We start from the raw sequence: 57,293 nt of genomic DNA, 5'->3' as shown, positions 1-57,293 counted from the left end.
CGCCGTGTCCGCCTGACGTCAAGTGGGCGATGATCGAGTGGTGGGGGCCTGTCGTCCACGAGTATTACGGCGGGACCGAGACCGGCGCCATCGTCGGCTGCACGAGTGAGGAGTGGCTCGCCCATCCGGGCACCGTGGGCCAACCGCTGGCCACCGCGTCCGTGCGCATCTTCGACGAGCACGGCAACGAGCAGCCGCCGAACGTGCCCGGCGAGGTCTACGTCCGCGCCGCCGGGTACCCGGATTTCACCTATCAGGGCAAGCCCGATGCGCGGTCGGAGGTCGAGCGCCAAGGACTCGTCACCGTGGGCGACATCGGCTACCTCGACGAGGACGGCTTCCTCTACCTCTGCGACCGCAAGCGCGACATGGTCATCTCGGGCGGCGTGAACATCTATCCCATCGAGATAGAGGCTTGTCTGCTGAAGCTCGAAGGTGTGCGCGACTGCGCCGTGTTCGGCATCCCCGACGAGGAGTTCGGTGAGTCGCTGGCTGCCGCCGTCGAATGCGAAGCGGGTTGCGAGCTCACGGTCGACGCCGTCAAGGCTCACGTGCGCGAGCACCTCGCCGGGTTCAAGGTCCCGAGGCTCGTCACCTTCCACGACGAGCTCCCGCGGGAGGACTCCGGAAAGATCTTCAAGCGCAAGCTGCGGGCCCCGTACTGGGAAGCCGCAGGACGGGCCATCTGAGCAAAGGGGCATGAGCGACTCACCCCTTCGCATCGGCCTCCTCGGAGCCGCCCGCGTCGCCGTCGATGCCGTACTGGCGCCCGCCCGGGAGCTGGCCTCCGTCGAGGTGGCCGGCGTAGCGGCGCGCGACCGCAAACGGGCCGAGGCGTTCGCGTCGGAACACGGCGTTGCGCGCGTCTACGCCGATTACGACGCGCTGCTCGCCGACGCCGAGATCGACGTCGTGTACGTCCCCCTTCCTACCAGCCTGCATCTCGAGTGGGCGCTGGCGGCCGTCGAAGCGGGCAAGCACGTGCTCTGTGAGAAACCACTCACGGCCAACGCGGACGAGGCGGAACGGCTGGTGGCCGCCGCAGATGCGGCGGGCCGGACGGTTGTCGAGGCCTACCACTGGCGCTACCACCCGCTCGCCGCCCGCCTTCTGGAGTTGCTCGGAAGCGGGCGAATCAGCGATGTCGTCTCGGTCGAAGGCGTGTTCACGGTGCCGAAGCCCGACGGGGTCGGCATGCAGCACGACCTCGCGCTCGGTGGTGGCGCCATGCTCAACCTCGGCTGCTACGCGGTGCACTGGGCGCGGACCGTCGTAGGCGCCGAGCCACGAGTTGCCGCCGCCTCGGCGGAGGTGGGCCGTCCCGGCATCGACGTGGCCATGACGGCTGAACTGGCATTCCCCGGCGGCATCGTGGGTCGCGTTCAGACGTCGATGGCTCCCGATGCTGCCTTTGGCGCCCTGCTCGTCGTCGAGGGCACCGGAGGGCGCATCCGGGTCGACAACCCGCTCGTGCCGCACCTCGGGCACGCCCTCACCGTGTGGGACGAAGCCGGAGAGGTGCGGGAGACGGTGGAGGGACGCTCCACCTACTGGCACCAACTGGCCACGGTCGCCGAGGGGTTGCGGAGCGGCGCTCCGATGCCCACGGGCGGCGCCGATTCGGTGGCGACGATGCGAGTGCTCGACGACATCTACCGGGCGGCAGGCCTGGACGCCAGAGGTGGTTGAGCCGGAGGAACGGGTGACCGCGGCCACGTGCGAGGCGTTGCGCCACGCAAGCGCCATGATCGTGAGCACGGGTCCATGAGCAGGGTCAGCGAAACCGACATCGACAGATCGCCGCCACACGATGACGAGTGAGCTCGACGGCGAGCGCGCCTATCTGGCGCGGGCGTACGAGCGGCTCGATGTCCTGCGCGCCGCGGCACGCGAGAAGGCAGCGGAGTCGGGCACTGGTGGCACCGCGCAAGCACTCTACGAACGGGACGTGGCGGCGTACCGCAGCGCGGCTCGCATGGCCTCGCTCTGGTTCGGCGACCTGCCACTCTGCTTCGGGCGCATCGACACCGAAGGCGGCGATCGTCACTACATCGGCCGCGTCGCAATCGACGACGAGCACCGCGAACCCCTGGTCGTCGACTGGCGGGCACCGGTGGCCGAGGCCTTCTACCGGGCCACGGGAGTGGCACCCATGGGGCTCGTACGTCGCAGGCACTTCCACTGCCGGGGGCGACGCCTCGTCGCCATCGACGACGAGCTGCTCGGCGACGCGAGCACCGATGTCGAGGTCGTCGGCGAAGGAGCGCTGCTCGCCGCCCTCGGTCGTACGCGCACCGGCCGGATGGGCGACATCGTGGCCACCATCCAGGCGGAGCAGGACGCCGCCGTCCGTGCAGGCCTGCCGGGCATCCTGGTGGTGCAAGGGGCGCCCGGTACCGGCAAGACCGCAGTGGCACTTCACCGCGCCGCCTACCTGCTCTACACGCATCGGGAGCGCCTCGAACGGACCGGCGTGCTCGTGGTCGGGCCCAACCCGCTGTTCTTGCGTTACGTCGAAGGGGTGCTCCCCTCCTTGGGCGAAGACACCGTCACCATGGCGACGATCGCCGACCTCGTTCTGGGCATCGAGGTTGTCGGGCACGACACCCCGTCGGCGGCGCGGGTGAAGGGGGACGCCCGCATGGCGGAGGTCGTCCGGCGGGCGGTGTCCCAGCGCCAACGGCGCCTGCGCCAGGATGCCAGAGTCGGCTTCGGCGTCTATTCGATGGTCGTGACCGTAGAGGCGTCCAAGCGCATCGTCGCTGCTGCTCGGAAGCGGCCGGGCACGCACAACGCCCGCCGTCCGTTCGTCGAGCGCGTGCTGCTGCGCCACCTCTACGACTTGTATGTCGCTGCGTTCGACCGAGCCGTGCGCCTCGGACGCCGCGGCCCAGGTGACCCCGACAGCCGCTCGACCTTCGTTGCCGCTGTACGGCGACGCCCCGAAGTGCGGCAGGTGCTCGACACGCTTTGGCCGCGGCTCACGCCCGAGGAGCTCGTCGGCGACCTGTACCGGGTTCCCGCACTGCTCCGTGCCGCTGGGCGTGGCCTCTTCGTCGAGGCGGAGTTGGAGGGGCTGGCGCGCCTTGAGCCGGAGTGGAGCGAAGCAGACGTTCCCCTGCTCGACGAGGCCTTCGCGCTGCTCGGCCCCGAGTCGCCGCCTCCGCGGGCGGCGCCGGTGGACGCCGTGGAAGAGCAGTGGCGCATCGACCAAGCATTGTCGGACCACCTGCCCGATTGCCCACGCTGCGGCAGCCAGCTCTCGGTGGTGCGCGGCTCGGATGCCTCTCGGCTGCGGTGCGAGTACGCCACCTGCGGACGAGAATGGCGCGCCGACCAGGTGATGAGCCCGGCGGAGGCCGTGCGTCTCTGGGAACTGCGCCAACGGCTCGGAGCCGAGCAGGTGGTCGAGCAGCCCGAGAGCGAGAGCATCCGTCGGTTCGGCCACGTCATCGTGGACGAGGCCCAGGACGTGTCGCCTATGGCGTGGCGCCTGCTCGCCCGCCGCGCCGCCGGATCTTCGTTCACCGTGGTCGGCGACCTCGCGCAGGCGAGCGGCTCGAACGCGCCGTCGTCGTGGGAGGAGGCGCTGGCGACGCTGGAGGCACACGAGCCGCCGAAGATGGTGGAGCTCGACATCAATTACCGGACCCCCGCCGAGATCATGGAGGTTGCCGCCGCTGTCCTTGCTGTAGCGGCCCCGCAGCTTCGTCCTCCTCGATCGGTGCGAACGTCAGGAGAGCAGCCGACGTGGTCGCACGTCGCTGCCGGTCAGCTTGTCTCGACGGCCTTCGCGCTGGCAGCCGAGGCCAATGCCGCGGGCGGGACTGTCGCCGTGATCGTGCCTGCCGCCCACCGGGCGAGCTTCGGGGCCGACCCGGTGATCGACCTGGCGGACGTGGACATTGCCGTGCTGTCGGTGCGCGAGGCGAAAGGCCTGGAGTTCGACAGCGTCGTGGTGGTCGAGCCGGCTGCGCTGGTCGCGGAGCACGAGCAAGGATTCCACGCCCTGTACGTCGCGCTGACGAGGGCAACGCGCCGCCTCGACGTGGTGTGGGCAGGCGAACTTCCCCAGCCGCTCGCGCAGTTCGCCTGATTCCTCTCGCTTCCGACAACGTTGTCAATTACAATGGCCCTCGTGCGGACGCTGGTGGCTGGACACGTGTGCATCGACCTGATGCCGCGCCACGAACGTCCTGCCGAGCTTCTGCCCGGGCGTCTTTTCGACGTGGGCCCGTTGACGCTGCGGCCGGGCGGGTGCGTGGCGAACACTGGGCTCGACCTCGCTGCGCTCGGCGGTGACGTTCGCCTGGCGGCAGACGTCGGCGACGACGAGCTCGGCCGGCTCTTGCGCTCCCTCCTGCGGACGCAGGGCGTCGATGCCACCGGGATTCGCCCGTTGCCGGGATGCAACACGTCGTACTCGATCGTCGTGCAGCCTCCCGGTGCCGACAGGACGTTCTGGCACCACGTGGGAGCGAACGCCCACTTCGACGGTCGCCACCTCGACCTGACCGGCATCGACGTGCTCCACCTCGGCTACCCGACGCTCCTGCCGTGCCTTTACGAGCAGGGCGGTCGCCAGTTGGCGGCATTGCTCGATCGAGCCCGCGCTCGTGGCATCACCACGTCGGTGGACCTGGCGACTGTCGACCCGAGCTCGCAGGCTGCCCGCCACGACTGGGAAGCGTTGCTGCGCGCCGCGCTGCCGCTTGTCGACGTGTTCGCGCCCAGCGTCGACGACCTCGCCTCCGCGCTGGGTGCTGCCCGATCCGCTGCACAGTGGGCCGACGACTTGGTGGCGGCCGGGGCCGCCGTCGTGATGGTCAAGGCGGGCGCGGCCGGCCTGTACCTGCGCACGGCGGGACGGGAACGGATGGAGCGGGCGGGTCCGCTGTTGGCGAGGGCGGCCGAGCAGTGGTGCGATCGCGCGCTCCACGCGCCGGCTCGTGCCGTCGAGGTGGTCAGTACGAACGGGGCAGGCGATGCGGCCGCCGCGGGTTTGCTCTACGGCATCACTGCCGGCATGAGCCCGAGCGACGCGCTCGATGTGGCTGCCGATGCAGCCGCGGCCCGCGTCGGCGGCCTCGACCGCCTGCCGCCCTTCGAGGAGCTTTCGGTCACCACCGGGTGACCTGACGGACATCGCACAGGAGGAATCGCACGTCGTGGTAGTTGCCAAGAAGGAAGCGCGCGCCGCTCAATCCCGGGCCGCGCAGATGCTGGAGGAGGCGGGCTTCGTGCTCACCGCCGCCGAGAAGGACGCCATCGAAGTCGTCGACTGCGGGCTCTCCGAGCTCGACGAGACGGGCCTCGAGATCGTCGTGTACGTCAACACGGACCGGGTGTGTGCCAAGGAGATCGTGTTGTTCCCGGGCCAGACCTGCCCGGAGCACCGGCACCCGCCCTTCGGCGGCACGCCGGGCAAGGAGGAAACCTTCCGGTGCCGCAAGGGCACCGTCTACCTCTACACCGAGGGAGCCCCCACGCCCGACCCTGTATGCCGTCCGCCACGTGCTGACAAAGGTGCCTACACCGTGTGGCACGAGGTCGTCCTGCAGCCTGGCGACCAGCACACAGTCCCGCCGAACACGCTGCACTGGTTTCAAGCCGGCCCGGAAGGGGCGATCGTCTCGGAGTTCTCGACCCAGAGTCGCGACGACCTCGACGTCTTCACCGATCCGGAGATCAACCGGGAGACGACAGTGGTCGACGACGACGCTGTGGCTGCTACGGCGCCCTGAGCATGAAGGTCGATGTCATCGTCGGCGGCACGCCGTCGGAGGTGGGCGCCGCAGCCCGTGACGCGGAGGAGGTAGGCCTCGACGGCGTGTTCGTGGCGGAGACGAGCCACGACCCCTTCTTGCCGCTGGTGCCCGCCGCGTTGTCGACGCAACGCGTGCAGGTGGGAACCTCCATTGCCGTCGCCTTCGCCCGCACACCGATGGCCGTGGCAGTTCTCGCCAACGACCTCCAACTCTGTTCGGAGGGCCGTTTCGTCCTGGGCCTCGGCAGCCAGATCGCTGCACATGTGACGAAGCGCTTCTCCATGCCGTGGTCGAAGCCCGCGGCCCGGATGCGAGAGTTCGTCCTGGCCATGCGGGCGGTGTGGGCCGCCTGGAACGAGGGCACCCCACTCGACTTCCGAGGCGACTTCTACGCGCACACCCTCATGACGCCGGTGTTCAACCCGGGACCGAACCCCTTCGGGATGCCGAAGGTCTTCCTCGCCGGAGTGGGTGCTCGAATGACCGAGGTGGCGGGGGAGGTCGCAGACGGCTTCTTCGTCCACCCGTTCACCACCGAGCAGTACATGCGTGAGGAGACGTTGCCTGCCGTCCAACGCGGACTCGACAGCGCAGGGCGCGCTCGTTCGACGCTGGAGGTGAGTTACCCGGTGTTCGTGGTGACGGGCCGCGACGACGCGGAATTGGCGGAGAACGCGCAGCCCGTGAAGCAGCAGCTGGCCTTCTATGCGTCCACGCCCGCCTATGTCGGCGTGTTGGAGAAGCACGGCTGGGGTGACGCCCATCCCGTCCTGCACGCGTTGTCGAAGCAAGGCGAGTGGAAGCGCATGGCGGACGTCTTCGACGACGAGATGCTCAACGCGTTCGCAGTCGTCGGCGAGCCGGCGGCGATCGGCGTCGAGGTGCAACGGCGCTACGGCGACCTCGCCGATCGCGTCACCCCCGCCATGCCGTACGAACCCGCGGGCGACGTCCGTCGCGACGTGCTCGACGCAATACGGGCAGCCGCGGTGGGGCCGTCTTATTGATAGGGCGTACTCGGCTGTGGCACAGCCCGGCCGGCGCGCAAGGTGGCGACGACGCCTGGCATTCACGGAGCGATACATGTACGAGATACCGATCGAGCGCGGCAAGGTCCGGGAGTTCGCCCGCGCCACCCAATCCGACAACCCGGCATACGACGCGCCCGACGCCGTCGTGCCGCCGACGTTCCTCACCACTGCGGCGATGACGTGGGAGCCGGCGGAGGAGATCGGCGCCAAGGACCTGGGCTACGAGCTGGCCCGGCTGCTCCACGGCGAGGAGGAGTACGTCTTCCACGGGCCCCCGCCCCGAGCAGGTACCACGCTCACCGTGAGCGCCCGCCTCGGCGAGCAGTGGGAGAAGGAGGGGAAGCGAGGCGGCGTGATGCGCTTCGCCACGATCGTGCACGAGTTCAGGGACACCACGGGATCACTGGTGGCGGAGCAGCGCTCCACGCTGGTCGAAACGGGCCGTCCCCCTGCGGAGGGATGACGATGGCAACGACGAGCACCACTTCCATCGCGGTGGGCGACAGCGCGCCGGGACGCAGCTTCGGCCCGCTCACCCGTACCGACTTCGTGCGCTACGCAGGCGCGTCGGGCGACTTCAACCCCATCCACCACGACGAGGGCTTCGCGACATCCGCGGGATTTCCGACCGTCTTCTCGATCGGCATGCTCCAGGCCGGGTTCCTCGCCACCTTCGCGACGGACTGGCTCGGTGCCGAGGCAATCCGTCGTTTTCGCGTGCGCTTTCTCGAGCAGGTCTGGCCGGGTGACGTCCTCGAGTGCTCCGGCACGGTGGCGTCTGTCGAGGGCGACACCGTCGAGGTCGAACTTCGCTGCGTGCGCCAGACGGGCGGGCTTGCCATCAGCGGCACAGCCTCCTTCGACCTGTCGCGATGACGAAGCGTGGGCCCCTCGCCGGGCTTCGTGTCGTCGAGATGGCGGGCCTGGCGCCTGCGCCCTTCGCCTGCATGGTCCTGGCCGACCTCGGCGCCGAGGTGTTGCGAGTCGATCGGGCAAAGTCCGGCGAGAACGGGGCGTACGTTGTCGCTCCGTTCGGGCCGAGTGACGTGCTCGGCCGTGGGCGACGGTCGGTGGCCCTCGACCTGAAGCACCCGGCTGCCGTGGACGCCGTCCTCGCCGTCGTCGAGGAAGCCGACGTGCTCGTCGAAGGGTTTCGTCCCGGCGTGATGGAACGCCTCGGGCTGGGCCCTGACGTCTGCCTCGCCCGTAACCCGCGGCTGGTCTACGGGCGCATGACCGGCTGGGGTGGGCAGGGCCCACTGGCGCTCACCGCGGGGCACGACATCGACTACATCGCCGTCGCCGGTGCGCTCCACTTGATCGGAAGGCCCGACGACAAGCCGCTTCCCCCGGCGAACCTCCTCGGCGACTTCGGCGGCGGCGGGCTGCTCCTCGCCTTCGGCATCCTCGCCGCGCTCTACGAGCGCGTCGGATCGGGTTCGGGGCAAGTCGTCGATGCGGCGATGGTCGACGGAGCCGCGCTGCTCACCACGATGCTCCACGGGCTCGTTCATGCGGGGGCATGGTCCGATCAGCGCGGCACGAACCTCCTGTCGGGCGTCGCGCCCTTCTACACGACGTACGAAACCGCCGACGGCGGCTACATGGCGGTGGGCGCCGTCGAGCCCGAGTTCTACCGGGAGCTCCTCACGCGGATCGGCGCCGCTGACGTCGATCCCGACCGCCAGCACGACCGGTCGACATGGCCGGCGACCACGGCTCGCTTCGAGTCGATCTTCCGTACCCGAACGCGACAGGAATGGGCGACGCTGCTGGAGTCGAGCGATGCCTGCGCCGTGCCCGTCATGAGCCTGACGGAAGCTCCCGGCCACCCACACAACGTGGCCCGGGACGCCTTCGTCGACGTCGGCGGGATCGTGCAGCCTGCCCCTGCGCCCCGCTTCGGCCGTACTCCGCCCGATGCGCCCTTGCCTCCTCGTCCTTCGGGAGGGGAGGGCGTGGAACCGCTGCACGACTGGGGCGTTCCCGTCGAGATCGTCGCCGCACTTGTGGCCGCGGGCGCCGCCGTGGTGCCCGCCCCCGTCAACTGACCCCCTCGAGGAGCACGACATGGAACCCATCACCTTCGACAACCAGGTAGCCGTCGTCACCGGCGCAGGCGGCGGCCTGGGCCGCACGTACGCCCTCGAGTTGGCTCGGCGCGGCGCCAAGGTCGTGGTGAACGACCTTGGTGGCACCCCGGACGGGACCGGCGCGTCGCGCGCAGCCGACCGCGTCGTGGCCGAGATCACCGAGGCAGGCGGCGAGGCGGTCGCCAGCTACGACTCGGTGTCGACCCCCGAGGGCGGTGCCGAGGTCGTGCAGCGCGCCATCGACGCGTTCGGGACCGTCGACATCGTGGTCAACAACGCCGGCTTCCTTCGCGACCGCTCGTTCCCGAAGCTGTCACTCGAAGAGCTGCACGGCATCGTCGAAGTCCACCTGCTCGGCGCGTTCTACGTCTCGCAGCCGGCGTTCCGGGTGATGAAGGAGAAGGGCTACGGACGGCTGGTGTTCACCAGTTCCGCGGCGGGGCTCTTCGGCAACTTCGGGCAGGCGAACTACGCGGCGGCCAAGATGGGCCTGGTCGGCCTCTCCAACGTCTTGGCCCTGGAGGGCGCCACGTGTGGCGTGCTCTCCAACACCATCGCCCCGGTGGCCGCCTCGCGCCTCACCGAGGAGCTCTTGGGCGACGCCGCCGAGCTGCTGGCACCCGACCTCGTGGCCCCGATGGTCGTGTACCTGGCGTCGAAGGCCTGCGACGTCACCGGCGAGGTCTATTCGGCGGCTGGAGGTCGTTTCGCCCGGGTGTTCGTCGGCCTCGCGCCGGGGTGGTTCGCAGGAAAGGGCTTGCAGCCCACCGCCGAGGACGTAGCTGCCCACATCGCCGACATCCGTTCCGAGGACGGTTACGCCGTCCTCACAAACTGCTTCGAGGAGACCGCGTTGCTCCAGAAGCAGCTCTCCTGACCACGTTCCGAAAGAGGACTGACATGGCCGGAATCACCGCGTACGCCACGTACGTTCCCGTTTACCGTCTGGACCGGGCCGCTGTTGCCGCAACCCTGGGCGGCACCGCCGCCAAAGGAACCAGGGCAGTGGCGTCGTACGACCAGGACACCACTTCGCTCGGAGTGGAGGCGGCACGCCGCGCCGTAGCGGGCCTGCCTGCTCCCGACGCCGTCGTCTTCGCCACGACGGCGCCTGCATACGCCGACAAGACCAACGCCACCGCCATCCACGCTGCTCTCGGCCTCGACCGAGCGAGCGCAGCCTTCGACATGGTCGGCTCGGTGCGCTCGGCCATGGGAGCACTGCGGTTCGCGCTCGACGGGTGCCACGCGGGGCGCACAACTCTGGCCGTCCTGTCCGACATCCGCACCGGACTTCCGGGCGGTAACGACGAGGCGGGAGGCGGCGACGCCGCTGCCGCTCTGTTGTTCGGTGACGAAGGCGTGATCGCCGACGTCGTGGCCACGTCGTCGGCGACCGCCGAGTTCCTCGATCGCTGGCGGACGCCGGGCGAGAGTTGGTCGAGCGTATGGGAGGAGCGGTTCGGTGAGACCGCGTACCTGCCACTGGTCGAGGCTGCCGTCACCGACGCCCTCAAGGAAGCGGGCCTCGCGGTCGGCGACATCGACCGCTTGGTCGTGGCGGGCCTTCATGAGCGGGCGGCCCGGGGCGTGGCGCGGGTGGTCGGGGTGCCGAAGGAGCGGGCCTCCGACGAGCTCGGTGCGGTGTTGGGGAACACCGGCTGTGCGCAGCCGGGCGTACTTCTCGCTGACGCACTCGACCGGGCTGAAGACGGCGAGGTGATCATGCTCGTCACGCTGGCCGACGGTGTCGAAGTCGTCGTCTTTCGTGCGACCGAGAAGCTCGTCGCCTTCCGTGAAGGCCGTCCGACGGTGCGCGAGCAGGCCGCGGCCTCGATGCCGGTCGACTACGCCGCGTTCTTGACGTGGCGCGGCATGCTGCGCCGGGAGCCCCCCCGTCGTCCTGATCCCGAGCGACCGGCGGGCCCCCCGTCCTATCGCACGGAGGCGTGGAAGTTCGGCTTCGTGGCGAGCCGGTGCCTCGAGTGCGGGACCCGCCACCTTCCGCCCGACCGGGTCTGCCTGACGTGCGGCGCGGTCGACCAGATGACCCCGGAGCGGCTGGCCGACGTTCCCGCCACCATCGCCACGTTCACCGTCGACCGGCTGGCGTTCTCGTTGAGCCCGCCTGTCGTGGTGGCGGTGGTGGACTTCGACGGCGGCGGCAGGTTCCAGTGCGAGATGGCCGACGTCGACCGTGAGCAGGTCGCAATCGGCGACCGCGTCGAGATGACGTTCCGCCGCTTCTACACGGCAGGCGGCGTCCACAACTACTTCTGGAAAGCCCGCCCGGCACGGGCGACGAGCGGAGGGCAGGACTGATGGGATCGAAGGGCATTCGTGACCAAGTGGCCATCGTCGGAATGGGCTGCACCCCGTTCCGCGAGCATTGGGACAAGAGCACCGATGACCTCTTGGTGGACTCGTCGCAGGCGGCGTTGGCCGCCGCCGGGATGGAGATCGACGCGGTCGACGCCTTTTGGCTCGGCACCATGGGCTCCGGCATCTCGGGCCTCACGCTGTCGCGGCCGTTGAAGATCGACTACAAGCCGGTGTCGCGCTTGGAGAACATGTGCGCCACGGGCTCGGACGCCTTCCGGAACGCGTGCTACGCCGTTGCCGCCGGGGCAGTCGACGCCGCCATGGCGATCGGCGTGGAGAAGTTGAAGGACGGCGGGTTCTCCGGCCTGACGACCCAGTTCCCGCCGAGCGACGGCACCACGGTGCCGCTGACCGCCCCCGCCATGTTCTCGCTGTTGGCGCCTGCCTACGCCAAGAAGTACGGCGTCGACGATGCCGAGCTCAAGGACGTGCTGACCCGCATCGCCTGGAAGAACCATCGCAACGGGGCCCGCAACCCCTTGGCGCAGTACCGCAAGGAAGTGGCGAAGGACGTCATCTGCTCCTCGCCGTTGGTCGCCGGCCCGCTGGGGATCTTCGACTGTTCGGGCGTGGCCGACGGCTCGGCTGCCGCCATCATCGTGCGGGCCGAAGACGCCTACAAGTACACGGACAAGCCGCTGTTCGTGAAGGCTCTCTCACTGGTGGCCGGGCCTTCTGCCGGTCCCATCGACCCGACCTACGACTACACGACCTTCCACGAGGTCGTGCGCTCCGCAGTAGCCGCCTATCGCCAAGCGGGCGTCGACAACCCGCGCGCCGAACTGGCGATGGCAGAGGTGCACGACTGCTTCACCCCGACCGAGTTGGTGCTCATGGAGGACCTCGGCTTCACCGAGCGCGGCATGGCGTGGAAGGAGGTGCTGGCGGGCACGTTCGACCTCGACGGCGAGCTGCCGGTCAATCCCGACGGGGGCCTCAAGAGCTTCGGGCATCCCATCGGCGCCTCGGGGTTGCGCATGCTGTTCGAGTGCTGGCTGCAGCTGCGCGGAGAGGCCGGCGAGCGACAGATCGACAACGGGCGCACGCTCGCCCTCACCCACAACCTCGGCGGTGCGCCGGGTAGCTGCGTGAGCTTCGTGAGCATCGTGGGCTCGGAACTGACGGAGTCCTGACGCATGTCAGTCGATGTGCGCGCGATGTTGGCCCCGCGAGTCGAACGACTGCTCGCGGAGCACCCGCCCACGGAGGTGGACCCGCGCCGGTTCCTCGGTGCGCAGTTCGACGCGGGCCTGGCGTGGGTGCACTTTCCGGAGGGGCACGGCGGGCTCGGGCTCGACCCCGGGGACCAGGTGGTGGTCGACGAACTGCTCCGCGACGCCGGTGCACCGACAACACCTGTCGTGTCGATGATCGGCCTCGGCATGGGCGCTCCCGTGGTAATGACGCACGGCAGCGAGGAGCAGAAACGCCGGTACCTCCGCCCTCTCTTCACGGGCGAGGAGATCTGGTGCCAGCTCTTCAGCGAGCCGGGTGCCGGTTCCGACGTCGCCGCGCTTGCCACCACGGCGACCCGCGACGGCGACGAGTGGGTCGTCAACGGCCAGAAGGTGTGGACCTCGGTTGCCCACGTCGCCCGTTGGGGGATGCTCGCCGCCCGCACCGACCCCGACCAGCCGAAGCACAAGGGCATGACCTACTTCGTCATGGACATGCACGCTTCCGGCGTCGAGATCCGCCCCCTGCGTCAGATCACCGGTGATGCGGAGTTCAACGAGGTCTTCTTCTCCGACGCCCGGGTTCCCGACAGCGAGCGCTTGGGTGACGTGGGGGAGGGCTGGACGGTGATGCTCACCACCCTTATGAACGAGCGCGTGGCGATCGGCGGGATCGTGCAGCCACGTGGCGGCGGGATGATCGGGGTTGCCGTCGAGGCGTGGCGCAAGGCAGGCGACAAGTCGCCCGTGCTGCGTGATCGTCTGGCGGGACTATGGGTGGAGGCGGAGTGCCTGCGCCTTACGGCATTGCGCGCCGCGGCGGGCCGCAACAGCGGGGTGCCGGGTCCCGAAGGCTCGATCGGCAAGCTCGTCGGCGCCCTGCTCAACCAGCGCATCACCGAGTTCTGCCTCGACGTGCTCGGGCCTGCGGGCACGTTGTACGGCAGCTACGAGATGGAACAACGGCCGCGTGGCCACGAGATCTTCGACGACCTGCCCCGTGCGTTCCTCCGCGCGCGCGCGAACTCCATCGAGGGTGGCACGTCCGAGGTGATGCGGAACATCCTCGGTGAGCGGGTCCTCGGGTTGCCGGGCGACGTGCGCGTCGACCGTGATCGTTCGTGGCGGGAGGTGCCGCGCAATTGATCCCGTCCGCGCTCGAGGAGTTCGAGCGGGAGTGCGTGGCGTTCTTCGAGGCCAATGCCCCGCGCCAGGCCGAGGGAGCGCCCTTCGTGTGGGGCGAAGGGCTCGAGGCGGCGGTGATGTTCGGCGACTTCGGCGGTGATGCCGAAGACGAACAGCGCCGGCTGGCGGAAGCGAAGGCGTGGCGGGCCAAGCGCTTCGAGGCAGGGCTCGGCTGGATCGGCGGGCCGCCCGAGTTCGGTGGCCGTGGGCTGACCCAGGCCCACGAGCGCGTCTACGCGGCGGTGGAGTCGCAGTTCGTCGTGCCCGACCAGACCGTCTACGTCGTGGGCTTGGGCATGGTGGCGCCGACGATCCTGGCTCACGGCACCGAGGTCGCCAAGGGCCGCTACCTCACAGCCATGCACCGCGGTGACGTCATCGGCTGTCAGCTGTTCAGCGAGCCGAGCGCAGGGTCGGACCTGGCCGCGCTGGCCTGCCGGGCGGAACGTGACGGCGACGAGTGGGTGGTGAACGGGCAGAAGGTGTGGACGTCGAGCGCGCACGTCGCCGACATCGGCGAGATCCTCTGCCGCACGGACGTCGGGAGGCCCAAGCACCGGGGCATCACGGCATTCCTCGTCGACATGCACGCCCCGGGGGTGACGGTACGGCCGATCAAGCAGATGAACGGCGGCACTTCGTTCAACGAGGTTTTCCTCGACAACGTCCGCATTCCCGACGACCACCGTCTCGGGGCCGTCGACGACGGCTGGTCGGTTGCTCTCACCACGCTGTCCAACGAGCGGGCATCGGTAGGGGTCGGCAGCACGGAGGGAGCGGCCCTCCAAGGCGTCACCGATGCGACGTGGCTGATGGAGATGCTCCGCCACTTCGGCGTCGAGCACGATCCCCTGCTGCGCCAGAAGCTCGCTCGTGTCTACATCGGGTTCCGGGTTGCGGCACTTAACAACCGACGCGCCATGGCGAAGGTGAAGGCGGGGCAGGCGCCGGGGCCGGAGCTGTCGGGTTCGAAGCTGGCGCTCACCGAGAACCTCCGGGCCGTCGCCGACTTCGTCGGCACCGTTCTCGGTCCGCGGCTTGCTGCGGACACCGGCGAGTGGGGCACGTTCGCATGGTCGCGGTTCGTCACCGCGGTGCCTGGCCTCCGCGTCGCAGGGGGCACCGACGAGATCCAGCGCAAGATCATCGCCGAGCAGGTGCTCGGCCTGCCTCGTGAGCCCGGCGCCGACGCCAAGATGCCGTTTCGAGACATGCCGAAGGGATGACACCAGGGCATCGGTATCCTCGCTGTCGGAGGCAAGCCATCACGTGTCGCTGATCGGGCGAACAGCAGAGCGAGACGCCGCCATGCGTGCCGTCGAGCAGGCGGCGCACGGTGTCGGTGGCGCAGTGATCCTCGAAGGGGAGGCGGGGATCGGCAAATCGGTGCTCTTGCGCGAGCTGGCCGACGACGTGCGGTCGCTCGGCAGCGTGCTCTTCGCTCGCGCCGACCCCATCGAGGGTGGTCTGCCGTACGCAGCCTTCGCCAACGCCTTGGCGTCGGCGCCCGCCCGGGCCGGGGAGGAGGTGGCATCGCTTCGGACCGAACTTGCCGAGGCTCTCGAACTCGGCTCGGCGACGACGGTTGCCAACGTGCATGCGGCCGCGGTGCGTTACCTCGCCGTCCTGCGCACCTACGACCCCGTCTTCCTGGTGATGGACGATCCGGGCGTGGCCGACGCGGACACGGTTGCACTCATCTCGCTGCTGCTGCGGCGCCCGGCGCGGTTTCCACTCGTGCTGGTGGCAACCGTCCGTACCCCTGAGGGCGAACCGCACCCGGCGTTCGTCGCCCTGCTCGACCGGTTGCGCCGCGACGAACTGCTCACGGTGGTGAGGCTGGCGCCGCTGTCGAGCGGGGAGCTACGACCCTTGGTCGAGACACTGCTGGGATGCGTGCCCGACGAGTCACTGATCGAAGAGTTGGGCGCCCAAACGCAAGGAAACCCGCTCTTCGCTCGCGAAGCGGTCCTCGGCTGGGACGAGTCGGGGCTTTTGGAGAAGGCGGACGGCCGTTGCCGGCTGCGAGGTGGATCGCGCCGACTACCGAGCGACCGCCGAGGAGCGCTGGTTCGACGCGTGCTGCGGGTCGGCGACGACGTGCGTGCCGTGGCCCAGGTGACGGCACTTCTCGGCACCGCCCGCCTCGACCGACTGGACTTGGTGGCCGACCTGGCGGGCCTGTACCGCGCTGACGCGTCACGCGCCTTCGACACCCTCGTCGCGCGCGGCGTGCTCGTCCCGCTCGACGACGAGGCCTTCGGCTTCTCGCACCAACTGCTCCGGGAGGCCCTGTACCACGGCATCCCTCCTGCCCGGCGTTGGGAGTGGCACCTGGCGGTGGCCGACTGGCTCGCCGCTCGGCCCCGCTCGGCGGCGGTGGTGCTCGAGTTGGCCGTACACAAGGCGGAGACCGCCGTCTACGGCGACCGCGGTGCCGCGCTTGCCCTCGTGGCGGCCGGCGACTTGCTGTCGGGCGCGGCCCCCCGCTCGTCGATCCCTCGATACGAGCGGGCGCTGTCGATCATGGCGGAGGACGAGCCCGACAGGGCGTCGGTGTCTTCCCGTCTGGCACGAGCACAGTTCCTGGCCGGGCGGCCGGCGGAGGCGAGCGCGACGGGGCTCGAGGCCCTTCGAGTGCTCGCACCCGGTGCCGAGCGTGCACGCACCGTCGGACTGGTGGCCGAAGCCCTTAACGCCGTCGGGGCCGCGTCGGAAGCGGTCGCCTTGCTCGAAGAGACCGGTGTCGACGCGGGAGACCTCCGCCTGGGGGCCCTGCGTGCCCACCTCCTCGTCTATCTCGGTCGAGTCGACGACGCCGTGACCATCACCAAGGCGATCGAGGAACGCCTCGCGACTGCAGAGCCGCCGCCCGCAGACCGCATCGCCACGCTTGTGCACGTCGCCCACGTGCACTCACTGCTCCACCGACATCGGTCGGTCGAACCTGTGGTCGCGCAGTTGATCGAGGTCGCCGCCGCCGCGCCGCTGCCGTCGCAACTGACTGCCTACGCCAACGTCGCCTACCTGGCCGCCGAGCGAGGCGACGAGGCGCGCGTGGCCGACTTCCTGAACCGCACGGAAGCACTCATGTCCGCGTCGGGCTGGACCCTCTTCCGCGCCGAAGCGGCGCTGGCGCGCATGCTCCACGGCTACGTCAAAGGGGATTGGGACGGTGCGCTGGCGACCGTCGACCACATCGCCGACGAGTTGGAGGACTCACAGTCGTATACGCATCTCGCGCTCCTCGGCGCGTTCAAGGCCGACATCCTCGCCAAGCGAGGGCAGTGGGCTCACGCCAGACGCGTCCTCGGAGAGCACGCCCCGTCGCCTGCCGTCGATGTCTTCCGCGCGTGGGCCGCGGGTGGGGTCGACTTGCTCACCGGCGACCTCGATTCGGCCCGCTCGGTGATCGAAGCCGCACTACCGCAGGCGGCGTTCGCCAAAGGCCGGTGCTTGCTCGCCACGCGGCTGGCGGAGGTTGAACTGGCCGCCGGACGACCGGATCGCTCTGCTGCCCTCGTTGCCGAGTTCGCCTGCCACGATCCCGAGGCAGCCGACAACCACGAACGCGTCACGGCGCGTGCGGTGTACGGCACCGCTACCGGCGACGCCGACGTGTTGGCCGATGCGCTCGGCGCGGCACGAGCGCTGGGCGACGTGTTCGTCGAGGCGACCGTTCACTTCGCCCTCGCCGAGCTCGACGTCGACAGCGAGGCGAACTTCGCCGAGGCGTACCGCAGGTTCCGGCAACTCGACGCCGACCCGTGGCGCCATCGCGTCGTCCGCGAGCTCAGGCGACGGGGGATGAAGGTCCCGCGTTACCGGCGACCACGTTCCGATGTGCTGACCGACGTCGAGCTTCAGATTGCCAGGTTGGTACAACAAGGCAGCCGCAACCGGGAGATCGCCGCGGTGCTGTCGATGAGCAAGAAGACCGTCGAGGCGAACCTCACGCGCATCTACGTGAAGGTCGGGGTCACGTCGCGGCTCGGACTCGTCCACTGGCTGGAAACAGCTTCGCCTCTATAGAGGGGGAGAACCCTCCTGTACGCGATGGCTGGTGGGCCGCAGGGTGGCTGGGTGATTCGCTTCGACGGCCAAGTCGCTGTCGTCACCGGCGCAGGGCGCGGGTTGGGCCGCTGCTACGCCGAGGCGCTCGCCGCGCGCGGCGCCTCTGTCGTCGTGAACGACCTCGGCGTCGCCCTCGACGGCGGCATCGACGGTGAGCGGCCGGCAGACGAGGTGGCGGGCGCCATCGAAGCCGCCGGAGGCAGCGCCGTCGCCGACCACCACAGCGTGGCCGACCCCGACCAGGCGCAGGCCATCGTGCAGACCGCGCTCGACGCCTTCGGCCGTATCGACATCCTCGTGAACAACGCCGGCATCTCGCGCACCGGGCGCTTCGCCGAACAACCGGTCGACGAGTTCCTCGCCGTGCTCGACACCCACCTCTACGGGGCCCTCTTCACCACGCGCGCCGCGTGGCCCCACATGCGGGCACAGGGGTACGGCCGGGTGGTGATGACGGTTTCGGCGCTCGGTTTCTGGGGAGCCCCGCAAAACGCCGCGTACGGCACGGCCAAGGCCGGCGTGTACGGCTTGGCCCGGGCGTTGGCGGCGGAGGGGGAGGAGTGCGGGGTGCGGGTGAACTGCGTTGCTCCGGCGGCCGAGACCCGGATGTCGCAGGAGCGGTTCGCCAAGCCGGGCTCTCGAACCTGGCGCCCCGCCTTGGTGGCTCCCGCCGTGCTGCACCTTGCCCACGAGTCCTGCGAGCTGAACGGCGAGGTGATCTCGGCGTTCGCCGGTCACTTCTCGCGAGTGCAGGTCGTGCAAGGCCCGGGCCTCCGCTTCGACCCGCGTGGGGAGGTCGAAGTCGAGGACTTCGTTGCCAAGCTCGACGACATCACGGCCATGAACGGCGCTGTCTGCTTTGCCAACGGGCACTACGACGCGCTCGGCAGGCCGCTGGGCGTCGACATTCGCGCCCTCGTCGAGTCGTCGGCCGCGCCCGTCACCCCCAAGGAGAACTGATGACCGTCGTCTACGACACGCCGGCTGACGGAGTTGCTCGTCTGACGCTCGACCGCCCCGAGGTGCGCAACGCCCAGAACGTGCAGTTGCTCTACGACCTGAACGCGGCGTTCGACCGCGCCGCGGCCGACGACGACGTGCGGGTGGTGATCCTCGCCGCCAACGGACCGCACTTCTCGGCAGGCCATGACCTGTACGAGGACCCGGTCGCCGTCATCGGAGAACACCGCACCGTGGGGACGTGGTGCGGCTTTGGTTGCGCCGGGGCCGAGGGGCGGATGGGGATCGAGAAGGAGATCTACCTCGGGTTCTCCGAGCGCTGGCGCAACCTGCCCAAGCCGACCATTGCCCAGGTGCACGGCAAGGTGATCGCGGGCGGCCTCATGCTCGTATGGCCGTGCGACCTCGTGGTGGCTTCGGACGACGCCACCTTTGCCGACAACACCGTGGCGATGGGCGTCGCCGGTGCGGAGTTCTTCCACCATCCGTGGGAGGTCGGGGCCCGGAAGGCCAAAGAGATGCTCTTCACCTCCGACGAGCTGACGGCGGCCGATGCGTTGCGCGTCGGGATGGTCAACCACGTCGTGCCGCGCCAAGAGCTGCCGGCATTCACCCTCGCCCTTGCGTCGCGCATCGCAGCCAAGCCGCTCTTCGCCCTCAAGACGGCGAAAGAGGCGGTCAATGCCGCACAGGACGCCCAAGGGCGGCCGAGCGCCATGCAAACCGCGTTTGCTCTGCACCAGCTCTGCCACACGCACAACCTCGTCGTCCACGGGCAACTGATCGACCCCGGGTACCTGGCGCCGAGAAAGGCCGACGCGTGACCGAGTACGAGACGCTTGTCGTCGAGCGGCGAGGGGCAGTCGAGTGGATCACGTTCAATCGGCCGACGCGACTGAACGCCATGGACGGCACCTTCGGCCGGGAGCTGGCAGGACGAGTCGAGGCCCTACGGACCGACACGTCTGTGCGCGTCGTCGTGCTTCGAGGGGCGGGTCGCGCCTTTTGCGCCGGCCTCGACATCGGCGCACGCATGGAGGGCAACGACGACGGCCTCGCCGAGAGACTGGCCGAGATCGTCGTCGGCCTCCGACGGTTGCCCCAGCCGGTGATCGCCTTGGTGCACGGGGCGGCATGTGGCGGGGGCTTCGCCCTGGCTCTCGCCGCCGACATCCGCATCGCCGGTGAGTCGGCCCGGATGAACGACGCCTTCGTCACGCTCGGCGTGTCCGGCTGCGAGCTCGGCATGAGCTACTTCCTGCCGCGTGAGCTCGGCATGTCGGTGGCGGCAGAACTGATGTTCACGGGTCGGTTTATCGATGCTTCCCGCGCGCTGCGACTGGGCCTCGTCTCCGACGTGGTTCCCGACGCGGATCTGGAGATGACGGCCCAACCTTTGATCGACGACATGCTCCGGGTCGCGCCGTTGGCACTGCGCAAGACGAAGGAAACGCTGTACCGCGCTGTCGAGGTCGACAAGTTGGAGGCGGTGGTGGAGATGGAGCTCGCCACCCAGGTGAAGTGCATGCAGGGCCCCGACTTCGAGGAGGGGCTGCGAGCCTTCGTCGAAAAGCGGGCTCCCGTCTTCGGCGCCTGAGGCATGTCGCACGTCGAAGAACTGCGGGCGACGCTCGATGCGTCGTCCGTGGTGACCGACCCCGACGTGTTCGAGGCCTTCCGGCATGACCAGTCGACGTGGGCCGAGCCGGGCATGCCGTCGGTGCTCGTGCGGCCGCGCACCACCGACGAGGTAGTCCGGATCGTGCGGGCGGCGAACCGCTACCGGGTGCCGATCGTGCCCAGGGGTGCGGGCTCCGGCCTGAGCGGAGGGGCCACCGCCATCGAGGGATGCATCGTGCTGTCACTCGATCGCATGGACGCGGTGCTCGACGTGGCGCCGGACGACCTGGTCGCGGTCGTGCAACCGGGCGTGCTCAACGGCACGTTGAAGGCGACCGTCGCGGAGGAGGGCCTCTGGTATCCGCCCGACCCCGCCAGCGCGGCTTTCTCCAGCCTCGGCGGAAACATCGCCACGAACGCAGGCGGCCTCTGCTGCTTGAAGTACGGCACCACCCGCCACTGGGTGCTCGGGCTCGAGGCTGTCCTCGGTGACGGGCGGGTCGTGCGCACCGGTGGCCGTACGGTGAAGTCCGTCGCCGGCTACGACCTCACCGGCCTACTCGTCGGTTCGGAGGGCACGCTCGGCGTCGTCACCGAGGCGACGCTGCGCCTGGCGCCCGCACCACCGCCTCGCGCCACGCTCGTGGCCGTGTTCCCGACCTTGGCCCAAGCAGGCGCCGCGGTGGTGGCTGTCGTCCGCCGGGTCGTCCCGTCGATGTTGGAGATCATGGACCGGACCACCGTACGGGCCGTCGACGACTGGAAGCGCATGGAGCTCGACCGCGACGCCGCGGCGTTGGTGCTCGCGCAGAGTGACGCCCCGACGCCGGACGCTCGACGCCGAGAGCTCGACGCGGTCGCAGAGCTGTGCCGCGACCACGGCGCGCTCTACGAAGTGGCCACCGACGACCCCGACGAGGGGGAACAGCTCCTCATGGCGCGCCGTCTCGCCTATCCCGCCCTCGAGCGACTGGGCGCCACGGTGCTCGACGATGTCAGCGTGCCGCGCTCGGCGGTTGCGTCGCTCGTGTCCGCGTGTGAGCAGGTCGCCGACGAGCACGGGGTGATCGTCGCCACTTTCGGTCACGCCGGCGACGGCAACCTCCACCCGACGATCGTGTACGACCGCAACGACGCCGGTTCCTGCCAGCGGGCTCGTACCGCCTTCGAGGCGGTGGTCAACGCGGCAGTGTCGCTGGGGGGGACGGTCACCGGCGAGCACGGCGTCGGCTCGCTGAAGCACTCGCTCCTGCCGCTGGAGATCGACCCCGTGAGGACGGCAGTGCACCAGGATCTCAAGCGGGCGCTCGACCCGAACGGCATTCTCAACCCAGGTCGGGCGGTCTAACTGCAGGCGAAGTCGAAGACGACCTTGCCGCAGTCGCCCGACTCCATGACCGCGAAGGCCTCGACGGCCTGCTCCAACGGGAAACGGTGCGTCACCAGCCGCTCGAACGGCAGCCGCAGCCGGGCGGCGCGCTCGACCAGTGCGGGGAAGTAGGCGATCGGCGTGGCGGAGATGCCGACGACGCGGGCGTGTCGCGCCAAGACGTCACGCATCCAGTTGACGGTGACGGGCTCGTCCCCCAATCCCGCCATCGCCACCCGCCCCCGCATGGCGACCACAGCCAAGGCGAGCTTCTGCGTCTCGGCTCGGCCCACGCACTCGGCCACGACGTCGTAGCCGCGGCCACTGGTGGCCGCTTGAAGCAGCTCGGCGGCGTCGCCCGTGCTGGGGTCGACCACGGCTGCGGCCCCCAGGTCGAGCGCCTGTCGGCGCCGTGCTGCCACCGGGTCGGACCCCACGACGGTGGCGCCCATCGATGTGGCGAGGATGACAAGACTGAGCCCGACGGGGCCCAGCCCGAGCACGGCGACTTGGTCCTCACCGGTGACGCCGCATTCGCGCATCACGGTGTACGCCGTGCCACCCGCACACGTGAGCACGGCGGCTGCGTCGCACGACAGCTCGTCGGGGAGGGCCACCACGTTCGTCCACGGGACGACCACATGGGTCGCATCGGCGCCGTCACGGCTGAGGCCCATCGCCACGGCCTGGGCGCACGCGTTGTTGACGCCCGATCGGCACATCGCGCACCCGCCGCACCCCACGACGCCTGCGACCAGCACCCGGGTGCCGAGCAGCGCAACGGGCGCGGCGTCCCCCGCATGCTCGACGACACCGACCGGTTCGTGGCCGGGGACGACGGGCGGCACGATGTCGGCAGGGGCGCGGTAGAGGTGGATGTCGGTGCCACACACGGCAGCACGGGTCAGCCGGACGACGACGTCGGCAGGACCGGGCTCCGGGTCGGGTACCTCGTAGACGTCGAGGTGTTTGTCGCCCAGAAGACGGAGAGCTCGCACCACTCGAAGTCTAACGTTGTCATTCGAACGTCAGACGCCGGGCGCAGCGGCCCGACGGGTTTCGTTTCGGAAGTCACGAGCCGACCGGCCGAAGCGCTCCCGGAACCGCCGACAGAAGTACGAGATCGTGCTGAAGCCGCATTCGGTGGCGATGGTGCCCACGGGGACTGCCGTGGTGACGAGCAGTCGGGCCGCGCGTTGGAGGCGCAACTCGTTGACGAAGTCGGTGGGCGTGGTGCCGAAGTGCGTTCGCATCGAGCGGTCGAGGTGGGCATGGCTCACGCCTGCGAGATCGACGAACCGAGGCACGCCGACGCGCATCTCGTCCGGTTGTTCCATTGCCGCGCAGGCTCGTACCAGCCAGTCGGGTGCGATCGGCCCGCGATCGTCCGGACGGTGTACGAGAGCCGGGAGCACGGTTCCCAACAGGCGGAGCACGTCAAGCGGGTCAGGTCGGGCGTGGTACTGGCCGACTGCTTCCAATGCGGCGGCCACCGCTGTCGCGACGTCGCCCGCGCCGAGCCGCACGTGCACGGGACTGCGCTCCCGGTCCCAGAGCGACGCCGGGAGGCCCCCGACGGCGAGCACGCTCGACCATGTGGCCGCTGGAATCGCGATGTTCACAAAGTGCAGGTTGCCGTTGGGAGGGGCAAGGATCGTGTGCACGTCGTGCGGGCGTACGACGACGACATCGCCCTGTTCCAATGCGTAGACATCGGTCCCGGCGCGATGCGTGCCGCTACCGGCCACGACCACCATCAGCTCGTAGAAATCGAGATGGGTGTGGGAGTCGACTCGGGACTCACGCGATCCACCCATCACCACCAAAGCGGCATGGTATGGCTTCCCCGCAGCCACGTCGGTGAAGCCCAGGCGGACCAACACAGGTCAAAACAGTACAACTATGTGCAGCACCCGTTGAAGCCGGCTCGTCAGCGACGTGTGACGATGAGTTCCATGTCGACCCCCACGACCACCCGAGACGACACGCTCGCCAAGTTCGACCGCGACGGCTATGCGATCTTCCGCAACGTGCTCGACGCTGACCTCATGGCTGAGGCCGCCGCACACATCGACTGGGTGCAAGCGCGCAACCCCGACGTTCGGCCCGAACACCTCGGCCAATGGCTGGTCAAGGAGGATCCGTTCTGGGTGCGGCTGGTGAGCGACGATCGGCTGCTCGACATCGCCGAGCTCTTCGTCGGCCCGGACCTGGCGCTGTTCGCGTCGCACTACATCTCCAAGCCGCCTTTCGACGGGCAAGCCGTGCTCTGGCATCAGGACGCCGCCTACTGGCCCTTGGAGCCGATGGAGGTCGTCAGCATCTGGCTCGCGGTGGACGAGGCGACGACAGAGAACGGGTGCCTTCGGGTGATTCCGGGTTCGCACACACTCCCGGCTCACGAGTTTCGGATCCGCCAGGACACCGACAACGTGTTCCAGTCTGAGACGACGGCAGAGTTCGACGAGAGCACCGCCGTCGACATCGAGCTGAAGCCCGGTGACTGCGAGGTCCACCACCCGAACATCCTCCACAGCTCGAAGCCGAACAACTCGCCCAAGCGGCGTTGCGGGCTGACGATCCGGTACATCCCCACGAGCACCAAGATCCTGACCGACGACGGCGGGCCGTTCGTGAGCGCCCTCCACTTCCGCGGCGACCCCGGGGTCAACGAGTACCAACCGAAGCCCGCCTATGTAGAAGGCGAGCACTTCCCGTTCAAGGGGGCGGACGCATGGCGATGATCGAGACCGGCCTGGCCAAGAGCGACGGGGCCGACATCTACTTCGAGCGGCGCGGCGACGGCCCGGCCCTGCTGCTCATCTCCGGCGGGGGAGGCGACGCGGGCGTCTACACGTTCCTCGCCGATGTCCTGGCCGCCGACTACACGGTCCTCACCTACGACCGGCGCGGCAACTCGCGAAGCCCGCTGCACGGTCCTCCTACGACGTTGCGGCCCGAGGAGCAGAGCGCGGATGCCGTAGCGGTCCTCGACGCCAACGGCTTCGACGCCGCCCTCGCGTTCGGCAGCAGCGCCGGTGCGGTCATCGGCTTCGACCTCGTGGCCCGACACCCGAGTCGAGTGGTCGGGCTGGTCGCCCATGAGGCACCTGTGTTGCGCATCCTTCCCGAGGCTGCCGAGTTGCTCGCCTTTCACGACGAACTCGATGCATTGCTCGAGAAGGACCAGGTCATGGAGGCCTACATCCGGTTCATGGAACATGCAGGACTGGGTTCGACGGCACGGACGGGAGGCGATGCCGACACAAGCGAAGCCGACGCAGGAGCGGTGCCGGTGCTGGGCCCCGAGATTGCCGAGCTGGTCGCGCGCATGCAGGCGAACATCGAGTTCTTCATGCGCTACGAGATGCGGGCCATCTCAAGCTTCGTACCCGACTACGAGGCGCTGCGGGCCGCTCGCGTACCCATGGCTATCGCAGGCGGACTCGACACCGGTGACGCGTACTACAACCGCACGGGCAAGGTTGTGGCCGACGAGCTGGGGATCGAGTTCGTGGAACTCGCCGGCGACCACTTGGGGTACGGGTCCGACCCGGTGGGCTTCGCTCGCGGCATCAAGCCCATCTTCGACCGACTGGCAGCCGCTCAGCCGTCGACGTAGTCGGCAGCTCGGCGCTCCTGGCGGGCGCGGATCGCCTCGTGGTGGTCCGCGGTCGCCAGGAGCATCACCTGCGTGTGGTTCTCGAGGTCGAGGGCGGCCTGTTGGCCGGGAACCTCCAGCGCCGACCACATCACTCGTTTGGTCATCCGCACGGCCATCGGCGCGTTGGCCATGAGGAGCTCGGCATGCGCGAGGGCACGGTCGAGCAGCCGGTCGTCGTCGACGACATCGGTCACGAGCCCGATGCGGGCAGCCTCCTCGGCCTCGAAGAGCCGCCCGGTGAGCATGAGCTCTTGGGCGCGAGCGGCGCCGATGAGGCGGGGAAGCAGCCACGAGGTACCGATGTCGCAGGCGGAGACACCGATTCGGATGAAGGCGGCGCTGAACGTCGCCGAGCGAGCGGCGAGGCGGATGTCGGAGCCGAGCACCAACGCGAACCCCCCGCCGGCGGCCGGGCCGTTCACCGCGGCGATCACCGGTTGGGGAACGCGGCGCAGATGGGGCACGAGCTCGGCGATGGCCTGCTGCACGGCGAGGCTCCGGGGCACTGCGCCTTGCTGTTCCGTGCCCGGCACGACCCCGAAGCCGTTCAGGTCGAGCCCCGAGCAGAAGCCGCGGCCCGCCCCGGTGAGGATCACGACACGGCACGAGGCGTCGGCGGCGACGCGGTCAAGGGCCCGGTGCAGTTCGACGACCAGGTCGACGGTCATGGCGTTCAGCGTGGTGGGCCGGTCGAGGGTGATGCGGGTCACGCCGTCGGCGACGACGTCGAGGGATACGCAGGGTTCGGTCATACCTCGACAGTGCCCTCGTCACGGAGATAACGGAGGCCGGCGGCCACAACGTCGAAGGCGTCGCCCTCGGCGTCGTCCAGTTCCACGATGTGGGCGACCGCATGGGTCGCCGCCCGAAGCGCGGAGCGCAGGTCGACCGTTCCCGTGCCGAGGGGGGTTTGCGGCAGTCCTGGTTCTGCCGGGCCGTCCTTGAGGTGGAGCAGCAGCGTCCGCGCGTCGAGCGACTCGATCACCGCCGTCGGGTCGGCGCCGCCCAAGGTGGCCCAGTACAGGTCGACCTCGGCGAAGACAGCGGGGTCGAGCATGGAGAAGAGGAGGTCGTAGGCGGTGCGACCCTCGATTGTCGTCTCCATCTCCCATGTGTGGTTGTGGTAGCCGATTCGCATGCCGCGCGCCGCCGTCACCTCGACGGCGGCGTTGATCCGGTCGGCAAGGCGCTTCACCCCGTCGGAGGTGGTGATGGCCTCGAGGTCGAAGCCGGGGACGAAGAAGGGAGCCGTGAGCACGAGCAGCTGGTTGCCGAGCACCTCTTGTTCGTCGAGCACCGCGTCGGCGTACGCGCCTTCGGGCAGGAAGGTGTGGGCGCTGGTCACCACGAGCCCGTGGTCGTCGAGCACCCGCCGAAGGTGGTGAGGGTCCACAACAGGTGCAGCGTCGATCATCGGCCCGATCGGCGGCGGCAGTGGCACCGACTTGCCGGCATGGCACAGCGGTTCCACCCCTTCGAAGCCGAGGGCCGCGACCTTGGCGATGGTTCCTTCGAGGTCGGCAGCGAGGTGGTTCCGGACGCTCCACAGGGCCAGGCACTTAGTGGTCACGGACAAAGCCTAGGCCGGACGACGGCCTGAATGGCAACGTTGTCAATTACAGTAGGGCCAATGGACCTTGCTCTCCAAGCTGTAGCGGTGCGCGACATCGTCGAGCGCTGGGTGGTGTGGCGCGACGCCGGCGAGTGGGAGCGGTTGCGGTCGCTGTGGCACCCCGGTGGTCGCATGACGACGACCTGGTTCGACGGCACGGGCGACGAGTTCGTCGACCGCAGTTGCGCCGCCTTCGACCGGGGTCTGCGTGTGTGGCACGAGCTCGGTGGTAGCGCCGTCGACATCGAAGGCGAGCGGGCTGTGGCCCAGACCAAGGTGACGATCAGCCAGCGGGCGGTCGTCGAGGGGGTCGAGTGCGACATCTCGTGCACCGCACGGTTCCACGACCTGTTGGAGAGGAAGGACGGGCGGTGGGCGATCGTCGTCCGTCGCGGCATCTACGAACGTGACCGTCTCGATCCCCTGCGCGGCTCGGCCCCGCAGCTCGACGAGGAGCTTCTGGGTCGTTTCCCCGAGGGGTATCGACACCTCGCCTATGTACAGGTGCGGGCCGGTCTCGACCCGAGCACGAACTGCGCAGGGCTTACAGGTCCCGAGGTCGAGGCCCTCTATGCCGAGGGGCGAGCGTGGCTGGGCGGCGCCCTGCCTGACTACGACGAGGAGGCACGATGAGCGAACTGGACGCCTACCTGCAGGCTCGCGACGGATTGTTGGCGAAGCGCGCCGATTACGTCGCCGCGGCTGACGGTTTCCGATGGCCACGGCTCGAACGCTTCAACTGGGCGCTCGACTTTTTCGACGTCGTCCCGCCGCGGGACCGAGTGGCGTTGATCGTGGCGTCCGAGGCAGGCGCGACCCAGCGACGGACGTACGGCGAGCTCTCCGCACGTTCTGACCAGGTGGCTGCTTTCCTGCGCTCGCTCGGTGTGGGGCGGGGCGACGCCGTACTCGTCTCACTGGGCAACACCGTTGCGCTGTGGGAAACGATGCTCGCCGCCATGAAGTTGGGCGCGGTCGTCATCCCGGCATCGACGCTGCTGGCCGCCTCCGACCTTGCCGACCGGGTGACGCGAGGCGGCGTGCGCGCTGCCGTCGTTGCCGCCGAGCTGGCCGAGCGCTTTGCGCCGGAATGGGCGCCTCCCGTCCGCGTGGCCGTGGGCGAGCCGGTCGACGGGTGGGTGTCGTTCGCTGCGAGTGCCGAGCACGCTGAAGGCTTCGAACCCGACGGGCCCACCAGCGGCGACGACCCGCTGCTCCTGTACTTCACGTCGGGCACCACGGCCACGCCGAAGCTCGTGTTGCACACCCATACGAGCTACCCGGTCGGCCACTTGACGACGTTGTACGCCCTCGGCCTCCAGCCCGGCGACGTCCACCTCAACATCAGCTCGCCAGGCTGGGCCAAGCACGCATGGAGCTCGTTCTTCGTGCCGTGGACCGCGGAGGCGACGCTCCTCGCCTTCGACTACGCGCGCTTCGAACCAGCCCCGTTGCTCGATGTGCTCGTCGACCAGCAGGTCACGACGTTCTGCGCGCCGCCGACGGTGTGGCGCATGCTGGTTCAGCAGGACCTGGCATCGCACCCTGTGCGCATTCGAGAGGCGCTGAGCGCCGGCGAGCCGCTCAACCCCGAGGTCATCGAGCAGGTGGAGCGCGCCTGGGGTGTGACGATCCGGGACTTCTTCGGGCAGACGGAGACCACCGCGCTTGTCGGCAACACGCCCGGACAGCCCGTGAAGGCGGGGTCGATGGGCCGGCCGCTGCCCGGCTACGACGTCGTGATCCTCGACGCCGACGGCAACCCGGCCGACGAGGGCGAGGTGTGCGTGGCGTTGGCGGAAGCGCCCGTCGGCATCATGGCCGGGTACCGCGACGATCCGGCGAAGACGGCGGAGGTGACGCGGGACGGCTACTTCCACACCGGTGACGCGGCGACTCGCGACGCCGAGGGCTACATCACCTACGTCGGGCGGATGGACGATGTGTTCAAGGCGTCCGACTACCGGCTCAGCCCCTTCGAATTGGAGAGCGTGCTGGTAGAGCACCCGGCCGTCGCAGAGGCCGCGGTCGTCCCGAGCCCTGACCGCCGGCGCAACGCCGTCCCCAAGGCATTCGTGGTGCTCGCCGATGGTCGACGACCAGAGATGAAGGTTGCCGAGAGCATCCTCGCTCACTGCCGTGCTCGCCTGGCGCCCTACAAGCGCATTCGTCGCATCGAGTTCGCGGAGTTGCCCAAGACGATCTCCGGCAAGATCCGACGCGTCGAGCTGCGTGCCCGTGAGATGGCGCGCGGTGAGGACCCTGCCCGTGCAGAAAACGAGTTCTGGGAACAGGACTTCACGCCATCTGGGGCGCCTTCGGGCAGTTGACCGCTGGGGGCCGGCGGGCAGGGCGGGCCCCCAGTCCCAACGCCGGTGAGCGAGGCGACTACACCGCTCAGAAGCCGAGCGAGCGGCCGATGATCTCCTTCATGACCTCGGTGGTACCGCCGTAGATCGTCGTCACACGAGCGTCTGCGTAGGCGCGGGCGATGGGGTACTCGAGCATGTAGCCGTAGCCGCCGTGCAGTTGCACGCAGCGGTCGACGACCCGCTTCTGGAGCTCGGTCGACCACCACTTCGCCATGGCCGCTTCCTCCGCCGTGAGCTCGCCGTCATTGAGGGCGACCACGCAGCGGTCGACGAACTCCTGGCCGATCCGCGTCTCCGTCTCGCACTCGGCCAGCACGAACTTCGAGTTCTGGAACGACCCGATCGGCTGGCCGAACGCCTTGCGCTCCCGGCAGTACTCGATCGTCCAGGCGAGTGCGGCGCGCGCCGCGGCCACGCCAGCCGCAGCGATCGACAGCCGCTCCTGCGGGAGGTTGTGCACCAGGTTGAAGAACCCCGTGCCTTCGTCGCCCAATCGGTTGGCGGCCGGGACCCGCACGTCGGTGAAGAACAACTCGGCCGTGTCCTGCGAGTGGAGGCCGATCTTCTCCAGGTTGCGCCCTCGTTCGAAGCCCGGCATCCCCCGCTCGACGACGAACAGCGACATGCCCCGGTGCTTCTGCGACGGGTCGGTCTTGGCCGCCACGATGACCAGGTCGGCGTTGATGCCGTTGGTGATGAAGGTCTTCGAGCCGTTGAGCACGTAGTCGTCGCCGTCGCGCACCGCGCTGGTGCGCATCGACGCCAAGTCGGAGCCGATGCCCGGCTCGGTCATGGCGATGGCGGTGACGAGCTCGCCCGAGCAGATGCCGGGCAGCCAGCGCTGCTTCTGCTCCTCGTTGCACAACGAAAGGAAATACGGCAGGCAGATGTCGTTGTGCAGGGTCAGGCCCAGCCCGGCGCCGCCGAGGCCGAGTCGCTGCGCCTCTTCGATCAGCACCAGGTTGTAGCGGAAGTCGTCGACGCCGCCCCCGCCGTACTCCTCGGGCACCGACATGCCCAGGAACCCGAGCGCCCCGGCCTTCCGGAACAGCTCGCGGTCGACAAGGCCCGCCCGCTCCCAGTCGAGGAAGTGGGGGACTGCCTCCTTCTCCAGAAATGCGGCGACGCTGGCCCGGAACTGCTCGTGCTCGTCTTCGAAGAGGGTGCGTTTCACTGGTTCGGCTCCACGCCCGTCCACCCTACGCGTCGTCCTCACCCTGCCCCCGCAGGGCGACGACGATCGGCCTTTTGCCCCCGACGCGCAAAAAGCTCATTCCGTGTCGCCCGCGTGCCGATAGACGAGAGGGGGAGAGTTGCGCACCGCGCGGGAAGGTGGCGTTTTGAGCACGATCCTCAGGCGATGGCGAAGAGTCGCCTTCGACTTCCTCCCCAAGGGCCACTCGTTGCCCGAGGAGGTCTGGCGAGTCCGCCACCGCACGCTCTCGTTCCTCTTGCGGGCCCACGTCGTCGGCCTCTTCATCCTCGGGCTCTCCCTCGGTGAAGGCCCGCTGCACAGCGCCCTCGAAGCTGCCATCGTCGGCGCCTTCGCTGTGGTGTCCTGGGCGTGCACCGCCCGCCGTGCCTTCGCGTCCGCCGTCACCGCTCTCGGCCTCGTGGTCGCCTCGGCCGTGCTCGTGCACCTGTCGAACGGCACCATCGAGATGCACTTCCACTTCTTTGTGATGGTCGGCATCTTGACCCTGTACCAAGACTGGCAGCCGTTCCTCCTGGCCATCGGCTTCGTCGTGCTCCACCACGGCGTGCTCGGGACGTTGACCCCGAGCGCCGTCTACAACCACCCCGCGGCGGTGGCCCAGCCGCTCCGGTGGGCCTTGATCCACGGCGTCTTCGTCCTCGCCGCCAGCGTCGCCAGCGTGGTCGCCTGGAAGCTCAACGAGGAACAGGCCATGCAGGACTCGCTGACCCGCCTCCCCAACCGCCGCTTGTTCCACGACCGGGTGGCGCACGGCATCGCCCGCACCTCGCGGCGCCCGATGTCGCTGGCCGTCGTCTACATCGACCTCGACGGCTTCAAGGACGTCAACGACAGCCTCGGCCACGCCGGTGGTGACCAACTCCTCGTCCTCGTGGCCGAGCGCATCCGCGCCTTGGTGCGGCCGTCGGACACGGCAGCGCGCATCGGCGGCGACGAGTTCGCGGTCCTCGTCGAGGAGATCGTCGGCGAAGCCGAAGCCCGGTACGTAGCCGAGCGCTTGCTCAGCGCCATGGCCGCCCCCTTCACCATCAGGGGCACGCAAGTCGTCGTCGGCGCCAGCGCAGGCATCGCCCTCGGGGAGCCCGGCACGACGATGGAAGACCTGCTCCTCAGGGCCGACGGCGCCATGTACGAGGCCAAGGCCGCAGGCCGTGGGTGCTGCCGGGTCGCAGGCCACGCCGAGCCCCCGCAGTCGCCGGCCCCCGCATCACCCGTCCGCGCCACGCACCCGTAGGCGCCGCCGCGACGGGCGCACTTCGCCGACCACCAAGTAGGCCGCGGGGATCAACATCAACACGCCGAGCAGCTGGGTGTTGCCCACGAGCAACCCCACGACGCCCGCTGCGCCGGGAAACGCATAACGCACCTTGCCGACCAGCGCCTTCGACCCCACTACCCAGGCGTCGGCCACGTCGTTGGCGTCGCCCTTGGTGCGAAAGCGCGGGCCGTCCGTGGTGGCTGTCACCTCGACGACGCGGTGGGTCACCTGCCACCCGCCGGGGCGCTGGAAGGTGATGACGTCGCCCACGTGCACGGCCTCGGGCCGCACCGGGTCGACGAAGGCCACGCCGCCCGACTGCAGCGTCGGTTCCATGCTCCCGCTGAGGACCAGCACCCCGTGCCACCCGAGCGCTTTGGGCACAACGAGCAGGCACGCCGCCGCCACCGCAAGGGCGGTGACGGCGACCTGCGCCAGGTAGGTGCCCACCCGGCGCAGGTCGCGGCCGCTCACAGCGTCGGCACGGCCACCGGCACGGTGACCGGCGGAACTGTCGACGCCGGATCGGTGGGCACCGTGGGCGGTACCCCATCGGGCACTGTCGGCTCCGGCACGGTCGGCTCCGGCACTGTTGCGTCGGGCACTGTCACCTCCGGTGGTGTGACCTCCGGGGGTGTGACCTCCGGCGGCGACGGCGTACCGACGATCGCCATCGTCGCCGTCGCTGTCGGCCCCACATTGCCGACCATGTCGACCGCCCATGCCCGCACCTCGTACGAGGCAGGGGCGAGGCCGGCAGTGGACGCCGCCCACGTCACCGACGTCGACGTGCCGCACCCGGTGCACGACGCCACCCGTTGCGTCCTCGACCCGTCAGGGGCGACGAACTGCACGGTCACCGTCGACACCGCAGAGACGGCATCGACGGCGGTACCCGTCACGTCGGCCAGGACCGACACAGGCGGGTCGGGCACGGTGATCGTGGTGGTGGGCCCGCTGTTGTCGACGCTCACTGGAGACGCCGACGAGCTCACCCGCTTGTTGGTAGGTGCGATGACCCGCACCGTGTAGTCGGTGCCGTCGTCGAAATCGCCCGTCGACCACGACAGCGAGCCGTAGTAACCCGGCGTGCCGTCGTCGATCGGCACGCGACCGACGCGGGTGAAGGCGTCGGTGCCCCGCCGCACTTCGACGTCGACGGGGGTGGTGCGATGGAAGCCGGCGTACGACCACCGCACCTCCACCACCCGGGCAGCCACCGAGTCGGCCGACGGCGACAGCAGGGTGAGGTTGGGGCTCGGGCCGGCCGCAGACCCGACGGCGGGAACGGCGGCAAGGCCGACCGCCAGCGCGAGGACGAGAGAACGTCGCACGGCTAGTTGTGAGGGCTCGGCGACTGGGTGGCCACGACCTTGACGAGGATGCCGGTGGCCGCCGACTGGCACCGGTTGTCGTCGGCGATGCGCACGGTGAGCGTCCCGTCGTGCGAGTCACCGGGGTCGTGGTCGGCGTCGGCGTCGCCTTGTTCGGCATCGCCGACCGGCACGCTGACCTCCTCGGTGAAGCAGCCGTCGGGCAGTCCGTCGAGTGCTTCGTCGCCGTCCTCGGTGATCGTCGTGGTCCACGTGGCCGACAGGCTGCTCGACCCCGCGCTCGCGTCGAAGGGCACCACGCAGTCGATCCCGGGTGCCATGTTCGAGCACTCGTCGCTGTCGAAGGCGAAGGTGGCGCTGTCGGTGCCGTTGATGCTGACGTTGACATTGCCGGCGCCCACTGGGCCGGCCCCCTCGGCGTCGTCGGTGAACGGTGCGTACGTCGCACCTCCGACGAGCAGAGCGGCCGCCGAGCCGAGGACGAGCGCCATGGTGGCGATGCGGCGGAGCATGCGAATCCCCCTTGTTCGTGACGGCCCGGCGGCTGCCGAGCACGTTCGTGGCGAGAACGGAGGGGACGGGAGCGGGCATACGCAGGTTGCCCGCGTTGGTGCATCACGAAGTTCGTGTAACCCGGATCGCGGGTGACATGCGTTACCGGCTGTCGTTCGCCTCGCCGGTGTCGTGCGGGCCGCGAAGTTGCCGGGAGGCGAGCACGCCCACCACGACGGCGACCACCGCCAGCCCGTCCGCCACGCCGATGCCGAGGCGGCGGCTCCAGCCCTCGGCCACGGCGATCGACAGGGCGGCGCCGCCCAAGCCGGTGCCCAAGCCTGCCCCGAGCGTGTCGGTCAACTGCAACGCCGCCGACGAACGGCCGACGCGGCCGGGTGGCGCTTCTTCGAGCACGATCAAGCTCGTCGTCGGCGAGGCCAGTCCCATGCCGAGGCCCGCCACGGCCCAGGCCAACGGGGCGACGAGGGCAGGAACGGCGGGCACCAGGATCGTGGCCATGGCCGCCACGCCGATGCCGACGAGCACGAAGCCTGCGCCGACCGTGCGCCTGCGCCCCCACGCCGTGCCTTTGCGCGACTGCACCCACGCGCCCGTGGCCCACGTCAGGGCGGCGAGGGTGAGCGACACGCCGGCCTCCGTGGTCGTCCAGCCCCGCAGTGACGTCAGGGCCAACGGCACGAAGGCTTCGGCGCCGAAGAAGGCGAACGACAACAACCCGCGCGAGGCGACGGCGGCAGGCAGCGGGCCCGCACCGCGCAGGGTGCCGGGCGGCACCAACCGCAGGAATGCCGGCAACGCCAGCACCAAGCCGATGACCACGGCGACGAGCCCGGCCAAGCGGTTGTCGGCTGCCAACCCGCCGAGCACCAGGCCCGCACCACCGGCCAGGCGCACGGCATCGAGGACGGGGAGCGCGTCGTGGCCCTCGTCGTTGGGGACCGGCTGGTGGCGGCGCAGCGACGGCAGCGTCAACGCACCGGCGACGGGGAGGACGGGTACGAGCCCGAAGAACACGGCCCGCCAGCCGAACTGCTCGGCCACCGCCCCGCCCACCGCAGGCCCGACGATGCCGGGCACGACCCAGGCCGACGACAACACCGCAAACAAACGTCCGCGCGCAGCGGGCGGATAGGCCATGGCCATGGCGACGTACGCCATGGCGAAGACGACGCCGCCACCGGCGCCTTGCACGGCTCGGGCCACGACGAGCAGCGGCATCGACGGCGCCAGGCCCGCGCCGAGCAGTCCGCTGCCGAAGAGGACGAGGCCCACCGCGAACGGCGCAGCCGGGCCTCGCCGGTCGCCGAGCGGCCCGGCGATGGCCACGCCCATGAGCATGGCCAACATGAAGGCGCTGAACGCCCAGCCGTACAGGCGGATCCCGTGCAACTCGTTGGCCACCTCCGGCATGACGGTGGCCGTCGCCAAGGCCTCGAAGGCGATCCCCGTCACCACCAGCAGCAGGCCGATGGTCAGCGGCCGGCGTCCCGGCGACAGCAGCCGCTCGTCGTCGGCCTGCTCGCTCATGGCCGGTAGCGTCGCACCTGTGCGGATCCTCAGCGTGCACCGGTACCCCGTGAAGTCGATGCAAGGGGAACGACCCGGGTGGGTGGAGGTGGCTACCGGTGGCGTCGTCGGTGATCGTTGTTTCGGTGTGCTCGACACCAGCACCGGTCGGGTGCTTTCCGCCAAGGAGGAGCCCCGCTTGCTCCATGCGTTCGCCCGCACCGTCGACGGCGCCGTGGCGGTGGCGTTGCCGAACGGCGAGCGCGGCGACGACGCTTCGTTGTCGGCGTGGCTGGGCCGGCCCGTTGTGTTGCAGGAGGCGGACCGCAGCGCGCGTGGCACCTTCCAAGCACGCTGCGACCACCTCGACGACGGGTCCGAGCCGGTGGAGTGGAGCGGCCCGGAAGGCTCGTTCCACGACGACGCCCCCGTGCACCTGTTGACGATAGCGTCGCTGCGGGCCATGGCCGCCGTGGCTCCCGCGCAGCAGTGGGAGCTGCGGCGTTTCCGGCCCAACCTGGTGGTGGAGGTCGACGACGACGGGTTTGTGGAGGACGGCTGGATCGATGGCCGCCTGCGCGTCGGCGAGGTCGTGCTCGAGCCGTTCAAGGCCACCAGCCGCTGTTCGATGATCGGTCGCTCGCAGCCCGCAGGCGTGGCGGCCGACCGCGATGTCATCCGGGCCGTGCGCGACCACCACGGGTTCAACCTCGGGGTGCACGCTCGGGTGGTGGTGGGGGGCCGCATCGAGGTCGGCGCCCGAGTCGAGCGCGACGAGGGGTGACCCCTAGCATCTGCCGTCATGCAGATCACAGGAGCAGCCGCATTGGTAACCGGGGGCGCGTCGGGACTGGGTGAGGCGACCGTGCGCCACCTGGCCGGTGCGGGCGTCGACGTCACCATCCTCGACCGCAACGCCGAGCAGGGCGAGGCGCTCGCCAAGGAGCTCGGGGGCGCCACCAAGTTTGTGGCCGCCGACGTCACCAAGCCCGCCGAGGTGGCCGAGGCCGTGGCCATGGCAGGCGAGAGCAGCCCGCTGCGCATCGCCGTGAACTGCGCAGGCGTGGGCATGGCCATGCGCACCATCGGCCGCGATGGCAGCCCCCACGACCTCGACACCTTCCGCTTCGTCGTCGAGATCAACCTGGTCGGCACGGTGAACGTCATGACGCAGGCGGCGTCGGCCATTTCCAAGACCGAGCCGCTGGCCGACAACGAACGCGGCGTGATCGTCAACACCGCGTCGATCGCCGCCTTCGACGGCCAGATCGGCCAGCTCGCCTACTCGGCGTCGAAGGGCGGGGTCGTGGCCCTCACGCTGCCCGCCGCTCGTGACCTGTCGGCCGTGGGCATCCGCGTCGTCACCATCGCGCCGGGGACCTTCGACACCCCGATGCTGGCGACGCTGCCCCAGGAGGCGCGTGAGGCGCTGGGCGCGGGCATCCCCTTCCCCAAGCGGTTGGGCAACCCGGCCGAGTTCGGCGAGCTGGTGCACAGCATCGCCACAATCTCCGCCCTCAACGGCGAGGTCATCCGCCTCGACGGCGCCCTCCGCATGCCCCCGAAGTAACGGGGCGTGAGGCAAACCGGACGTCGTCCCGTGTGTTGATGCTGCAACGAGGACGACGTTCGGCAGTCACCGGCGCTGATGGGGCTGACGGACGCAGGCGCTAACCAACCGATGTTCGGAGCGCGGCGAAAAGACTTGCGATGTCGTCGTCGGTTACGGCATCGGAGCGCATCGCCAGCGACGCACCCCAGGCGCCGACCTGTTCGTCGGCCACGGCTGCGTCCTTCTGCAACCTGAACAGGACCGTCGCCGGTGATGCGGTCGGTGATGCGAACTCCAGTTCCATCGTCACGGCGCTGATGTGATGGCTGAACGCCAGGTCAACGCCCAGGGTGTCGAACCGGGTGGCGACGAGCACTCCCAGTCGCTCAGGCCAGGTGACGACGGACGGGAGCTCGGCAAATCCAAGTGTTTCGATATCGCGAATGAGTCGCGGCAGTGATTCATCGCGCTCTCGTGGCGAGGTTTCTTCGCGTGCAGCACTGTCCGGGATCGCACGGATCGAGTACCGCGCCGCTTCTCCCTGGCCATTGACGACGACCGGTGGTGCTTCTTCGAAGCGCCACCGGCCTCCGAGTGTCGCAGCGAAGTCTGGCAGTGGGCGTGGGTCCAGCCGTGCGATTTCACAGGTGATCGCCAAGCCGTCCACGCTGCCCAGCGCTTTCTGTTTGATGCCGCGCTCCCAGCCTCCTTCCTCGCCCCCCGGCGCCGAGTACCTCATCACAAGCCGTCCGGTCGGGCTCAGCGGGACCCGAGGAACGAGTTCGAACTCGAGAACGGCCGCCCCGCGCTCGGTCCGGTCATGGGCTCCCGCTACCCACCCCCATCGCCGTGGGATCGACCGCGGTAGTGGGACGGTGCGACCGATGACCTGTTGGAAGCTCCCGATCGCTCGCAATCATCCACCCTTGCCGGTTTCGCGGTACCTCTGCCCGCCCGGAGTACCCGCTGCCCGGAATCCGGGCAGCGGGTACTCCGGCCTTACGGGGCGACGGTGGCCAGGCCGATGGTGGGCTGGAAGGCGGGCAGGCCGAGGGCGTTGACGGCGCCGTAGTGCTGGGCGTCGCCGAAGGCCCACGTGCTGCCGTCGTTGGCCTGCACCCAGTAGCCGTTGCCGGTAGCGCTGGTCACGATCTTGGTCCCTTGCGGCCAGCGGCACAGGCCCACGCCCGGCAGCGACCCGTAGAACGGGGCGTCGCCGAAGCTGAACACGCCGCCGTCGGCGCCCAGCAGCCAATAGCCGTTGCCGCCCTTGGCCACCGCCATGCCGAGCACGGTGGTGTTGATGCCGAGGCCGGGGACCGAGCCCATGAAGGTGGCGTCGCCGAAGGTGAAGATGCCGCCGTCGGATGCGATGAGCCAGTAGCCGTTGCCCGATGACGTGGGGGCCATGCCGTTGACCGGCTTGTTGAGGCGGATGCCGCCGGTCGAGCCGAAGAAGGTGGCGTCGCCGAAGGTGAAGATGCCGCCGTCGGAGGCCACCAGCCAGTAGCCCTGGCCGCTGCGGGTCGGGGCCATCCCGACGATGGGCTGGTTCAACCGCATGCCCCCGGTCGACCCGAAGAACTGGGCGTCGCCGAAGCTGAAGATGCCGCCGTCACGGGCGACCAGCCAATAGCCGCGGCCGGTCGGGGTGGCCGCCATGCCGACGATGGGCTGGTTCAGCCGCATGCCGCCGGTGGAGCCGTAGAAGGCAGCGTTTCCGAAGCTGAAGATGCCGCCGTCGGCGCCCAACACCCAGTAGCCCGCCGCCGAGGCATTGCTCGGCGCGCCCGCCGGGTTGCTGCCGTAGCCGCAACGGGTGCCCGCCGGCAGGCCTTGCGCCAAGCGCAGGCTCGTCCACGGGTTGATGGCCGTGCCGTCGGGGCGCACGATCTCGAAGTGGAGGTGCGGTGCGGTGCCCTCGGCGTTGCCGCTGTCACCGAGGAAGGCGACGTGCTGGCCCGCCCGCACGTTCGAGCCGGTGCCGATGCCGGGAGCGAAGATGGCGTTGGACGGGTTGGCCCCGTCGTCGGTGCCGGGCGTGTCGTTGTTGATGTGGATGTAGCGGTACTGCCAGCCCTCGGCATCGCGGATCGTCAGCATGTTGCCCGACAGGCCGCTCGAGTCGACGCGGGTGAAGGTCACGCGGCCGTCGACCGTCGAGAGCAGCTTCTGCATTTTGGCGCCCATGAGGTCGTTGCCCGCATGGGAGCGCCCGCCGCTGCGGGGGTCGCCGAAGTCGTCGGAGAACTGCACCGCCCCCTCGACGGGGAAGTGGATGCGCCGGTACTCAGGCTCGTTGGCCGAGGCCTTGGGGCCGAGCACCAAGCCACTGGCCAGGCTCAGCACGGCAACTGCACCGGCGAAGATCTTGTTGCGCATGTCGGGGGACTACCTCTCTCGCAGCGGCAGGGCGGCGCGAGGAGGTCATGGCGCCGCCGCTGCCCGTTCTCCCGAGGTATTGAATCGACCGGAACGGCCGATTCCTTTAGACGGCGGCGGCCGTCTCCCGTGCGGTCTCGGCCACGACCGGCGCCGGCGTGCGCGGTTCGCGGAGGAACAAGTAGGTCACGGGGACGATGTAGCCGACCCAGGCGACGACCTGTTCGAGTGACGGCCGGGGGTCCCAGCCGAACAGGGCCGCGAGCATCTTGCCGCCCTCCGTCCGTTGCGTGAGCCACGACACGCTTGTGACGTCGTAGACGCTGTCGGCCACCGTCCCGAGGTCGCCCGCCGACTGCAGGAACAACACCGTGCGGGCCATGAGGCCGGCGGCGAACACGACGATGATCATGCCGGTCACCCGGAAGAACAGGCGCATGGGCAGCTTGCGCCCGCCCACGTAGACCATGAGGCCGAGGGCGATGGCGATGGCCAGGCCGAGCACGCCGCCGAGCAGGACTTGCCCACCGCCGGCCGAGGTGCTGGCCGCCAGGAGGAACAGCGCCGCTTCTATGCCCTCGCGGATGACGGCCATGAAGGTGACGAGCATGACGGCGCGGTGCGGGTTGTCGCTGCCCAGCGCGTTGTCGACCTTCTGCTCCAGCTCGCCCTTGATGGCCCGGGCCTGCCGGCGCATCCAGAACACCATCCAGGTGAGGACGAGCACCGCAGCGAACGACACCGCGGCGAACGCCCGCATGCGGGCGGCGCCGACCAGGTTGCCGAGGGTGAGGCGCACGACCACGCCGACGGCCAGCGAGCAGGCGGTGGCGGCGGCCACGCCCAGCCACGCCGAGCGGCCGAGGTCGAGGCGGCCGATGCGCCGCAGATAGGCGAAGACGATGGCGACGACGAGGGCTGCTTCGAAGCCCTCGCGAATCATGATGAGCAGCGCCGGAACCATGTTAGGCAAGCCTAACGAGCGTCGGGAGGACCGGCAAAGTCGGGCGCAGCCGGCAGAAGGGAACGAAACTGCCGAGGCGCGCGTCAGTTCGGCATGGATCTCGTAGAAGGAGCGCTCGTGGTCGAGCACGACCTGGCGGGCTTGTACGAGGAGCTGTGGCCGTCGATGGTCCGCCTCGCCAAGCTGCTCGTCGGCTCCGACGCCGCGGCCGAAGACGTGGTGCAGGACGCCTTCCTCGCCGTGTCGCCCAAGCTCGGCGGGCTCGACAACCCCCGTGGCTACCTGCGCACCGCAGTGGTGAACATGGCCAAGGGCCGGCACCGGCGGGCGGCGGTGGCCGAGCGCCACCAACCCGAACCGCCTCGGGTGAGCGGCGACCCCGAGATCGACGAGACGTGGGCCGTGCTGGCCCGCCTGCCGTACCGGCAGCGCGCCGTGCTCGTCCTGCGTTTCTACGAAGACATGTCGGAAGCCGACATCGCGAACGTCCTCGCGTGCCGGCCAGGAACGGTGAAGTCGGCGACGCACCGCGCGCTCGCTCGCATGAGGGAGGAACTGTCGTGAAGCTCTCCGAGCACGAGGTCGAAGCCCGGCTGCGTCGCACCTTCGAGGTCATGGCCGACACGCCGCTCGACGACGCCACCGTCATGCAGTTGCCTGCCCGGCGGGCACCGCGTGCCGCATTGGCCGTGGCGCTGGCGGCAGCCGCTCTCGTGGCCGGCGTGGTCGCCGTGCAGGTCCGGCCGTCGAAGCCCGTCTCGACAGTGGCCGACTCGCCTGCGGGGCAGGAGGACCTGGCGTCCTTCCTGCTCACCGACGAGGAGTCGGCCTTGCTGTTCCGCGCCGAGCAGCGCTTGGTGCACGACTGCATGAAGGCCGCGGGCCACCGCTACGACGAGACCGACGTGTCGGCGGGCGGCCTCGACCCCGAGTGGAGCCGTCTCGGCCGCACCGACGCGCGCCGCGCCGACGAGCTCGGTTACGCGACGCCTGCGGGGCCAGGCGGGGCCAACGCAGCACAGAAGGAGTTGCAGACGGCCTCGCAGCGCGACAGGTGGTCACAGGCCTACGACGGCCAGCCTCACTCGGGCGGCCCTGCGGGCGACGGGGTCCCGCTGACAAACCCGGTCACGGGCGAGCAGACCGGCGCCCAGACCTCGGGCGGGTGCTTCGGCCAATCGCAGCGGACGCTCTACGGCGACCAGGCTCGCCACACGTCGCTCGCCAGTTGGATCGGCAACGAGGTGCGCAGCGCCGTCGAGCGCGATGCCGTCGCCGACCCTCGTTTCGACGCCGGCATCAAGGCGTGGTCGTCGTGCATGACGGCGAAGGGCTACGCCTACACCGACCCCTTCGGCCCGGTGCAGGAGTTCGCCAGTGACGCCACCACGGCGAAGAGCGAGCGAGAGCGAGCGGTGGCCCGAGACGACGTCGCCTGCAAGGACGCCGTCGGCCTCGTGCGCATCTACCAGGACCTCAAGGCCGAGCACGGTCGGGCGGTGGTGGCCGAGTACGAGCAGTTGCTGGCGGAGTACCGGGCCATCGTCGACCGTGCCCTCGCCAAGGCCCGGACGGTGGTCGCCACCCCGTAGGCCGGCGGGGCGGGCTATGCAGTCGGGATGGACTTCGTGCAGGTGTTCGGCCGGGCGGCGGCCGACTACGACAGCGTCATCCCCTTCTTCCGCACGTTCGGCGAACGGCTGGTCGACTACGTCGACGTGCAGCCGGGCGACGACGTGCTCGACCTCGCCTCCGGCCGGGGCGCCACGGTGTTCCCGGCGCTGGCCCGAGGAGCCGGCGTGGTGGCCACCGACCTGGCGCCGGAGATGGTCGAGGCGCTGCGGGCCGACGGGGTCGACGCCCGGCTCATGGACGCCCAAGAACCCGAGGGCAATGCCGACTACGACGTGGTCCTGTGCGCCTTCTCCGTGGGCTTCCTGCCCGACCGAGCCACGGCGTTCGCCAACTGGCGACGGGTCCTTCGCAACGGCGGGCGGGTGGGGCTGTCGGTGCCGACGGGCGCCAACGACGAGATGATGTTCTTCGGCGACGTGGCCAAGCAGTTCGTCGCGATGCCGCCGCCGTTTCCGCCCGGCGACATCCGGGCCGAGCTCACCGCCGCGGGCTTCACCGGCGTGGAAGAGCACGACGACGAGGCCCTCTTCGTCTTCCCCGACGAAGAGGCTTGGTGGCGGTGGGTCAACAGCCAAGGCCAGCGCGCCGCCATCGAACGGGTGCCTGCCGACAGGCTCGATGCCTTCAAAGAGGCCTGCTTCGAACGGCTGCGCCCCAGCCGCCAACCCGACGGCTACCACCTGGTGCAGCGGGCTCGTTACACCCGCTGCCAGTCCTTCCACACCGGGTCGTAGCCCGCGGCGCGCAACACGGCCGCCACCTCGTCGGCCGATCGCGTGTCGGACACTTCGAACTGCGGCTCGGCGTCACTGGGCGCCGCGTAACCGCCGGGCTCCGTATGCGAGCCCGCCGACATCGAGGTGATGCCCAGTCGCACCAGCGCATCGCGCAAGGCGGGCGACTCCCGCGTCGACAGCGTGATGCCGAGGTCGGGCAGCAAGAGCCGCAGGGCGCACAGCAGTTGCACGAACTCGGGGTCGTCGACCGGGTCGGCCGGCGGCGTCTCCAGGCCGGCGGCGGGCCGCAGGCGGGGCAGGCTCATCGACACCTCGCAGCGCCAGTGCCGCTTGATCAGCGCCCGGGCGTGCACGGCCACGGCCAGCGCCTCCAAGCGCCAGTCGCCGTGCAGGCCGAGCAGGGCACCGATGCCCAGCCGCCGCATGCCCGCCTCCGCGCCCCGGTCGGGAGCGGCCAAGCGCCAGTCGTAGTTGCGCTTCTTACCCTTGAGATGCACATCCGCGTACGTGGTGCGGTCGTACGTCTCCTGGTACACGACCAAGCCGTCGCAGCCCGCCTCCACCAAGCGGCGGTAGGTGTCGGTGTCCCACACCTGCACCTCGATGGAGATCATGGGCATGACCGGTGCCACCGCCCGCACCACGTCGACCAAGTAGTCCTTGCTCACGATGCGGGCGTGCTCGCCTGCCACCAGCAGCACGTGGCGGAAGCCGCGGTCGCGCAAAGCAGTGACCTCGGCCACCACCTCGTCGACCGCCAACGTGCGCCGAGCGATCTCGTTGCCCGCCGAGAACCCGCAGTACGTGCACGTCGACACGCACTCGTTCGACACGTACAGCGGGGCGAACAACTGCACTGTGCGACCGAAGCGGCGCACCGTCGATTCATGGGCGGCGCGGGCGATGTCCTCCAGACGGGGGACGGCGGCGGCCGACAGCAGCGCCGCGAAGTCGGCGGGGGTGCGACGGGTCGCCGCCAAGGCGCGGGCGACGTCGGCGGGCGTGGCCCGGTCGACGAGCGCACGCAAGGCGCCGAGGTCGACGGCCAGGAAGTCGGCCGCGGCGGTGCCGTCGGGCACGCCCGCGGGGCGCGACTCGAGCTCGATCCTCACGACAGGAAGCCGGTCAGCGGCGAGGACGCTTCCGCCTCCCGCTTCACCGCAGGCAGGCCGGCGACGTAGCCCTCGCGTCCGGCCTCCACTGCCTTGCGGAACGCCGCGCCCATGGCCACGGGGTCGGCCGCCGTGCCGATGGCGGTGTTGACCAACACGGCATCGGCGCCCAGTTCCATGGCTTCGGCGGCTTGGCTGGGCGCGCCGATGCCCGCGTCGACCACCACGGGCACGAGCGACTGCTCCACGATGATCTCGATGGCCGCCTTGGTGCGCAGCCCTTGGTTCGACCCGATCCACGAGCCCAGCGGCATGACCGTGGCGCAGCCCACCTCTTCCAAGCGTTTGCACAACACGGGGTCGGCCGAGCAGTACGGCAGCACCACGAAGCCCTCGGCGCACAACACCTCGGCGGCGCGCAGCGTCTCGATGGGGTCGGGCAGGAGGTAGCGGGGGTCGGGCGTCACTTCGAGCTTCACCCACTCGGGCATGCCCGCGGCCCGGGCCAGCCGGGCCAGTCGCACCGCTTCGTCGGCGTCGACGGCGCCGCTGGTGTTGGGCAGCAGTTGCACCCGACCGTCCGCCGGGATGGCGTCGAGGATGTCTTCGTCGGCCGTGAGGTCGACCCGCCGCAAGGCCACGGTGACCATCTCGGTGCCGGAGGCGACGATGGTGTCGCGCAGCGACGACAGCGACGGGAACTTGCCGGTGCCGAGGAACAGGCGCGAGCCGAACACTCTGCCGCCGATGACCAACCGATCCTGCATGCCACGCTCCCTTGGCCCGCATTACCGGGCCGGTCTTCCGAGGGTCGCGAGCCGTGCGAACTCGCCTCTCAGCCCGGCGCGCCGAGCTCCCCTGCGTCATCGCTAGCGTACCGCCGATGCGTTACTGGACCGTCGAGGAAGCCCGGGAGTACCTGCCCCGGCTGCGCGAGCTGCTCGACGTGCTCCAGCGGGCGTCGGTGGTGGCGGGCAAGCCCCGCACAAACGGCCATGGCCTCCGCCCCGGCGACGACCCCGAAGCGGCGGCGGCGGAACTGGCGGCGAGCGACATCGTCGTGCGCGACCCCACGGTGGGCTTGGTCGACTTCGCCGCCGTCGGGGAGGATGACGTCGTGTACTTCCTCTGCTTCCGGCTCGACGACGCCGACCTGGCGTGGTGGCACCTGCCGGAAGAAGGCTTCCCCGGCCGCAAGCCGCTCCCTCGGGGCGCATCTTGAGCACCCGGAAGCTGATCATCGCCGCCCTCGTCACGGGCCTCGCCATCCTGGTCGCCTTCGCCCTCCAGGTGACCCTGGCAACACGCTGACGGGCAGAAATAGCCCGGTTCGGCGGTTGGGTAGGCTGCGGGCCGAGAAACCAGGGAGGTGGTCCCCACGGCCGAGCAGTTCGATGTCGTCGTCGTTGGCGGCGGCCCAGGCGGGTATGCCGCAGCGCTCTACGGAGCAGCAGCGGGCCTGAGCGTCGCAGTCGTCGAGAAGGACAAGGTCGGGGGAACCTGCCTCCACCGGGGATGCATCCCGGCAAAAGAGTTCCTGGAGACGGCGAGCGTGTTCCGCACCGTCGCCGGCGCCAAGGAGTTCGGCGTGCTCGCCGACCAGCCCGCAGTGGAGTTCGCCACCAGCCAGGCCCGCAAGCAGAAGGTCGTCGACCAACTGTGGAAGGGCCTGCAGGGCCTGATGAAGCGGCGCAAGATCACCATCGTGTCGGGCACCGGCACACTCACCGCCGACAAGACGGTCAAGGTCAGCGACGGCACCGAGCTCAAGGGCCGCCACGTGATCCTCGCTGCGGGCTCCGTGGCCCGCACGATCCCCGGCTTCGAGGTCGACGGCCGTTACGTCATGACCTCCGACGAAGTCCTCATGCTCGACAAGCTGCCCAGTTCGGCCGTCGTCATCGGCGGCGGGGCCATCGGCTGCGAGTTCGCCTCGATGATGAGTGACCTCGGCGTGCAGGTGACGATCCTCGAAGCGCTGCCCAAGCTGCTGCCGGGGTGCGACGCCGACGTCGTGGCCGTGGTGGCCAAGTCGTTCCAGAAGCGCGGCATCGACGTGAAGCTCGGCGTCAAGGTGCACGGCCACCAGCCGGGCGATTCCGGCACCACCGTGAAGTTCGGCGAAGGCGAGCAGATCACCGTCGACACCGTGGTCATGTCGGTCGGCCGCCGCCCCTACTCCGACGGGTTGGTCGACGGGGTCGAGGGCGTGCAGATCGACCAGCGCGGCTTCGTCGCCGTCGACGAGTACATGCGCACCGGCGAGCCCGGCGTCTATGCCGTGGGCGACCTGGTGGCCACGCCGGCCTTGGCCCACATCGGCTTCGCCGAGGCCATCGTCGCCGTCAAGGACATCCTGGGCGAGAAGCCCGTGCCCGTCGACTACGGCAAGGTCCCGTGGTGCATCTACTGCCATCCCGAGGTCGCCTTCGCGGGCATGTCGGAGGAAGCCGCCCGGGAAGCGGGCTACGACGTGATCGCCAAGAAGGACCCGTTCATCGGCAACGGCCGAGCCCTCATCGTGGGCGAGCCCGAGGGCATGGTGAAGGTCATCGCCGAGAAGGGCCCCGACGGCAAGGCCGGGCGCATCCTCGGCGTCCACATGGTGGGGCCGTGGGTCACCGAACAACTGGGCCAGGCCTACCTGGCCGTGAACTGGGAGGCCACCCCCGACGAGGTGGCCCAGTACATCCAGCCACACCCGACGCTCTCCGAGGTGTTCGGTGAGACGGTGCTGGCTTTGACCGGGAGAGGGTTGCACGCCTGATGGCCGACATCACGATGCCGCAGCTCGGTGAGACCGTCACCGAAGGCACGATCACCCGCTGGGCCAAGAAGGTCGGCGATTCGGTGGCCGAAGACGAGGTGCTGTTCGAAGTCTCGACCGACAAGGTCGACTCCGAGGTGCCCTCGCCCACCGCCGGCGTGATCACCGAGATCCTCGTGCAGGAAGGCGAGACCGTGCCGGTGGGCGCCAAGCTCGCCGTCATCGGCGACGCCGGTTCCGCACCTGCGCCTGCGCCTGCGGCTGAGCCCGAGGCCGAAGCGCAGCCCGAGCCCGAGCCCGACAACAGCGCGGGGTCCGGGTCGGAGGGCGGCTCCGGTGGTCCGGCGCCCCAGGCCATGGAGGGCGACTCGCCCGCCGAGGTGGCGGCCAAGGCCGAACAAGCGGGCGCCACCCAGGAGCAGGCCACGGCGATCGCCACCCAGGACGCACCCTCGGAGCCCGAGCCCGAGCCCGAGCCCGACAGCGACGCGTCGAGCAACGGCGGTGGCGGCGACAGCCGCGTGCTGTCGCCCGTGGTGCGCCGGCTCATCGCCGAGCACAACCTGCAGCCCGATGCCATCCCCGGCACCGGCGCAGGCGGCCGCATCACCCGCGCCGACGTGCTGGCGTTCATCGACAAGGGCGGGGCCGCCGCGCCGGCTTCCGCCCCCGAGGCGCCCAAGCCGCAGCCGCAAGCGGCGCCCGCGGCGGCCGCACCGGCACCGGCGCCCGCACCCAAGCCCGCACCGGCGCCGTCGACGGTCACCGCAGGCGAACGCGACGAGGTCGTGGCCTTCTCCAACATCCGCCGTCGCACCGCCGAGCACATGCGTCGGTCGGTCGACACCTCGCCCCATGCCGTCGTCATCATGGAGGTCGACTACGAGAACGTCGACCGGGTGCGCGGCCCGCAGCGCAAGCGGTTCAAGGACGAGGAAGGCGTCAGCCTCACCTACCTCCCGTTCATCGCTCGTGCCGTCATCGACGCCATCCGCGAGTTCCCCCACGTCAACGCCTCCATGGGCAACGACGAGTTGCTCGTGCACCGCTACGTCAACCTCGGCATCGCCGTCGACATGGACTTCCAGGGGCTCATCGTCCCCGTCGTCCACGACGCCGACGGCAAGCGGCTGCGGGCGCTGGCGCGGGAGATCGGCGACCTCGGCGCCCGGGCCAAGGCCCGCAAGCTCGGCGCCGACGACATCGTGGGCGGCACCTTCACCCTCACCAACGTGGGCGGCTACGGCACGGCCATGACCATCCCCATCATCAATCAGCCCCAGGTCGCCATCCTCTCCACCGACGGCGTCAAGCCCAAGCCGGTGGCGGTCCCGCTGCCCGACGGCGGCTACGGCATCGCCGTGCACCCGGTCGGCCACCTCGTGCTGGCCTTCGACCACCGGGCCTACGACGGCGCCTACGCGGCGGCCTTCCTGGCCAAGGTCAAGGACATCCTCGAGACGCGCGACTGGGCGCAGGAACTGGCCTGATGCTGCACGCCCGGTGGCTCGGGCGAGTCCGTTACGCCGACGCCGACGCATTGCAGCGGGCCTTGTTCGCGGCCCGCGACCAGTGGCTGCTGCTGCTCGAGCACCCGCACGTGTACACCCTCGGCGTGCGGGCCGACCTGAGCCATGTGCTCGTCCCGCCTGCCGACGTGGGCGCCGAGCTGACGCGGGCCGACCGGGGCGGCGACGTCACCTACCACGGCCCCGGCCAACTGGTCGGCTACCCCATCCTCGACGTGCCCACCGGGCCGCGCTCGCGGCCCAACTACGTGCACTCGATCGAGCAGTTGGTCATCGACGTGCTGGCCGACCTCGGCCTGCCCGGCGCCACCCGGCTCGACGAGTACCCGGGCGTCTGGGTCGAGGACCGCAAGATCTGCGCCATCGGCGTGCGGGTGACGCGGGGCCGCTCCATGCACGGCTTCGCCCTGAACGTCGACCCCGACCTGTCGATGTTCGGCCACATCGTCCCGTGCGGCATCGCCGACAAGGCCGTGACCTCGTTGCAGGCGGAAGGACTCGACGTCTCCATGAAAGAGGTCGTCGACGCTGTGGTGGCGCGGGCGGCCGAGCGGTGGGGCGAGGTCGAGCGCCAGGACGTGGCGTGGCGGGTGGCGCCCGAAGACCTGTCGTCGTTCACCCGCACCGGCGGCACGGCCGTGCGGCTGCTCGGCCGGCTGGCCGAGGCGGGCGTGTCGGGCGGCTTGGCTGTCGAGGAACGCAAGCCCGAGTGGCTGCGGGTCAAGGCGTCGATGGGCTCCGAGTTCCGCGACCTCAAGAAGCGCATGCGCAGCCTCGACTTGGTGACGGTGTGCGAGGAAGCGGGCTGCCCCAACATCTTCGAGTGCTGGGCCGACGGCACCGCCACCTTCATGATCAACGGCGAACGCTGCACGCGAGCGTGCGGGTTCTGCCTGGTCGACACCCGCAAGCCCGAGGCGTTGGAGGCCGACGAGCCCGAGCGGGTGGCCCAAGCGGTGGTCGACATGCAGCTGGCCCACGCGGTGGTCACCGCCGTGGCCCGCGACGACCTCGACGACGGCGGAGCAGGCGCCTTCGCCGACACCATCGAGGCAATCCACCGTCGTTCGCCGGGCACCGCCGTCGAGGTGCTGATCTCCGACTGCAAGGGCGACCCCGAGGCGCTGCAGCGCATCTTCGACGCCCGCCCGGAGATCCTCAACCACAACCTGGAGACGGTGGCCCGCCTGCAACGAGCGGTGCGCCCGTCGGCCTCCTACGCCCGCAGCCTGGCCGTGCTGGCTCGGGCCAAGGCTGCGGGCCTCGTCACCAAGTCGGGGATCATCCTCGGCATGGGCGAGACCGAGGACGAAGTGCTCGCGGCGTTGGCCGACCTGCGCGGCGTGGGCGTCGACATCGTGACCGTCGGCCAGTACCTGCGGCCCACCGGCCACCACCTCCCGGTGGCGCGGTGGTGGACGCCCGACGAGTTCGAACGGCTGCGGCTGGCGGGCACGGCGATGGGCTTCGCCCACGTGGAGGCGTCGCCGCTCACGCGGTCGAGCTACCACGCCAAGCAGGCGGCGTCGTCAGCGACCGAGCAGGGTGAACGGCGCTTCGTCGGAGCTTGAGCAGAAGGCGATGTCGCCGTCGAAGTCGGCCTGCCACTGGTCGCCCCGGGCGATGCTTGTGGCTGCGTTGGGGTCGAGCGTCGTCTTGAGGTCGTGACGGGCATGGCCCTCGGCATCGGTGGTGGCCTCGCCTCGGTAGACCTCGGCGCCGTCGTCGAGCACCACGAACTCCACGTCCTGGCCGGGCACGCCGACCCCGCTCGCCGTGAGGCGGGCGTGCAGCATGGCGGCGGCCGACAGGCTCACCTTCTCGGCGGCCGTCGCCTCCATGGAGGTCGTGGCGCAGTCGGCGCCGTCCTCGCAGGCGACGAGCATCGTTAGGGTGAGAGCGATGAGACCGGAACGTGTGGCGGCGGTTCGTGCCCGCATGCAGGACCTCCAGATCGATGCGTTGCTGTTGTCACTCGGAGCGGACCTCCCGTGGCTCACCGGCTACGAGGCGATGCCGCTGGAACGTTTGACGATGTTGGTGCTGCCGAACGACGACGACGCCGTGTTGGTGGTGCCCGCCTTGGAGGCGCCCCGGGTGGCGGTCGACGACTCCATCTTCACATTGCGGCCGTGGGGCGAGACGGACGATCCCGTGGAGATCGTGGCCTCGCTGGTCGGGGAGCGGCGGCGGCTGGCCGTGTCGGACCGCACGTGGGCCATGTTCGTGCTGGCGTTGCAGCAGCGGCTGCCCGCCGCCTCGTGGTCGGCGGCCTCGGCGGTAACGGGTCCCCTGCGGGCGGTGAAGGACGCAGGCGAAGTGGCGGCGTTGCGAGCGGTGGCGGCGGCCGCCGACCGGGTGGCGGCTCAGCTGCTGGGCGGCGACATCGGGTTGCTGGGGCGCACCGAGGCCGAGGTCTCGGCCGACCTCTCCGCCCGGCTGCGGGCCGAGGGGCACGACCGGGTGAACTTCGCCATCGTCGGCTCCGGCCCCAACGCGGCGAGCCCGCACCACGAGCCCGGCGACCGGGTGATCGGCGTCGGCGAGTCGGTGGTGTGCGACTTCGGCGGCACCATGGACGGCTACTGCTCCGACATCACCCGCACGGTGTTCACCGGCGCGGCTCCGCAGGAGTTCCGCGAGCTGTACGGGGTACTGCAGTCGGCCCAAGCCGCAGCGGTGGCCGCTGCTGTGGTGGGCACGCCGTGCGAAGAGGTCGACGCCGTGGCCCGGCGCATCATCACCGACGCCGGCTACGGCCCGCAGTTCATCCACCGCACCGGCCACGGCATCGGCGTGGAGGAGCACGAGGACCCCTACCTGGTAGCGGGCAACGCCACGCCCTTGGTGGCGGGCCACGCCTTCTCGGTGGAGCCGGGTATCTACGTCAGCGGCCGTTGGGGTGCCCGCATCGAGGACATCGTGGTGGCCGCCGATGACGGCCCCGAGCCGCTCAACACCGTGTCGCACGACCTGGCGGAGGTGGGCTGATGGACCTCGGCATCGCCGGGCGGGTGGCGCTGGTGACTGCGGCGTCGAAGGGCTTGGGCCGCGGCGCGGCCCTGGCGTTGGCGGCCGAAGGCGTGAAGGTGGTGATCTGCGCCCGGGGCCGCGACGCGCTGGCGGAAACGGCGGCGGCCATTGCCGAAGCGGGCGGCGAAGCGCTGGCCGTCCCGGCCGACGTGACCGAGCCCGCGCAGCCCGCGGCGCTGGTGGCTGCGGCAGTACGACACTTCGGCCGCCTCGACATCGTCGTGGCCAACGCGGGCGGCCCCACGCCGATGACCGCGCTCGACGTCACCGCCGACGCCGTGCACGAGGCGGTCGAGGCCAACTTCCTCACGTCGGTGCGCTTGGTGCAGGCGGCCGTCCCCCACATGCGGGCCAACCGGTGGGGCCGCGTCTGCTGCATCACCTCGTTCGGCGTGAAGCAGCCCATCCCCGGCCTTGTGTTGTCGAACACAGCCCGCACCGCCTTGTGGGCATGGGCCAAGACGGCGGCGCCTGAGTTGTTCGCCGACGGCATCACCTTGAACCTGCTGTGCCCCGGCCTCCACGCCACCGACCGGGTGAAGCAACTGGGGCGCAGCGTGGGCGACGGCCCGCTCGGCGACCCCGACGACTTCGGCCGGGTGGCGGCATTCCTGTGCTCGGAGCCCGCCAAGTTCGTCACCGGCACTGCGCTCCAAGTGGACGGCGGCGCCGTCGTCGGGCTCCTGTAGACGGCGTGATCCGACTCGACGCAGCCACCGTGCTGCTGCAATGGGCGACCGGGGGGCTGCTGTTCCTCTGGGTGACCACGCGGCGGCGCGAGGTGGGGGTCGGCTACGGCTGGTTGCTGCGGACTACGTACTTGGTCATCGCTGCGGGCGCCGTGGCCGCCGGGCGCATGCTGGAGCCGGTCGCCGTGCGCGACGCCTGCGCAGCCGGCGTGGTGGTGGCGAGCGGCGTGGCGCTGGCTGTCTCGGTGGTTCGGCGACGGGCAGGTGTGCGGGGCGAGCGCGAACGGGCCTCGGCCCGTTCGGCGCGGGTGGCGACCATGACCGGCATCGAACGAGAAGCGGCCGACCGCGATGCGGAGGCGGCCGAGTTCCCGCCGGTACTCGACCTGGTCGCGCCGGTGATCGGCGCGGTGGGACTGGTGGCGGCAGGCATCGCCGCGGGCGGCCCCGACGCGTTGGCGGTCGTGCGCACGCTGGTCGGCGCCGCCTTCCTGGGCTGCGTCAGCGACGCCATGCTGCTCGGCCACTGGTATCTGGTGCAGCCGGGGTTGGGGCGGGGGCCGCTCAGCGAGCTCAACCGGTGGTTGGCGTGGATCTGGCCGTTCGAGGTGGCTGCCCTGCTGTGGCCCGTGGGCATGGTGTCGGTGTTCAACGGGACGATCGACGACAGCTACAACGGCCTGTTGGGCTGGTTCTGGATCGCCTGCGCGGCCACCACGCTGATCCTCACCTTCGTCACCCACGCGGCGCTGAAGGAACGGGCCTACTCAGCCGTCATGGCGGCGACCGGCTTGCTCTACCTGGCCATCCTCACCGCCTTCGGCACCGACCTGGTAGCCCGGGCTCTGTTGGCGGGCTGACCCCCCCGAGGTTGTGTAGGGATCGCGCCGTAAAACGGCGCGATCCCTACACAACTTCGGCGTCGCGGTGGAGCAAGCTCAGCGGGACAGTTGCACGGCGCCCAGGTCGGGGAGCAGGTCTTCGGAGTTGCGCTTCCCGGCGTCGGTGTCCTGGGACCAGTCGGCGAACGCCGACGCACGCTCGGGGTCGCCGTCGGCGAAGGCGCTGAGCGGCACCACGAACTCCAGCCTGCTGCCGCCCAGACGGAACGTGCCGGGGTACAGCACGAAGTCGTTGCCCCGCTGGAAGTATGCCCGCCACCCGTCGCTGCCGCCGTCGACGAACACTTGATACGCACTCTCCAGCCCCACGCCGCGGAACAGGTCGACGCCGAAGCCTTCGACCTCTCCCGGGGCCAGCGCGGCGGGCAGCGTGCCGCCCACCTCGACGGTGAGCCGCATCGTGCGTGTGCCTCGTTCCACGGTCAGCCGCACCAGGTCGGCGTAGCCAGGGCCGTCGCTCCCGTGGTCGCCGCGAGGGTCGGGTGACGACCCCACCGTGCGGTAGGTGTCGGGCACCGTGGTGGACGTGGTGGTGCCGGGGCCGCCGCCTGCAGCAGTCGTCGACGTGCCCCCGCCGGGGACGATCGACGCGGTTGTGCCCGGCCCGCTGGCCGTCGTCGTCGCCGTGGTGGCGCCCGCCTCGGGTAAGGGCGACGGCGTGATGCCGAGCTCGGGCCGGGGCAGGCCGTCGCCTCCCACGCCGTCGTCGGCGCCCTTGTTGCCGCCCGGTGCCTTGCACGCGCCGAGCACCAGCACCGTCACCAGCCCGAGCGCGAGAAGGGCCCGGCGGCGTGCCGGGCCCTTCATCGGTTGTGCAAGCACTGCTTCTATCGTCGGCTCGGCCGCATGTCGTGGGGCACGGTGACGGTGAAGGGCGAGTTGCCCTCGTCCACCGACGAGCACTCCTTGTCGTCGAAGGTGGCGACCCAGTCGATGGTGTAGGTGCGGCCGTCGCCCTTGCCGGAACGCTCCGAGCGGAGCTGGAAGTCGGCGGTGGCGCTGCCGTCGCCCGATCCTGTGGGCTCTTCGGGCGTGTAGTCGGGGTCGTGGTTGGGGCCACCGTCGCCACCGGCCACGTCGGTGACCGACGGTGTGATGGTGATGGTGACCGGGCCGCGGCCGTCGCTGTCGGCGGCAGTCACCGACACGTCCTGCATCTTGTGGTTCGGCGGCCACATCTTCAGCGGGCCGTTGTAGGTGACGGTGTCGCCGTCGCAGTCCTGGCTGGCCGATGTGTTGTCGTACTTGTTCTTGAACTCGTTGCCCGCGATGCCCGGAACGGCGAACGCCATGGCGCCCGCCCCCCCGATCGCCAGCAGCGTGACGATGCGTCGATTCACTGGTTCCCTCCCGGTTGAGCGCGAGGACGTAGACGTCCTGCTGAGCGACCCCCGGCTAAGAGTTCGTCACCCGCCCGGGTAATCCCTTTTGTCACCCGATGGGGCAGGAACCAGTGCCCGCGTCACGAAGTTGTAAGGGCGCTCCTGGGGGTCGTGAGCGCGCGCATGTATCCGCTGGGGTCGAAGACGAAAGGAAGCCACCTTGAAGAAGGTGATCGCTATCGCGTTCGGCCTGTTGGGCATGCTCGGCGGCGCAGTTGGAGTTGCCACCGCCGAGCCCGGTCCCAACGGGAAGAACAACCACGGGCTCTGCACCGCGTACTTCAACGGTTCGGAGACAGGCCGGGCCAACAAGCGCCAGGCCGGTCCGTTCGCTGCTCTCGAGAGGGCGGCCGACGACGGGGACTCCGACACGCCCATCGAAGAGGATGTGTGGAGGTGGTGTTCGGACATCGCCAACAACCCCAAGGGGATTGGCGGCAACCCCGAGGACCCCACAACTGAGGGCACCGAGGGCAACGGGAAGAACGGCCGCGGCAGGGGCTGAGCTTCTCGCAGCACGAAGTCGAACGAAGGGGCCTTCGGGCCCCTTCGTCGCGTCAGGATGGAGATGTGCGCCTCATCGGCGGGCGGGCCACAGCGCCCGCAGGCTCAGCCTCACCCCGCCGAGTGGTTTGAGATGTCCGGATTGTGCCAATGTTCCCCTTCGGTTCCCTGGGGCGAAGGACCACTGAACTGTTCAGTTGGGGTCGACGACAGGAAGGAACCAACTTGAAGAAGGTCTTTGCGGTCATCCTCGGCGTGCTCGGCATGCTGGGCGCTGCTGCCGGCATGAGCACGGCCGAACCCGGGCCGAACGGCAAGAACGACCATGGCCTCTGCACCGCCTACTTCAACGGCCAGAAGGTCGGCCACAACGGCGCCGGGCCGGAAGACCCGGATGATCCGCGGCCCTTCCAGGGTCTCGAGGACGCCGGTCGGGACTACACCGACACAGACGGCCGAGACAACGACAACGACAACGGCGTCGACGAAGAGGGCGAGAACACGAGCCTGACGGCGGCGGAGAACGTCTTCAACTACTGCCACGACCACGGCCTCATCGGTGGCAATCCCGAGCACGGCCGGTTCACGTGCGCAGACACCGGAACGACAGCGTCCACCGACCAGGACACCGACCCGGAGTGCAACCGCAACGAGAAGCCGGGCAAGGGCTGATCGAGCCGGAGCGAACGTAGAGAAGGGGCCCTGCGGGGCCCCTTCTTCGCGTGTCAGCCCGGGAAGCGGGCGGCGCCGTCGTTGTCGGGAGCGTCGTCTCGGGCCGTGGCCGCGGTACCCAGCACCTCGTAGCGGCCCCACTCCGAGGCCAGCGACCACCGGAACTGCTCGGCGTTGCCGAGGTGCGAGAGCGGGAAGCGCAGCACGACCTCGTCACCGGCAACCGTGACGGCGACTCTGGCCTTGTCGGCGAAGGCGGCCTTGCCCGCTCGGTTGTCGAACCACGAGCCGCCCCAGCCCGAGGCGGCAAGGTTGGCCCACACCTCGTAGTCGACCGACCCGTTGCCGTCGACGTCGTAGAACGAGGCGATGTTCATGGTGTGGTCCTCGTCGGTGCCGGTGGGGGCCGACCCACCGCCCAGGCGCACCCGCAGCTCGAAGCCGTCGGCCCGCCGCAGCAGGGTGGCGCCCACCAGGTCGGCCCACGCGGGCGGCGGGTCGAGGGGCGACGGGGTGAGGTCGCCGCGGGGGTCGACGAGAGCCGCGGTGGTGGCGCCGGGCACGACCGGCGCGGGCTGTTGCCCCGAGGCGCCAGTCGACGGCGTTGTCGTTGCCCCCGGCGCACCGGGCCGAGTCGTCGTCATGACCCCGTCCGCCGTCGTCGTGAGGGTGGTGCTGGTGTCGGGCGCGAACTGCGGGGTGAGCAGGTCGCCGTCGGCCGACTGCTTGGGCTTGCCGCGGGAGCAGGCGCCGACGACGAGCACGAGCGCCACGACGGCGGCGGTCCGCCTCACCGAGCGTTGAAGTACTTGGCCTGGGGGTGGTGGCAGATGATGGCCGAGGTCGTCTGTTCGGGGTGCAGCTGGAAGCCCTCGCTCACCACCACGCCGATGCGCTCGGCGTCGAGCAGGTCGGCCACCTTGGCGTTGTCCTCCAGGTCGGGACAGGCCGAGTAGCCCCACGAGTAGCGCCCGCCCCGGTACTGCTGCTTGAACAGCCCGGCCAGCGACGGCCCGTCCTCCTCGGCGAAGCCCAGTTCCTCACGGATGCGGCGATGCCAGTACTCGGCCAGCGCCTCGGCCATCTCCACGCCGAGGCCGTGCAGGAACAGGTAGTCCTGGTAGCGGTCCTCGGCGAACAGCCGAGCCGTCTCCTGCGACACCGCCTCGCCCATGGTCACGATGTGGAACGCCGCGTAGTCGACCTCGTCGGAGGCGACTGGTCGGAAGAAATCCGCGATGCAGAGCCACGGCTCGTGCGATTGGCGGGGGAAGCCGAATCGCATCCACTCCTGCGTTCGGGTCTCGTCCTTCCAGATGACGACGTCGGTGCCATCGCCGTTGGCCGCGTAGAACCCGTAGACCACCTGGGGCACCAGCACGCCGGAACCCTTCGCTTCGGCGAGCTTCTCCCGGAAGAGCGGCCGGATGCGAGCCTTGAAGTCGTCGTCGGACTCGCCCTTCTCCGGCCGGAACCCCCACTGGTTGCGGAAGAGCGCCGTCTCGTTCACAAAGCCGGCGATCTCGTCGAGGGAGATCCCCTTCACGACCTGGGAACCGAGGAACGGTGGGACGAAGACCGTGTTGTCGGTCTCCGCCTCGGGTGAGCGCGCTGGAAGCGAGGTCGGATCGACCTCGGCCTTCGGCTCGCGGCGCGGCAGGTCGCGTCCGCCAGGTGCGCGGCCGAAGTCCGCATCATCGGCGCCGCTGCGCTTCAACTCCATGAGCTTGTCCATGGTGTGGAGGCCTTCGAAGGCGTCTTTGCCGTAGAACAGGCGACCTTCGTAGACCTCGCGCAGGTCGCGCTCCACGTAGGTGCGCGTCAGCGCTGCGCCACCGAGCAGCACGGGCAGATGCGAAACGCCACGCGCGTTCATCTCCTCGAGGTTGTCGCGCATGATGAGCGTGCTCTTCACCAGCAGTCCGCTCATCCCCACCGCGTCGGCCTTCACTTCCTCGGCCTTGGCCAGTAGGTCACCGATCGGGCACTTGATGCCGAGGTTGTGCACCTCGTAGCCGGTGTTGGTGAGGATGATGTCGACGAGGTTCTTGCCGATGTCGTGCACGTCGCCGCGCACCGTCGCCAGCACGATGCGACCCTTGCCGCCCTGGTCGGCCTTCTCCATGTGCGGCTCGAGATAGGCGACCGCGGTCTTCATGGTCTCGGCCGACTGCAGCACGAACGGCAGCTGCATCTCCCCCTGGCCGAAGAGGTCCCCGACGACCTTCATCCCTTCGAGGAGGACATCGTTGATGATGGCGAGCGGGGTGTGGCCCTTGGTGAGGGCGACGTCGAGGT

General features: G+C 69.9%; 57 protein-coding genes (1 of these 57 running past the window's edge). 38 read left to right on the top strand and 19 right to left on the bottom strand.

Annotated features, from left to right (window positions below):
• The 19 genes from VM938_05480 to VM938_05390 form a co-directional block, all read left to right on the top strand.
• Positions 1-689, top strand: partial view of an acyl-CoA synthetase gene (locus VM938_05480; protein HVF74480.1) — the 3' end only. 862 nt of this gene lie to the left of the window's left edge; the window shows 689 of its 1,551 coding nt (coding positions 863-1,551); the start codon falls outside the window, past its left edge; the stop codon is at positions 687-689.
• Between the two features lie 10 nt (positions 690-699).
• Positions 700-1,689 carry a Gfo/Idh/MocA family oxidoreductase gene (locus VM938_05475; protein HVF74479.1) on the top strand — a complete coding sequence of 330 codons (990 nt, stop codon included), beginning with the start codon at positions 700-702 and terminating at the stop codon, positions 1,687-1,689.
• A 121-nt stretch (positions 1,690-1,810) separates the two neighbouring features.
• Positions 1,811-4,096 (top strand): ATP-binding domain-containing protein, encoded by a 2,286-nt coding sequence (locus tag VM938_05470; protein ID HVF74478.1) that lies wholly within the window; start codon positions 1,811-1,813, stop codon positions 4,094-4,096.
• Positions 4,097-4,129: 33 nt separating this feature from the next.
• On the top strand, positions 4,130-5,134 hold the full coding sequence (locus VM938_05465) for a PfkB family carbohydrate kinase (GenBank protein HVF74477.1): 1,005 nt from the start codon (positions 4,130-4,132) through the stop codon (positions 5,132-5,134).
• A 34-nt stretch (positions 5,135-5,168) separates the two neighbouring features.
• Complete coding sequence (locus tag VM938_05460) at positions 5,169-5,744, top strand: hypothetical protein (GenBank protein ID HVF74476.1); 576 nt, start codon at positions 5,169-5,171, stop codon at positions 5,742-5,744.
• A 2-nt stretch (positions 5,745-5,746) separates the two neighbouring features.
• Positions 5,747-6,775: a TIGR03617 family F420-dependent LLM class oxidoreductase gene (locus tag VM938_05455; protein HVF74475.1), complete on the top strand. Its 1,029-nt coding sequence runs from the start codon at positions 5,747-5,749 to the stop codon at positions 6,773-6,775.
• A 76-nt stretch (positions 6,776-6,851) separates the two neighbouring features.
• Positions 6,852-7,262 carry a MaoC family dehydratase N-terminal domain-containing protein gene (locus tag VM938_05450; GenBank protein HVF74474.1) on the top strand — a complete coding sequence of 137 codons (411 nt, stop codon included), beginning with the start codon at positions 6,852-6,854 and terminating at the stop codon, positions 7,260-7,262.
• A gap of 32 nt (positions 7,263-7,294) precedes the next feature.
• Positions 7,295-7,675: a MaoC/PaaZ C-terminal domain-containing protein gene (locus tag VM938_05445; protein HVF74473.1), complete on the top strand. Its 381-nt coding sequence runs from the start codon at positions 7,295-7,297 to the stop codon at positions 7,673-7,675.
• Positions 7,672-8,850, top strand: a complete 1,179-nt coding sequence (locus VM938_05440; GenBank protein HVF74472.1) for a CaiB/BaiF CoA-transferase family protein — start codon at positions 7,672-7,674, stop codon at positions 8,848-8,850. Before VM938_05445 ends, VM938_05440 begins: the two co-directional genes overlap by 4 nt.
• Positions 8,851-8,869: 19 nt before the next feature.
• Positions 8,870-9,769 carry an SDR family NAD(P)-dependent oxidoreductase gene (locus VM938_05435; protein ID HVF74471.1) on the top strand — a complete coding sequence of 300 codons (900 nt, stop codon included), beginning with the start codon at positions 8,870-8,872 and terminating at the stop codon, positions 9,767-9,769.
• A gap of 128 nt (positions 9,770-9,897) precedes the next feature.
• Positions 9,898-11,214, top strand: coding sequence for an OB-fold domain-containing protein (locus VM938_05430; GenBank protein ID HVF74470.1), 1,317 nt, complete (start codon positions 9,898-9,900; stop codon positions 11,212-11,214).
• Positions 11,214-12,407, top strand: a complete 1,194-nt coding sequence (locus VM938_05425; GenBank protein ID HVF74469.1) for an acetyl-CoA acetyltransferase — start codon at positions 11,214-11,216, stop codon at positions 12,405-12,407. Before VM938_05430 ends, VM938_05425 begins: the two co-directional genes overlap by 1 nt.
• A gap of 24 nt (positions 12,408-12,431) precedes the next feature.
• Positions 12,432-13,595 carry an acyl-CoA dehydrogenase family protein gene (locus VM938_05420; protein ID HVF74468.1) on the top strand — a complete coding sequence of 388 codons (1,164 nt, stop codon included), beginning with the start codon at positions 12,432-12,434 and terminating at the stop codon, positions 13,593-13,595.
• Entirely contained in the window at positions 13,592-14,860 is a 1,269-nt protein-coding gene (locus VM938_05415) for an acyl-CoA dehydrogenase family protein (protein ID HVF74467.1), read from the top strand. Before VM938_05420 ends, VM938_05415 begins: the two co-directional genes overlap by 4 nt.
• On the top strand, positions 14,808-17,666 hold the full coding sequence (locus tag VM938_05410) for an AAA family ATPase (GenBank protein HVF74466.1): 2,859 nt from the start codon (positions 14,808-14,810) through the stop codon (positions 17,664-17,666). The genes VM938_05415 and VM938_05410 overlap by 53 nt, the downstream gene beginning before the upstream one ends.
• Before the next feature lie 51 nt (positions 17,667-17,717).
• Positions 17,718-18,668 carry an SDR family NAD(P)-dependent oxidoreductase gene (locus VM938_05405; GenBank protein ID HVF74465.1) on the top strand — a complete coding sequence of 317 codons (951 nt, stop codon included), beginning with the start codon at positions 17,718-17,720 and terminating at the stop codon, positions 18,666-18,668.
• A complete protein-coding gene (locus VM938_05400) occupies positions 18,668-19,492 on the top strand; it encodes an enoyl-CoA hydratase (GenBank protein ID HVF74464.1) in 825 nt (274 codons plus the stop codon). The genes VM938_05405 and VM938_05400 overlap by 1 nt, the downstream gene beginning before the upstream one ends.
• Positions 19,489-20,265, top strand: coding sequence for an enoyl-CoA hydratase-related protein (locus VM938_05395; GenBank protein ID HVF74463.1), 777 nt, complete (start codon positions 19,489-19,491; stop codon positions 20,263-20,265). The genes VM938_05400 and VM938_05395 overlap by 4 nt, the downstream gene beginning before the upstream one ends.
• 3 nt (positions 20,266-20,268) lie before the next feature.
• Positions 20,269-21,636, top strand: a complete 1,368-nt coding sequence (locus tag VM938_05390; GenBank protein HVF74462.1) for an FAD-linked oxidase C-terminal domain-containing protein — start codon at positions 20,269-20,271, stop codon at positions 21,634-21,636.
• Here the strand turns inward: VM938_05390 and VM938_05385 are convergent.
• Complete coding sequence (locus tag VM938_05385; protein HVF74461.1) at positions 21,633-22,655, bottom strand: zinc-binding dehydrogenase; 1,023 nt, start codon at positions 22,653-22,655, stop codon at positions 21,633-21,635. The two genes, VM938_05390 and VM938_05385, sit on opposite strands and share 4 nt — an antisense overlap.
• Positions 22,656-22,685: 30 nt before the next feature.
• Positions 22,686-23,540, bottom strand: coding sequence for an AraC family transcriptional regulator (locus tag VM938_05380; protein ID HVF74460.1), 855 nt, complete (start codon positions 23,538-23,540; stop codon positions 22,686-22,688).
• Positions 23,541-23,612: 72 nt separating this feature from the next.
• Between VM938_05380 and VM938_05375 the strand changes: the two genes are divergently transcribed.
• Both VM938_05375 and VM938_05370 read left to right on the top strand, forming a co-directional pair.
• A complete protein-coding gene (locus VM938_05375; protein ID HVF74459.1) occupies positions 23,613-24,401 on the top strand; it encodes a phytanoyl-CoA dioxygenase family protein in 789 nt (262 codons plus the stop codon).
• A complete protein-coding gene (locus VM938_05370; GenBank protein HVF74458.1) occupies positions 24,392-25,279 on the top strand; it encodes an alpha/beta hydrolase in 888 nt (295 codons plus the stop codon). The genes VM938_05375 and VM938_05370 overlap by 10 nt, the downstream gene beginning before the upstream one ends.
• On the opposite strand, the gene VM938_05365 is transcribed toward VM938_05370, so the two are convergent.
• Positions 25,264-26,073, bottom strand: a complete 810-nt coding sequence (locus VM938_05365; protein HVF74457.1) for an enoyl-CoA hydratase-related protein — start codon at positions 26,071-26,073, stop codon at positions 25,264-25,266. The genes VM938_05370 and VM938_05365 overlap by 16 nt on opposite strands.
• A complete protein-coding gene (locus VM938_05360; GenBank protein HVF74456.1) occupies positions 26,070-26,891 on the bottom strand; it encodes a sugar phosphate isomerase/epimerase in 822 nt (273 codons plus the stop codon). The genes VM938_05365 and VM938_05360 overlap by 4 nt, the downstream gene beginning before the upstream one ends.
• Before the next feature lie 60 nt (positions 26,892-26,951).
• Between VM938_05360 and VM938_05355 the strand changes: the two genes are divergently transcribed.
• Positions 26,952-27,566 (top strand): nuclear transport factor 2 family protein, encoded by a 615-nt coding sequence (locus VM938_05355; GenBank protein ID HVF74455.1) that lies wholly within the window; start codon positions 26,952-26,954, stop codon positions 27,564-27,566.
• Positions 27,563-29,263, top strand: coding sequence for an AMP-binding protein (locus VM938_05350; GenBank protein ID HVF74454.1), 1,701 nt, complete (start codon positions 27,563-27,565; stop codon positions 29,261-29,263). The genes VM938_05355 and VM938_05350 overlap by 4 nt, the downstream gene beginning before the upstream one ends.
• Before the next feature lie 67 nt (positions 29,264-29,330).
• Here VM938_05350 and VM938_05345 read toward each other — a convergent pair whose 3' ends face one another.
• Positions 29,331-30,479, bottom strand: a complete 1,149-nt coding sequence (locus VM938_05345) for an acyl-CoA dehydrogenase family protein (GenBank protein ID HVF74453.1) — start codon at positions 30,477-30,479, stop codon at positions 29,331-29,333.
• 166 nt (positions 30,480-30,645) lie between these two features.
• Here VM938_05345 and VM938_05340 point away from each other — a divergent pair, with 166 nt between their 5' ends.
• On the top strand, positions 30,646-31,755 hold the full coding sequence (locus VM938_05340; protein HVF74452.1) for a GGDEF domain-containing protein: 1,110 nt from the start codon (positions 30,646-30,648) through the stop codon (positions 31,753-31,755).
• On the opposite strand, the gene VM938_05335 is transcribed toward VM938_05340, so the two are convergent.
• The 4 genes from VM938_05335 to VM938_05320 all read right to left on the bottom strand — a co-directional run bounded on the left by VM938_05335 (position 31,729) and on the right by VM938_05320 (position 35,156).
• Positions 31,729-32,253: a signal peptidase I gene (locus tag VM938_05335; protein HVF74451.1), complete on the bottom strand. Its 525-nt coding sequence runs from the start codon at positions 32,251-32,253 to the stop codon at positions 31,729-31,731. The two genes, VM938_05340 and VM938_05335, sit on opposite strands and share 27 nt — an antisense overlap.
• Entirely contained in the window at positions 32,250-33,113 is an 864-nt protein-coding gene (locus VM938_05330) for a hypothetical protein (protein HVF74450.1), read from the bottom strand. The genes VM938_05335 and VM938_05330 overlap by 4 nt, the downstream gene beginning before the upstream one ends.
• Before the next feature lie 2 nt (positions 33,114-33,115).
• On the bottom strand, positions 33,116-33,625 hold the full coding sequence (locus VM938_05325) for a SipW-dependent-type signal peptide-containing protein (GenBank protein ID HVF74449.1): 510 nt from the start codon (positions 33,623-33,625) through the stop codon (positions 33,116-33,118).
• 142 nt (positions 33,626-33,767) lie between these two features.
• Positions 33,768-35,156: an MFS transporter gene (locus VM938_05320; GenBank protein HVF74448.1), complete on the bottom strand. Its 1,389-nt coding sequence runs from the start codon at positions 35,154-35,156 to the stop codon at positions 33,768-33,770.
• Between the two features lie 19 nt (positions 35,157-35,175).
• Between VM938_05320 and VM938_05315 the strand changes: the two genes are divergently transcribed.
• Together VM938_05315 and VM938_05310 are read left to right on the top strand one after the other, a co-directional pair.
• Complete coding sequence (locus VM938_05315; protein ID HVF74447.1) at positions 35,176-35,919, top strand: MOSC N-terminal beta barrel domain-containing protein; 744 nt, start codon at positions 35,176-35,178, stop codon at positions 35,917-35,919.
• Between the two features lie 18 nt (positions 35,920-35,937).
• Entirely contained in the window at positions 35,938-36,705 is a 768-nt protein-coding gene (locus VM938_05310) for an SDR family NAD(P)-dependent oxidoreductase (protein ID HVF74446.1), read from the top strand.
• A gap of 100 nt (positions 36,706-36,805) precedes the next feature.
• Here VM938_05310 and VM938_05305 read toward each other — a convergent pair whose 3' ends face one another.
• The 3 genes from VM938_05305 to VM938_05295 all read right to left on the bottom strand — a co-directional run bounded on the left by VM938_05305 (position 36,806) and on the right by VM938_05295 (position 40,033).
• Positions 36,806-37,354, bottom strand: coding sequence for a hypothetical protein (locus tag VM938_05305; GenBank protein HVF74445.1), 549 nt, complete (start codon positions 37,352-37,354; stop codon positions 36,806-36,808).
• A gap of 332 nt (positions 37,355-37,686) precedes the next feature.
• Positions 37,687-39,069 (bottom strand): M23 family metallopeptidase, encoded by a 1,383-nt coding sequence (locus VM938_05300; protein HVF74444.1) that lies wholly within the window; start codon positions 39,067-39,069, stop codon positions 37,687-37,689.
• Positions 39,070-39,175: 106 nt separating this feature from the next.
• Positions 39,176-40,033: an FTR1 family protein gene (locus VM938_05295; GenBank protein HVF74443.1), complete on the bottom strand. Its 858-nt coding sequence runs from the start codon at positions 40,031-40,033 to the stop codon at positions 39,176-39,178.
• Positions 40,034-40,150: 117 nt separating this feature from the next.
• Here VM938_05295 and VM938_05290 point away from each other — a divergent pair, with 117 nt between their 5' ends.
• Genes VM938_05290 through VM938_05280 form a run of 3 tightly spaced genes read left to right on the top strand, consistent with a single transcriptional unit; the run spans position 40,151 to position 42,402 of the window.
• Complete coding sequence (locus tag VM938_05290) at positions 40,151-40,597, top strand: SigE family RNA polymerase sigma factor (protein HVF74442.1); 447 nt, start codon at positions 40,151-40,153, stop codon at positions 40,595-40,597.
• Positions 40,594-41,625, top strand: coding sequence for a hypothetical protein (locus VM938_05285; GenBank protein HVF74441.1), 1,032 nt, complete (start codon positions 40,594-40,596; stop codon positions 41,623-41,625). The genes VM938_05290 and VM938_05285 overlap by 4 nt, the downstream gene beginning before the upstream one ends.
• Before the next feature lie 27 nt (positions 41,626-41,652).
• The gene (locus VM938_05280) at positions 41,653-42,402 is read left to right on the top strand and encodes a class I SAM-dependent methyltransferase (protein ID HVF74440.1); all 750 of its coding nucleotides are present in this window, start codon (positions 41,653-41,655) and stop codon (positions 42,400-42,402) included.
• Here VM938_05280 and thiH read toward each other — a convergent pair.
• Entirely contained in the window at positions 42,366-43,517 is a 1,152-nt protein-coding gene (thiH, locus tag VM938_05275; GenBank protein HVF74439.1) for a 2-iminoacetate synthase ThiH, read from the bottom strand. The two genes, VM938_05280 and thiH, sit on opposite strands and share 37 nt — an antisense overlap.
• A complete protein-coding gene (locus tag VM938_05270; protein HVF74438.1) occupies positions 43,514-44,284 on the bottom strand; it encodes a thiazole synthase in 771 nt (256 codons plus the stop codon). Before VM938_05270 ends, thiH begins: the two co-directional genes overlap by 4 nt.
• A 116-nt stretch (positions 44,285-44,400) precedes the next feature.
• On the opposite strand from VM938_05270, the gene VM938_05265 reads away from it, so the two are divergent.
• The 4 genes from VM938_05265 to lipA all read left to right on the top strand — a co-directional run bounded on the left by VM938_05265 (position 44,401) and on the right by lipA (position 49,384).
• Positions 44,401-44,739, top strand: a complete 339-nt coding sequence (locus tag VM938_05265; protein ID HVF74437.1) for a DUF2203 family protein — start codon at positions 44,401-44,403, stop codon at positions 44,737-44,739.
• A 147-nt stretch (positions 44,740-44,886) separates the two neighbouring features.
• Positions 44,887-46,284, top strand: a complete 1,398-nt coding sequence (lpdA, locus tag VM938_05260; protein ID HVF74436.1) for a dihydrolipoyl dehydrogenase — start codon at positions 44,887-44,889, stop codon at positions 46,282-46,284.
• On the top strand, positions 46,284-47,774 hold the full coding sequence (locus VM938_05255) for a dihydrolipoamide acetyltransferase family protein (GenBank protein ID HVF74435.1): 1,491 nt from the start codon (positions 46,284-46,286) through the stop codon (positions 47,772-47,774). The genes lpdA and VM938_05255 overlap by 1 nt, the downstream gene beginning before the upstream one ends.
• Complete coding sequence (gene lipA / locus VM938_05250) at positions 47,774-49,384, top strand: lipoyl synthase (GenBank protein HVF74434.1); 1,611 nt, start codon at positions 47,774-47,776, stop codon at positions 49,382-49,384. Before VM938_05255 ends, lipA begins: the two co-directional genes overlap by 1 nt.
• On the opposite strand, the gene VM938_05245 is transcribed toward lipA, so the two are convergent.
• Positions 49,343-49,699 carry a hypothetical protein gene (locus VM938_05245; GenBank protein HVF74433.1) on the bottom strand — a complete coding sequence of 119 codons (357 nt, stop codon included), beginning with the start codon at positions 49,697-49,699 and terminating at the stop codon, positions 49,343-49,345. The two genes, lipA and VM938_05245, sit on opposite strands and share 42 nt — an antisense overlap.
• Positions 49,700-49,715: 16 nt before the next feature.
• Here VM938_05245 and VM938_05240 point away from each other — a divergent pair, with 16 nt between their 5' ends.
• The 3 genes from VM938_05240 to VM938_05230 are packed head-to-tail and all read left to right on the top strand — an operon-like array spanning position 49,716 to position 52,395.
• Entirely contained in the window at positions 49,716-50,804 is a 1,089-nt protein-coding gene (locus VM938_05240) for an aminopeptidase P family protein (GenBank protein HVF74432.1), read from the top strand.
• A complete protein-coding gene (locus VM938_05235) occupies positions 50,804-51,535 on the top strand; it encodes an SDR family oxidoreductase (protein ID HVF74431.1) in 732 nt (243 codons plus the stop codon). Before VM938_05240 ends, VM938_05235 begins: the two co-directional genes overlap by 1 nt.
• A gap of 5 nt (positions 51,536-51,540) precedes the next feature.
• Complete coding sequence (locus tag VM938_05230; protein HVF74430.1) at positions 51,541-52,395, top strand: hypothetical protein; 855 nt, start codon at positions 51,541-51,543, stop codon at positions 52,393-52,395.
• Between the two features lie 78 nt (positions 52,396-52,473).
• Here the strand turns inward: VM938_05230 and VM938_05225 are convergent, their stop codons facing one another.
• Both VM938_05225 and VM938_05220 read right to left on the bottom strand, forming a co-directional pair.
• Positions 52,474-53,259, bottom strand: a complete 786-nt coding sequence (locus VM938_05225) for a hypothetical protein (GenBank protein HVF74429.1) — start codon at positions 53,257-53,259, stop codon at positions 52,474-52,476.
• A gap of 5 nt (positions 53,260-53,264) precedes the next feature.
• On the bottom strand, positions 53,265-53,777 hold the full coding sequence (locus VM938_05220; protein HVF74428.1) for a hypothetical protein: 513 nt from the start codon (positions 53,775-53,777) through the stop codon (positions 53,265-53,267).
• Positions 53,778-53,979: 202 nt separating this feature from the next.
• Here VM938_05220 and VM938_05215 point away from each other — a divergent pair, with 202 nt between their 5' ends.
• Both VM938_05215 and VM938_05210 read left to right on the top strand, forming a co-directional pair.
• Positions 53,980-54,324 (top strand): hypothetical protein, encoded by a 345-nt coding sequence (locus tag VM938_05215; GenBank protein HVF74427.1) that lies wholly within the window; start codon positions 53,980-53,982, stop codon positions 54,322-54,324.
• Positions 54,325-54,548: 224 nt separating this feature from the next.
• Positions 54,549-54,995 (top strand): hypothetical protein, encoded by a 447-nt coding sequence (locus tag VM938_05210; GenBank protein HVF74426.1) that lies wholly within the window; start codon positions 54,549-54,551, stop codon positions 54,993-54,995.
• Between the two features lie 53 nt (positions 54,996-55,048).
• Here the strand turns inward: VM938_05210 and VM938_05205 are convergent, their stop codons facing one another.
• Positions 55,049-55,789, bottom strand: coding sequence for a hypothetical protein (locus tag VM938_05205; GenBank protein HVF74425.1), 741 nt, complete (start codon positions 55,787-55,789; stop codon positions 55,049-55,051).
• On the bottom strand, positions 55,786-57,293 hold a 1,508-nt coding region (locus tag VM938_05200; GenBank protein HVF74424.1), incomplete at its 5' end, for a vitamin B12 dependent-methionine synthase activation domain-containing protein. The genes VM938_05205 and VM938_05200, both read right to left, overlap by 4 nt.

It is taken from the genome of Acidimicrobiales bacterium, assembly GCA_035536915.1.
GTDB lineage: Bacteria > Actinomycetota > Acidimicrobiia > Acidimicrobiales > JAHWLA01 > JAHWLA01.
The sequence above is the reverse complement of the archived record's forward strand: the minus strand, read 5'-3'. Positions and strand labels throughout refer to the sequence as shown.

What these genes read in the sequence shown, in the direction of transcription:
- VM938_05475 (HVF74479.1), top strand. Translation starts at nt 700, where the DNA reads ATGAGCGACTCACCCCTTCGCATCGGCCTCCTCGGAGCCGCCCGCGTC.
- VM938_05470 (HVF74478.1), top strand. Translation starts at nt 1,811, where the DNA reads ATGACGAGTGAGCTCGACGGCGAGCGCGCCTATCTGGCGCGGGCGTAC.
- VM938_05465 (HVF74477.1), top strand. Translation starts at nt 4,130, where the DNA reads ATGGCCCTCGTGCGGACGCTGGTGGCTGGACACGTGTGCATCGACCTG.
- VM938_05455 (HVF74475.1), top strand. Translation starts at nt 5,747, where the DNA reads ATGAAGGTCGATGTCATCGTCGGCGGCACGCCGTCGGAGGTGGGCGCC.
- VM938_05450 (HVF74474.1), top strand. Translation starts at nt 6,852, where the DNA reads ATGTACGAGATACCGATCGAGCGCGGCAAGGTCCGGGAGTTCGCCCGC.
- VM938_05440 (HVF74472.1), top strand. Translation starts at nt 7,672, where the DNA reads ATGACGAAGCGTGGGCCCCTCGCCGGGCTTCGTGTCGTCGAGATGGCG.
- VM938_05435 (HVF74471.1), top strand. Translation starts at nt 8,870, where the DNA reads ATGGAACCCATCACCTTCGACAACCAGGTAGCCGTCGTCACCGGCGCA.
- VM938_05425 (HVF74469.1), top strand. Translation starts at nt 11,214, where the DNA reads ATGGGATCGAAGGGCATTCGTGACCAAGTGGCCATCGTCGGAATGGGC.
- VM938_05420 (HVF74468.1), top strand. Translation starts at nt 12,432, where the DNA reads ATGTTGGCCCCGCGAGTCGAACGACTGCTCGCGGAGCACCCGCCCACG.
- VM938_05400 (HVF74464.1), top strand. Translation starts at nt 18,668, where the DNA reads ATGACCGTCGTCTACGACACGCCGGCTGACGGAGTTGCTCGTCTGACG.
- VM938_05390 (HVF74462.1), top strand. Translation starts at nt 20,269, where the DNA reads ATGTCGCACGTCGAAGAACTGCGGGCGACGCTCGATGCGTCGTCCGTG.
- VM938_05375 (HVF74459.1), top strand. Translation starts at nt 23,613, where the DNA reads ATGTCGACCCCCACGACCACCCGAGACGACACGCTCGCCAAGTTCGAC.
- VM938_05370 (HVF74458.1), top strand. Translation starts at nt 24,392, where the DNA reads ATGGCGATGATCGAGACCGGCCTGGCCAAGAGCGACGGGGCCGACATC.
- VM938_05365 (HVF74457.1), bottom strand. Translation starts at nt 26,073, where the DNA reads ATGACCGAACCCTGCGTATCCCTCGACGTCGTCGCCGACGGCGTGACC.
- VM938_05355 (HVF74455.1), top strand. Translation starts at nt 26,952, where the DNA reads ATGGACCTTGCTCTCCAAGCTGTAGCGGTGCGCGACATCGTCGAGCGC.
- VM938_05350 (HVF74454.1), top strand. Translation starts at nt 27,563, where the DNA reads ATGAGCGAACTGGACGCCTACCTGCAGGCTCGCGACGGATTGTTGGCG.
- VM938_05325 (HVF74449.1), bottom strand. Translation starts at nt 33,625, where the DNA reads ATGCTCCGCCGCATCGCCACCATGGCGCTCGTCCTCGGCTCGGCGGCC.
- VM938_05320 (HVF74448.1), bottom strand. Translation starts at nt 35,156, where the DNA reads ATGAGCGAGCAGGCCGACGACGAGCGGCTGCTGTCGCCGGGACGCCGG.
- VM938_05310 (HVF74446.1), top strand. Translation starts at nt 35,938, where the DNA reads ATGCAGATCACAGGAGCAGCCGCATTGGTAACCGGGGGCGCGTCGGGA.
- VM938_05300 (HVF74444.1), bottom strand. Translation starts at nt 39,069, where the DNA reads ATGCGCAACAAGATCTTCGCCGGTGCAGTTGCCGTGCTGAGCCTGGCC.
- VM938_05295 (HVF74443.1), bottom strand. Translation starts at nt 40,033, where the DNA reads ATGGTTCCGGCGCTGCTCATCATGATTCGCGAGGGCTTCGAAGCAGCC.
- VM938_05280 (HVF74440.1), top strand. Translation starts at nt 41,653, where the DNA reads ATGGACTTCGTGCAGGTGTTCGGCCGGGCGGCGGCCGACTACGACAGC.
- VM938_05270 (HVF74438.1), bottom strand. Translation starts at nt 44,284, where the DNA reads ATGCAGGATCGGTTGGTCATCGGCGGCAGAGTGTTCGGCTCGCGCCTG.
- VM938_05265 (HVF74437.1), top strand. Translation starts at nt 44,401, where the DNA reads ATGCGTTACTGGACCGTCGAGGAAGCCCGGGAGTACCTGCCCCGGCTG.
- VM938_05255 (HVF74435.1), top strand. Translation starts at nt 46,284, where the DNA reads ATGGCCGACATCACGATGCCGCAGCTCGGTGAGACCGTCACCGAAGGC.
- lipA (HVF74434.1), top strand. Translation starts at nt 47,774, where the DNA reads ATGCTGCACGCCCGGTGGCTCGGGCGAGTCCGTTACGCCGACGCCGAC.
- VM938_05245 (HVF74433.1), bottom strand. Translation starts at nt 49,699, where the DNA reads ATGCTCGTCGCCTGCGAGGACGGCGCCGACTGCGCCACGACCTCCATG.
- VM938_05240 (HVF74432.1), top strand. Translation starts at nt 49,716, where the DNA reads ATGAGACCGGAACGTGTGGCGGCGGTTCGTGCCCGCATGCAGGACCTC.
- VM938_05235 (HVF74431.1), top strand. Translation starts at nt 50,804, where the DNA reads ATGGACCTCGGCATCGCCGGGCGGGTGGCGCTGGTGACTGCGGCGTCG.